A 57,671-nucleotide genomic window follows, 5' to 3' on the forward strand; every position below is an offset into this window, starting at 1 on the left:
GGGAGCCGTTGTCCTGCCGGAGCCTCAGAAGCCCCGTAGGACTGCCGCCTTCGTGGCGGCGAACTCCTCGTCCGTGAGGACGCCTTCGCGGTGCAGCTCGCCCAACTCGCGCAGGCGGCGCAGGAGGACGTCGTGATGGTCCGGGGTGGGCGCCGGGCGCCGGGGGTGGTCGTCGTGGTCGGCGGCGACGCGGGTCGACGGGTGGGGGAGACGCGCGGTGACGGCCGTGGCGACGAGGGCCGTCAGGAGGTCGCGGCGAGTGCTGCCCCACAGGTCGAGGGCGAACGGGTCCCGCTCCGGCGGCAGTTTCGAGAACACGGTCTCGCGCGTCACGAACCGCAGGAACCCGTCCTCGTAACCGGAGTTGGGCAACCACTCGACCTGGACCAGATCGCCGATGCCGATGACCCGGGGGCCGGTCGCGCGCTTGACGCGGTCGGAGGTGTCGTTCCAGTCGATCCTGACCTGCGTACCGTCGAACGAGACCGTGCCGTCGCTGGACCGGACCGACACCGGCACGGGCGGTCCGGGCAGGAGATGGGCCTGTGCGGGCTCCTTCGGCGTCTGTTCGAGCAGCTTCGGGCAGCATGGACTGCCGTATCTCCTCGGCCACGTACTCGGCGACCGCGCAGCGGTTGAGATCGACCGTCAGCCGGTACGGGTCGGCCGAGTCGGGCAACCGCCCGCCGGTGGGCCTGGAGCATTGGGTCACTGCCCTCGCGGAGCCGCAACCGGAGCCGCCCGCGCTTGCGTTCGGGCTCGTAGACGACACCGGACACCGCTTCCAGGGGCACCGCGATCTCCCCGTACGTCTGCCGGAACAGCGCCACGGAACGGTGCGGGCCCGGCGTGATCCGGACCGTGCTGCCATCGAAGGCCCAGGTCCCCGTCGCGCTGGATGATCTCGGCCATAGGAGGATTCTCGCAGCCGGGTCAACATGAGGACCGGTACTTCACCCCGTGCCCGCCTTGCGCTCAGTGGCCCTGCCGGATGCGTGCCGTGTTCCGTACGGCACAATTCGCTGTCATCGCAGGGCAGTTGTCCGACCGCACGGCTGTGGTAGTGATCGGACGTACGCACGACGCCCGGCGACGACGGTGATGACGTCGATGACGGTGACGGCGAATGCCGAGAGACGCGGACGCAGAGGCGGACGCGGCGCGGGAAGGCGGGCTCGGGCATGGCGGTGCAGGAGGCGAGAGGGGGCATGGGCGCGGGCTCCCATGAAGGCGGGTGCATGTGCGGGGACTGTCCGCACGGGGCGCGCGCGGGACACCGGCGCGCGGTCGCCGAATTCCTGCTGAAACGGGAGGAGTTCGCGTCCGGGCAGGGGCTGCCCGCAGCCGTCGCACACTCCGCGTCCGCCTCCCGGCAATGGGTCTCGGACGAACTCACCCAGTCCGCCGCCCTCGTCGCCGAACGCGGCCGGGTCGAGGGCGAGGCCTGGCTCGCCCGGCAGTGGCTGCGCACGGCGGCCGTCGTCTGGATCGGCGTCGTGACCCTCCTCCTCGTCCAGGCCCTCACCGCGATCGGCGCCGGCTGGACGGTCTCCCGCACCGCCGGTCTGCTCGCCGCCCTGCTGGTGGGCGCGGCACTCACCGGCGCCGCTTATCTGCACCGGGCGCGCGGCGGCGTCCTCGCCCCGGTCATCGGCGAGGACAACCGTCTCTCCACCTCCCGTGCGGTCGCGGCCGGCTGGGTGCTCTTCGTCGTCTTCGTGGTCCTCGTCCTCGTCGGCCGCCTGGCCGCCGCCTCCGACCACCGTGAACGCGACGCCCTCCTCGCCGGCCTCGACCTCGCCCGCGGCGCGGGCATCGTGACCGTCCTGGCCGTCGTCTGCGGTATCGCGGTCCTGGTCCGCCGTGTGGTCGGCCTCCGGGTCCTCGGCCAGCGCCTCCAGAAGGTCCGCGCCCACCGTCCGAGAGCCGCCGACCTGCTGACCGACGACTCGGGCCGAGGCAGCTTCTCGGACATCCAGTACGTGATCATCTGCACCGTCGCCCTCGCCTTCGCGGCGGTTCGCCTCGCCCGCCGCCCCGACCAGCTCCCCGACCTCCCCTGGGGCCTCGCCCTCCTCGTCCTGGTCTCGGCGGCCACCTACGTCGCCGGCAAGTACGCCGAGGGCGGCCGCCCCGTCATCCTCTCCGTCGTCCGCGCCCGCGAGGCCGGCGACCTCGACGCCCCCATCCGCAACGGCGACGACATCGAGATCCGCGGCGCGGGCTTCGTCCCACCCGGCGCCCAGACCGCCGACCGCCTCTCCCGCATGGTCGTCCGCATCGGCCCCGTCCACGTCCACGTCCCCCTCGTACCCGTGGCCGGCGGCTTCAACAACCCCACCGACGCCGTCCTGACCGTCCCCGTCCCCGCCGACGTCGAACCCGGCAAGGTCGACGTCCAGGTCGTCACCGCGGCAGGCGTCGAGACCAACCGCTACGCGATCGAGGTCTCGGCGGACTGAACGGAACGGGGAAGTGGGGACTGGCGTGTCGAAAGGGCAGGGTCCCGATCGACGTGAGAGTGAAGGCAGCTCACACACCCCAGGACTCAAGGAGCACCCCCTCATGACCACGACCACGACCCCGACCGTGACCGCGGATCTGGCCATCTCCCTCGACGGCTACATCGCCGGCACCGACGTCACCCTCGACAACCCGGGAGGCAACGGCGCCGAACCCCTCTTCGAGTGGATCCACAACCTCGCGAGCTGGCGGGAGCGCCAGGGCATGACCGGCGGCGAGGAGAACCGCGACTCCGAGCTGATGCGTGAGTGGTTCGACGCCACCGGAGCGGTGATCATGGGGCGGATGATGTACGACACGGGCGAGAAGTTCTGGGGCGACAACCCGCCCTTCCACACCCCCGTCTTCGTCCTCACCCACCGCCCCCGCCCGACCCTGGTCAAAGAGGGCGACACCACCTTCACCTTCGTCCCCGACGGCATCCACAGCGCCCTCACCCAGGCCAAAGCCGCCGCCGGCTCCCGGAACGTCGACATCGCGGGCGGGGCCGGCACGGTGCAGCAGTACCTCGAAGAGGGCCTCATCGACGAACTCCAGCTCCACATCGTGCCCGCCCTCCTCGGAGCGGGTCTGCGCCTCTTCGAGGGCCTGGGCCCCGAAGCCGGCCGACGCAACCTCGAACCGGTCAGGACGATCGCCACACCCCTTGCGACCCACCTGAAGTACCGCTTCGTGAAGTGAGCCGGCGCGGCTGAGGGGCGGCCTCGGCGGCAGCGGCGCGGTACTGCTGCCGGGGGCCGGGGGCCGGGGGCCGGGGGCCGGGGGCCGGGGGCCGGGGGCCGGGGGCCGGGGGCCGAGGACTTGGCGGGGCTGGGGGGCCGAGAGTCTGGCGGGGGTCCAGGGGCGCAGCGCCCCTGGCGGGGTGCGGGGCGGAGCCCCGTGTCGGGTGGGGGGCGAAGGGGCGCAGCCCCTGGGGGTGGGACGGGTAGGGGCGGCGGGGGCGAGAAAAAGGACATTCGGGGCTCAGTCGACCCCTGGACGAGGCACCCCAACCCGGAAAACACGCCCGCACTATTGAGCGCCCCCACCCTTCCGACCGTATCGTCTGTTGAGGGGTCAACGGCACGGCGGACAAGAGGCGGCGCAGACCATGACTCACGGCATTCGCACGGACTCCCACACCCCCTACCTCGACGGCGGCCGCGACTGGCGGGACACAGCCACCCGCTACGCCCTGCTGCCCCTACGCGTCTTCCTCGGCGTCACCTTCATCTACGCAGGCCTGGACAAACTCACCGACAGCGCCTTCATGGCCGACTCCGGATCCGGCTCGATCGGCGACATGATGAGCGCCGCCCGCGACTCCTCAGCCATCCCAGCCATGATCGACCTGGCCCTCAAGAACCCCGTCGGCTTCGGCTACGCCATCGCCTTCGGCGAACTGGCCGTCGGCATAGGCATCCTCATCGGCCTCTTCTCCCGCCTCGCCGCCTTCGGGGGCGCCCTGATCTCCCTCAGCCTCTGGCTCACGGTCAGCTGGTCGGCCTCCCCGTACTACTACGGCAACGACCTCCCGTACTTCATGGCCTGGATCCCCCTGATCCTCGCAGGCGCCCCGGTGCTCTCCCTGGACGCGGCCATCCGCTCCCGCCGCAGTGGCGGCACTGGCGGCAGCGGCGGCAGCCGCCACCGGGCGGGGGCCTACCGCTGAGCCCCACCACCCACCACGGCTCAGCCACTCCCGGCTGAGCCCGCCCGGGCCCGCGCCTGACCCGGCCCCGCAGCCGAGGTCAGGACCGCAGGTCCGGCAGCCCGACGCCGAGCGCCGCCGACCTGCGCCTCGGGCTGGGCAGCGGAACCGTGCGGTTGGCGGCGAACTCCGGCTGCCGCACATGTTCGCCGAGGTCACCAGCTCCCTGGGCTCGACCGCCGTGAGCCCCGGTTGCGCCCGGCGACCGCCGTACCGAACTCCCCGGCCATCTCCCGCACCGCCCGCTCGAACTCACACACCGCAGCCACCGAGATGTCGCCCTCCAGAGCTATCTGAGCAGGTCTCGGAACAGCGGCCTCGGCGGCCTCGGGGTGAGCGTCTCCGTGAGCGCGCCTTGCGCAGGCCCCCTTGCTCGGCCGGCCGGGCTGGTAGCAACGTCGGCTCAGCCATCGTCCGGTCATCGTGCGAAGCGCCTTAACGGCTCTCTGTTCAGTTATGTGCCCTTCCGGCGACGTTCTCGCAGGTCACCGCCGCTTACCCGGCTCGTCGCCACGACCGTCCGCCGCCTGCCCGGCCCGCCTCGCCGGTCCCGCCTGGTCGGCTGCTCCCGCCCATCCCGCCCATCCCGCCGACGCGGTCGGCCCGGCCGGCGAGGTGGGCGAGGCCCGTCCGGATGTCCGGCGGCCTCGTATCGCGTGGTTCAAGAACGCCACCGCTCCCGCGAGTCCCAGCCCCGCGACGACGAGCGGTATCACCGCGAACCAAGGGGTCTCCCACGCATCGCCCGCGTCACCGAGGTAGACGACACCGGTGAGGGTGAGGAAGAAGCCGACGACGAGCTTGCCCGGCTGGAACTCATGACGTGGCACGGGCCACCTCCGCCTGTCCCAGACCCACTTCCAGGTCGATGGTGATCGTGCCGCCGCTCCCCGAGCCCTTCGCCGGGGACAGCGTCAGCCGATCGCTCTTGTCCGGTGCCACATCCAGGTCCTCCTGATCGTCGCCCGGCAACTGGATGTCACCGAGACCCACTTCGATGTCGAGCCGCACGGTGACGTCCGGCGGAACCACCACCTTCACCTTGCCCGCCCCCACCTCCACGCTCGTGGCCAGCGTCTCTCCCTCCGACACATCCACCTTGGACAGATCCAGCGTGCCCACACCGGTACCCAGCTCGTACCGGGCCGCCACGCTCTGTGCGTTCCGGGGTGTCCACTCCGTACGGGCCCAGTCGGTGGTGATGTTCGCCGGGAGCGCCGCCGTGCACGCCAGGAGCCCCGCAGCTACCACGGCCAGGAAGATCGACCCCGCTCCCGTACGCCCCAGGAACGCGCTCACGGCTATGCCCAGGCCGAATACGGCCAGTGCGCAGGCCAGACCGGTCTGCAGGCTCGCGGCCAGCGCGCGGTCCTCCCAGGTCGCGCTGGTGCCGACGCCGCCGGCGAGCAGCGCGAGGAGGAAGACCCAGCCGCCTATCCAGCGCGGCCCGCGCGGCTTCGGCTCGCGCACGGTGCGTAGGTCCTGGCGGAAGGGCATACCCCGGGCGATGTTGATCGCCGCCGCGACGTCCCGGTCCCGGGTCTCCCACGGCCCCCACAGATAGCCCGTGCCGCCGACATGTGTCCCGTCCTTGACTATCGGGTCGCGCCACCAGGAAGGGGAGAAGGCGGCCACGGGTGGCGCCTGGGCCTCCGGCGGGGCGTCGGCCACGGCCTGGGCGGCCAGCGGATCGGGGTCGGGGGCGCCGCGCTGCTGCGACCAGTACCCCGCGCCGGCCAGGAGCAGGGAGAGGACCACGGAGAAGGTCAGGACGGTGCTGTTGCCCAGCAGGCTGAGGAACACTCCGCAGCCGACCAGGGCGAAGAGCACAGCCGTCAGGGCATGGCCGTCCACCCGGCCGGTCAGCAGCTTGCGTACCTCGTTCTCGTCGTCGTCGTACGGCACGAACAGCCAGGCGAAGCCGTAGAAGATGAGGCCGAGGCCGCCGGTCGCGGCGAGCACCGCGAGCACCACCCGGAAGATCACCGGGTCCATGTCGCACTGCCGCCCGAGCCCCGCGCAGACACCGCCCAACATCTTGTACCGCCGGTCACGGCGGAACTTGTGCGGAGTGGTGGGGGCGCCGACGGGATGGTCGGGGGAGGGCTGACCGGCGGCTCCGGCCGGGTGGCCGGCCGTGGCCGCTTGATCCGCGGACGCCCCCGCGCCCCCGCCCTCGTGCGCGCGCGGCTTCCTTGCCGTGCCCGGTGGGGGCACGGCGTCCTGCGGCTCGGTGGTGGGCCGCCGGGAGGCCGGACCCGAGCTGGGGCCCGGATCCGGTGCCGCGTGCTGGTGATCCGTCATGCGTCCATCGTGACGGTCGAGCCGGTCCGATGGCAGTCGGGATAACCCTGGTCGAACCCTGATATCGGCCCGGGGATGTGTTCGATCACGGATGAGCCGAAGATCAGGGGCGCCTCGGGGGTCGACCCTGATGCCTCGATCCGCCGTGCGTGTGAATATCGATGGCATGCCGGAAGCCGCAGCACTGCCAGTCGACACTCCGCGGCCCCCGCGCAAGCTCTACCGCAGCAGCGACGGACGCTGGCTCGGAGGCGTGGCGCGAGGGCTCGCCGGACATCTCGGGCTGCCCGTGACCTGGGTGCGGCTCGTGTTCGCCGGCCTGTTCCTGGCGGACGGCCTCGGCGCCCTGGTGTACGCGGCCTTCTGGTTCTTCGTCCCGCTAGGCGTGGGCGGCGTCGACAGCCAGCGGCCCCCGGCCATCGCCACCGAGAGCTCACCCGACGGCCGCCGCAGACTGGTGGCCCGCAAGCCCGACCGGGGCCAGATAGTCGCCCTGCTCCTCATGGTCGTCGTGGCCATGGTCTTCGTCGGCAGTGTGGACCTCGGGCAGGGTGTCAGGGCGTATCTCTGGCCGACCGTGCTCGTCGCCGCCGGCGTGGCCCTGGTCTGGCGCCAGGCTGACAACGCCCGACGGGCCCGCTGGGCCGAGGTCGGCCGCCGTCGGCGCACGATCACGCTGCTCCGCTCCGTGGCCGGCGTCCTGCTGGTCACGGCGGGTGTCTCCGGGATATTCGTCCTACAGGGCTCCGCCGACCACCTCGGCTCGGTGCTGCAGGCGGCGCTCGCGGTCCTCGTCGGCATAACGCTGCTCGCCGGCCCGTACCTCGTCCGTATGACCCAGGACCTCTCCGAGGAGCGCCTCATGCGCATCCGCGCCCAGGAACGGGCGGAGGTCGCGGCCCACGTCCACGACTCGGTGCTGCACACGCTGACGCTGATACAGCGAAACGCGGACAAGCCGAACGAAGTCCGCCGCCTCGCCCGCGCCCAGGAGCGCGACCTGCGCAACTGGCTGTACAAACCGGAGGGCACCGGCAAGGACGAGGACGACGAGCCCGGCACCCTCGCCGAGGCTGTGCGGCGCAACGCGGCGGAGGTCGAGGACAAGCACGGCGTCCCCCTAGAGGTGGTCGTCGTCGGCGACTGCCCCCTCGACGAGGGACTGACCGCGCAGATGCAGGCCGCGCGCGAGGCAATGGTGAACGCAGCCAAGTACGGTGGCGAGGGCGGCGCCGTACAGGTCTTCGCCGAGGTCGAGGGCAGGACGGTCTTCGTGTCCGTCCGTGACCGCGGCCCCGGCTTCGACCTCGACGCGATACCCGCCGACCGCATGGGCGTCAGAGAATCGATCATCGGCCGCATGGAGCGCCACGGCGGCACGGCGCGACTCCGCGCCGTACCGGACGGCGGCACGGAGGTCGAGTTGGAGATGGAGAGGGCGGAGACGACGTCATGAGCGACGCGAACGGGGCGAAAGACCCAGCCGTGCAAGGCGGTTCGGGCACTGGTCCGACCGGTGACCAGGGAGGTCCGGCCGCGCGGGACACCGGCTCGGTTGAAGGCGGGCCCCCCAAGTCCGGCCAGCCCAAAGAGTCCGGCCGACCCGATGAGCCCAACGAGACCGCCGCGCCCGGCGATTCCGGAGCAGCGGCCTCGGGAGCCGGTGTCTCCGGGCCCGGGCGGCATGTCCGGGTCGTCCTCGTCGACGATCACCGTATGTTCCGTACGGGAGTCCAGGCCGAGATCGGGCAGACGGACCGTACGGGAGTGGAAGTCGTCGGGGAGGCACCCGATGTGGACCAGGCGGTGTCGGTGATCACGAGCACGCGGCCCGAGGTGGTGCTCCTCGATGTCCATCTGCCCGGTGGTGGTGGCGTCGAAGTCCTGCGCCGCTGCTCGGCGTTGATGGCGGACGCCGAGCAGCCCGTCCGTTTCCTCGCCCTGTCCGTGTCGGACGCGGCGGAGGACGTGATCGGGGTGATCCGTGGCGGCGCGCGCGGCTATGTCACCAAGACGATCACCGGGTCCGACCTCGTCCACTCCATCTTCCGGGTCCAGGACGGCGACGCGGTCTTCTCCCCGCGCCTGGCCGGCTTCGTCCTCGACGCCTTCGCCTCCACCGACGCCCCGCCCGTCGACGAGGACCTCGACCGCCTCACCCAGCGCGAGCGCGAGGTTCTGCGCCTCATCGCCCGTGGCTATGCGTACAAGGAGATCGCCAAGCAGCTCTACATCTCCGTGAAGACGGTGGAGTCCCATGTCTCCGCCGTACTACGGAAGTTGCAGCTCTCCAACCGGCACGAGCTGACGAGATGGGCGACGGCACGACGCCTGGTGTGACCGCCGCCCCGGGGGCTCAAGTGGGGGAAAGGTGGCCATGGCGACCTCGGTGGACTTGGCCATGGCGACCCGCATCAGTTCCTCGGGGTCGCCGCGATCACGGCGTCCGGCCCCACGCACACTGCCCCACGCCAACCGCCCCCCGTAAATCGTCGCGCTCAGACCTCCCCGCTCAAGCCACTCTCGTAGCCCCCGTGAACGGCATCTCGTCGAGTGGTGCCACGCGTACGGGAGCCGAGGGGTTCGGGGCGTGGATCATTTGGCCGTTGCCGATGTAGATGCCCACGTGGCTGATGCCGGAGTAGAAGAAGACGAGGTCGCCGGGGCGGAGTTCGGAGCGGGCGACGCGTTGGCCGGCGTTGATCTGGGCGTACGTGGTGCGGGGGAGTGAGACGCCGGCGGCGCGGTAGGCCGCTTGGGTGAGGCCCGAGCAGTCGAAGGCGTTGGGGCCGGTCGCGCCCCAGACGTACGGGCTGCCGAGTTTGGTGTAGGCGTAGGAAACGGCGGCTGAGGCACGGGAGTTGGGTGCGTCCGCCGTGGCGGAGGTGGGCGGGACGGGGCCGGTGAGGCTGCCGCGGGTCGAGGCGGAGGAGCGCGAGGTATGGCTCGTGCGGTCGCCCGCGGCGTCGAAGCGTGGCCGGTCCTCCTCGCTGACCCGGTCGAGCAGCCGGCGCGCGGTGGTCAGTTTCGAGGTGACGGTCTTCTTGTGTCGCTTCAGCTCCGTCTGCCGGGACTTGAGCGTGCTCAGCTCGACGCGGGCGGCCCCGCGCAGCCGTTCGATGTCCAGCAGTTGCTTGCGCACGCTCGACACGTCCGCCGCCTGCCGGCTGCCGACCCGCTCGGCGAGGGCGGCGCTGTCCAGGTACCGGTCCGGATCGGCGGAGAGCGCGAGCTGCAAGGAGGGGTCCATGCCCCCGCTCCGGTACAGCGCCGCGGCCTGCGAACCGAGCTGGTCCCGCGACGAGTTGAGCCGGTCGGTGCGGCGGGCGGCCTGGTCGCGCAGCTCTTCGAGGTTCTCCTGCGCGGTGTCGGCCTTCTCCTTCGCGCCGTTGTACTTCTCGGTGGCGGTCTCCGCCTCCTGATACAGCTGGTCCACCTTCGCCCTGACCTGCTCGGGTGTGAGCTGTGGATCGGCGTGCCCGGTGCCCTCGAATCCGGTCGCGGTCGCCGCGCCCGCGAGGGCGAACGTCGCGGCCGTGCGGACCGTATGGCCGCCGATCGAGCGCTGTCTGGGCTTGCGGTGCGCTGCCACGTGGAGTCCACGTCCTCTCCGTACGACCGCCGTCCGTAGTACGTACGCACACTGACCTGTCCGTACGGGACCGCCTGGGGGAGCGGCGACGCGTCCGGCGGCGGCCCGCACAGGGGGAGCGGGACGCCGCCGGACCTTCTCGGCGGTGGTGTCCGACTGCCGCCCCTGGCCCGGGCGGCGGTGGGGAGCCGGTCACCTGATGGAGGACGCTAAACCTGGGCGTGTCGGCTCGGTAACGCGTTGTGCGGAAGTGGCGTGCACCGACCGTGAGGTGACCGTATGTGACTGTGATCCTGCCCTGGCGTCGCCGACTTCACGCTGCGCGATGACCGATGCGGCGATTTCGGGACGGGTGGGGTGCTGCGGTGCTATGGAGCGCATATATGCAAGATCATTAAGGTGCCTGGAGCATCATGGGACCGCGCGGGCTCGTCGGCGCGCTGACGACGGCGAACATCTTCATCGCGGTGCTCTGGACCTGACCGCCCCACCCGTCCCCGACGGAAGCCCTTGCTCTCCCTTGCTCTCCCGTGCTCTCCTGTGGGCTCCCGGTCACGCCCTACGCCGGCCGCACCACGCTGTGGATCGACGACTCCCCGTCGTAGAACACCGATTCCTCGCGCACATACGCCCCCGGCTTCGGTGCGTGGATCATCATGCCGTTGCCGATGTAGAGACCGACGTGGCCGATGTTGTCGTAGAAGAAGATGAGGTCGCCGGGCCTGGCATCGGTGAGGGGGGCGCTGGTGCCTGCGGTGACCTGGTCGTAGGTGGTGCGGGGGAGGTCGACGCCGGCGGCCTTCCAGGCGGCCTGGGTGAGGCCGGAGCAGTCGTAGGAGCCGGGGCCGGTGGCGCCCCAGACGTACGGCTTGCCGATCTGGGCGCGGGCGAAGGCGAGGGCTTTGACGGCCTTCGAGGCGTACGTGGTGTCCTCGGCCGGAGCGGAGGTCTCGGAGGTCCCCTGTTGGGCCTCCGGGGCCACCTGCTGGGTCTCCGGGGCCTGTTGGGTCTGCTGGGCCTCCTGAGGGGCCGCCGCGCTCTGAGAGGCCTGGGTCTCCTGGGATGCGGTCCGGGCCGCCGCCTGCCGGCGGGCCAGTTCCGCCGCCTCGCGCTCGGCCTCCTCCCGCTCGCGCCGTTCGATCTCGGCGAGCTCTGCCTGTTCCGCAGCGGTCAGGGTGGAGAGGAGTTCGCGGGCCTGGGCGAGCTTCGTCTGGACCTTGGCCTTGCCGGCCTTGAGCGCGTTCTGCGACTCGGTGAGCTGTTCGAGGCTGTCGCTCGCCTCCTGGCGCTGCTCCGTCGCCTCGGCCTGCTGGGTGACGTACTCGTCGACAGCGCCCTTCTGGCGGTCCGTCAAAGGGTCCATCAGCTGGTTCTGGTCGAAGTAGTCCTGCGGGTTGTCCGCGAGCAGCAGGGACGCCGCGTCGGGGGAGGCCGTGCCCGTGCGGTACTGCTCGGCGGCGAACGAACCCAGTTCCTCCCGCGCCTCGTTGAGCTTCTCCGTGCGCTGGGCGGCGTCGTCGAGAAGGGTGTCGACCCTCTTCTTCTGCTTGGTCGTCCGCTCCTTGACCGAGTTGTACTTCTCGGTCGCGGTCCCGGCCTGGCGGTAGAGGTCGTCGACCTTCTTCTCGACTTCCTCCAGGCTCGGCTTGTCGTCGGTCGACGGGGCGGCGTTGGCCGTCTGGGAGAGCAGGGCCACGGAGGTGAGGGCGGCCGTGGCGAGGGCGGGCGTGCGTATGCCCGTGCGCGTTCGGGCCGGACGCGGCGGCTTGCGGTGCGGCGCCATGGTTCGGCGTCTCCTTCCGTTGTCCGCCTACCGGGTTAGCTGTCGGGTTCGGGCGCTGGCTTCGGAAGGTTTGCCCTACGACCCTTGCCGCGTGCGGCGGGCGGGTCGATTCACCCCAGAGGTCGGTGGGTCCCCGGCTCCGGCTGCCACGGAAGGCGTACCGGACTCGGCGGAGGACGTGCGGCCCGGCGACGTTCGCCGGTTGGGTCGTACGGTCCTGGGGGAAAACGCTAACCAACTCGTATGGCCGTGTGAAGGTTGATGTTCGAAATGCCCGATACGTTTTCGTGACCTTGGCCTCTCCGGCGCGATAGGCGGTACGCTCGAATGCTCATCGTCACGACGTGACCGCGGTGAGTGGCCGATGCTGTGGTGTCGGGATGGGGCGGGTTTGAAGATCCTTGACGATCGTCGCGTAGCGACTTCCCGGGGCGGCCCCTCGCTGTCAGTGGGGGCGCCTAGACTCGGAGAGCGATGAGCAGCCTCTTTGACGACAGCTTCCTGGCGGACCTCCAGACCCCTCGCGGGCGCGACGAGGAACCCCCGCCGCCGCCCGAGGACGATCACGGACCGGAGTCGCTTCCGGACGATCTGTTCGGCGGGAAGTTCGACGCGCCGCCGGACCGGGACGCCTACTACCGCGACGGCGCCCCCCGCCCGGCGATCGACGCGGCGGCGCTCCTGGAAGGGCTGAACGAGAACCAGCGCGCGGCCGTCGTGCACGCCGGCTCCCCGCTGCTCATCGTGGCCGGCGCCGGCTCCGGCAAGACCCGCGTGCTCACCCACCGCATCGCCCATCTGCTCGGCGAGCGGCACGTCCACCCGGGCCAGATCCTCGCGATCACCTTCACCAACAAGGCCGCGGGCGAGATGAAGGAGCGCGTCGAGCACCTCGTCGGCCCGCGGGCGAACGCGATGTGGGTCATGACCTTCCACAGCGCCTGCGTACGGATCCTGCGCCGCGAGAGCAAGAAGCTCGGCTTCACCTCCTCCTTCTCCATCTACGACGCCGCCGACAGCAAGCGGCTGATGGCGCTGGTCTGCCGCGACCTGGACCTCGACCCCAAGCGGTTCCCGCCCAAGTCCTTCAGCGCCAAGATCTCGAACCTGAAGAACGAGCTGATCGACGAGGAGGACTTCGCCGCCCAGGCCACCGACGGCTTCGAGAAGACCCTCGCCCAGGCCTACGTGCTCTACCAGTCCCGCCTCCGCGAGGCGAACGCACTCGACTTCGACGACCTGATCATGACGACGGTCAATCTGCTCCGCGCCTTCCCGGACGTCGCCGAGCACTACCGCCGCCGCTTCCGCCATGTACTCGTCGACGAGTACCAGGACACCAACCACGCGCAGTACGCCCTGGTCAGAGAGCTGGTCGGCACCTCAGAGCACCCCGTTGACGTACCGCCCAACGAGTACGACGTGCCGCCCGCCGAGCTCTGCGTCGTGGGTGACGCCGACCAGTCGATCTACGCCTTCCGCGGCGCGACCATCCGCAACATCCTCCAGTTCGAGGAGGACTACGCGGACGCGACGACGATCATGCTGGAGCAGAACTACCGCTCCACGCAGACGATCCTCACCGCCGCCAACGCCGTCATCGAGCGCAACGAGTCCCGCCGCCCCAAGAACCTGTGGACGAACGCGGGCGCGGGCGCGCAGATCACCGGCTATGTCGCCGACACCGAGCACGACGAGGCCCAGTTCGTCGCCGACGAGATAGACCGCCTGACGGACGCGGGCAAGGCGAAGGCCGGAGACGTCGCCGTCTTCTACCGTACGAACGCCCAGTCCCGTGTCTTCGAAGAGATCTTCATCCGCGTCGGCCTGCCCTACAAGGTCGTCGGCGGCGTCCGCTTCTACGAGCGCAAGGAGGTCCGGGACGTCCTCGCGTACCTGCGCGTCCTCGCCAACCCGGAGGACTCGGTGCCGCTGCGCCGCATCCTCAATGTGCCCAAGCGCGGCATCGGTGAGCGCGCGGAGGCGATGATCGACGCCCTCTCGCAGCGGGAGAAGATCAGCTTCCCGCAGGCGCTGAAGCGCGTCGACGAGGCGTACGGGATGGCGGCCCGGTCCACGAACGCCGTCCAGCGGTTCAACACGCTGATGGAGGATCTGCGGACCGTCGTCGAGTCCGGCGCCGGACCGGCGACCGTTCTGGAAGCCGTCCTCGAACGGACCGGCTATCTCGCGGAGTTGCAGGCATCCACCGACCCGCAGGACGAGACCCGCATCGAGAACCTCCAGGAACTCGCCGCCGTGGCACTGGAGTTCGAGAAGGAGTCCGCGGAGGCGGAGGATACGGGCGAGGGCGCGGCCGCGACTCCCGCCGGGATCGCCGCCTTCCTGGAGCGGGTGGCCCTGGTCGCCGACTCCGACCAGATCCCCGACGAGGAGGAGGACGGCTCGGGCGTCATCACGCTCATGACCCTCCACACCGCCAAGGGCCTGGAGTTCCCGGTCGTCTTCCTGACCGGCATGGAGGACGGCGTCTTCCCACACATGCGCGCCCTCGGCCAGACCAAGGAACTGGAGGAGGAGCGCCGCCTCGCGTACGTCGGCATCACCCGCGCGCGTGAACGGCTCTACCTCACCCGCTCCTCGCTGCGCAGTGCCTGGGGCCAGCCCTCGTACAACCCGCCGTCCCGCTTCCTGGAGGAGATCCCGGCCACTCATCTGGAGTGGAAGCGCACGGGTGGATCCGCGCCGGTGTCCTCGGGCCCGGCGGGCGGCATCGCGTCCTCGCTGTCGTCGACCCGCTCCCGCTCCTCGGCCTCGGGCGCTTCCGGCTTCGCGACCCGCCGCACCACCGAGAAGCCGGTGGTCTCCCTGGCCGTCGGCGACCGCGTCAACCACGACCAGTTCGGCCTCGGCACGGTCGTCGGGGTCGGCGGCGCGGGCGGGAACGCGGAGGCCACGATCGACTTCGGTGACATCAAGCCGAAGCGGCTGCTGCTGCGGTACGCGCCGGTGGAGAAGCTGTAGGCGGAGTGAGGGGAGAGCTGGGGGCCACAGCCCCCGGTGGGCCCGCCTCGGTGGAGGCCGAGTGGGTGAGTGCGACTACCGCCTACGTCGGGTCCAGACCATGGCTGCGCAGCCACGGCAGCGGGTCGATGGCCGAGCCGCCGGCCGGGCGGACCTCGAAGTGGAGGTGCGGGCCGGTGGAGTTGCCCGAGTTGCCGGAGTAGGCGATGGTGTCGCCGGCCTTGACGGTCGTACCGGAGGCGACCTTGTACGTGGAGAGGTGGCAGTACCAGGTCTCCGTGCCGTCCTTGGCGGTCACGATGACCATGTTGCCGTAGGCGCTGTTCCACTGTGTCCGGACGGTGCCGTCGGTCGCGGCCATCACCGGGGTGCCGTACGAGACGGGGAAGTCGATACCGGTGTGCAGGGACATCCAGTTGACGCCGGACTGTCCGTAGAACGCGCTGAGTCCGTGCTTGGCGACCGGCAGGGCGAACTTCGGCCGGAGTCGCTCCTTGCGGGCCGCCTCGGCCGCCGCCTTCTTCTGCTCCAGCACCTGCTGGGCCTTCAGGTCGATGCGCTCCTGCGTCCGGCTCGCCCGGTCGGCGAAGTCGTCCGCCTCGGCGGACAGGCTCTCCAACTGGGTGTCGAGCTGGTTGTTGGCGGTGGACGGCTTCACGGCGGTGGCGTCCGACTTGATGGACGCCGTGGTCTCCGTGTCGTCCGACGTGGCACCGACCGAGGCCGCCGCGATTCCCGCGACCCCCATGACGCAGGCCGACGGAACGGCCACGGTCAGCAGGGCGGAACGTTTGGCCGGAGCGCGACGACGCGACCGCGAGGCCGCGCGGTTGGCGGCCCGGCCGCCGGGGCTCGCGCTCCTGGTGGCCGCCGTGACGACCTCTTCCTCGCCGTCGAGGAGCGCGGCGCGGTCCGCACCGTCGGTCTCGAACTCGCCGTCCGAGGGAAGGGGTTGGTCCTGGTCGTACGGGGCGATGTGCTCGAAGGTGGCGGTCGCCTGCTGTGCGAACTCCGCGGCCTCGGCCGAGAAGTCCACCACTTCGGTGCGGGGGTGCTCATGGGCGTCGTACGACTCGGAGGCGGAGCCGCCGTGCTCGTCGGTGGCGGCGGGGGTGCCGTCGCTGTTCCACTGGGTGGCGTCGAAGGCGCCCGTGTCGAAGTGCTGGGTGCCGACCCACTGCTGGGTCTGGTCGGACTGCCCCAACTGGCCCGCCTGGCCGAGCTGTTCGGCCTTCAGCCAGCCGCTCGCGTCCCACTGGCCGCTCGCGTCGGGGCCCGCCGACTGCGCGGGGACCTGCTGCGCGAGATGCTCGTAACCGGCCGACCACGACGTCGTTTCGTAACTGCCCGTGTCGTATGCGGCCTGGTGCTGCGCGGCGTACGGGTCGTAGTTCAGCGTCTGGTGGCTGCCGGTCGACCACTGCGAGGCGTCGTAGGAACCGGTAGCGGTACCGGAGTCATCGCCCGGCAGGTCGCCGAAGAGGGGGTCGACCGCGAAGGTGCCGGTGGCGGTCGCGTGCGCGCCGGTGCCGGAGTCGAAACCTGTGGCGGCGTAATCGCCGTACGTGGTGAAGTCGCCATAGGTGGCTTCCTGGTGGCCGTACGACGCGTAGTGCGCCGGGTCGGCTTCGGAAGCCGGAGTCGGGGGTGTTGCGGTCCCCGACGGATGACGATCGTTCACCAACTTCTCTTTCGCCTCGACGACAGGGGCTGGCAGAGCAGTGCGGTGACTGTACCCGGCGGTATGCGGGCGCGACAATCTTCAACGGGTTTCGTGCACGCAGGAAACGGGCATTCGAGCGTCTTTCGGCGGTCTGTGGGCACGACTTTGGCTTTGCGTTCGAAGGTTGTTCGATGGCGGAGGTCTGTGTGGGGGCTGTGGAACGGCCCGCGCCAGTAGGGGAGAGACGTTTCGCCGGGTGAACGCGGGCCGCGGGTGGGGCGCGTTGTTGCCGGGGGGAGGGTGTCGCGAGTCGGGCGCATGGCGGGGGCGCGTGGGTGTGCGCCGCGTTTGCCGCCTTACATCCCTGTCTCGCTTCTCTGTGGCGCGGGTCACTGTGCTTCCGGCGGCGGCCGGGAGCACGTCACGCCGCACGCCGCCGGGCTCACGCCACGGTCAGGCCGCCGCGTTCACGCCACCGTCAGGCCGCCGCGCCGGGCGGCCGGGTGGGCTCCGGTCCGGGCGGTGTCGAGGGCCTGCCGTATCCCGGTGGCGACGGCGGGGTGCACGGGCAGGGCGAGGTGGCCGATGCCGGTGACCCGGATGTTCTGCGCCATCAGGTCCGGGTGGTCGACGCAGGCGGTCTCCAGCGGATCCATCAGGTGGTCGAGGTCGCTCCAGAACGCCACGAAGTGCGTACGGCAGCCCGGAGCCGGCTCCCGCAACTCGCCGAGGACGTCGGAGTCCGGCCGCATCTGGCGGACGATCGGGTGCGCGTCCGCCAGCGGCACGACCCGGGTGCCGCCGTGCGGGGTGCCGAGCGTGACGAGCGTCCGGACGCGCTGGTCGCCGCCGAGCCGCTGCACGTAGTACCGCGCTATCAGTCCGCCGAGGCTGTGCCCGACGATGTCCACCTGCGCCTGGCCCGTGCGCTCACAGATGTCCTCGATGTGCCGCCCCAGCAGCTCGGCGGCCTTGCGGATGTCGCAGGTGAGGGGTGAGTAGTTGAGTGATTCGAGGTGCCGGTTGCCGTGCTGCGCGAGGGTGCGGCGCAGCAGGACGAAGACCGAGCGGTTGTCGATGAACCCGTGCAGCAGGACGACCGGAGGCTGCTCCTCCGTGGGGAGCCGGGTGGCGTCGGGCGGGAGGAGCGTGGGCGTGGTCCGGCGCTCCTGGATCATCCCGGACGGATAGAGCAGCAGATGCCCGGCGAGGATCGCCAACTCCAGGGCGGTCGCCTTGAGGAGGGTCATGGAGAGCCCCGCCAGTCTGGTGGGCAGCAGCCGCTCGCAGAGCGGAAGCAGGGGCGTGACCGCCCTGGTGATCTTCATGCCCGACCTCCCGTCGACAGACGGGCGGACATCGCTGTCCCCCGTGTGCCCTAGTGGAGAGCCGCGGTGCGTGCGGCGGACGGCGGGTGCGAGGCATGAGTCGTGTGCGGCGCGCATGGCGAGGGCCCGACCCTCACCTGAATCCCCGCTGCCTTGCCCTGTCGTCTGCCGCCTGCCGGCCCCGATCCGTCCCGCCGCCTTGGCCTCCCGCAGGCGGTGGGGTCGGTGCGGCGCCTTTCGGCGGCGCTCCTTGCGCATGCTCTCGCCGTGGCGCGCACGCCACGGGGGCCTCTGTGACGACCGGCCCGGATGCGGTCCGGATGCCGCGCTCACTTCAGTCCCCGCGACGCGTGAGCCGCGGAAACCGGGAGCAGTGCGCGGCGAACGTGTCCCACCGTGTGATTTCCCCCTCGGTCAGCACCGTGAAACTGCCGGTTGCGGGATGCTGAAGATAACGTTCGTTCACTTTCCCGGAGCGTGGTGCGGGTAGGGATTGGGTGTTCCATGGATCTGGTGCCGTGCGCACCTGTTCTGTGTCGCGTCGGTGCAGTCGTTTTCGAGTTGCTGTAGTCGTTTCATGGAGGCAGTGATGGGTGTGGCAGCCGGTCCGATCCGAGTGGTGGTGGCCAAGCCGGGACTCGACGGCCACGATCGCGGGGCGAAGGTGATCGCGCGGGCGCTGCGCGACGCCGGTATGGAGGTCATCTACACCGGCCTCCACCAGACGCCGGAGCAGATCGTCGGCACCGCCATCCAGGAGGACGCCGACGCGATCGGCCTCTCCATCCTCTCCGGCGCCCACAACACGCTCTTCGCCGCCGTCATCGAACTCCTCAAGGAGCGCGACGCCGAGGACATCCTCGTCTTCGGCGGCGGCATCATCCCCGAGGCGGACATCGCGCCCCTCAAGGAGAAGGGTGTCGCGGAGATCTTCACGCCGGGGGCGACGACGGCGTCGATCGTGGAGTGGGTCCGGGCGAACGTGCGGCAGCCGGCCGGGACGTAGGCCTCCGGCGAGGGCGGGTTGGCGGGCTGGGTGGTTCGGTCGTTGTTCGGGTGCGGGTCGGTGGTGGCTGGTCGCGCAGTTCCCCGCGCCCCTGAGGGAGACGGCCCTTCGGGCCGGTCTCCCTCGGACGGGTCTTCCTCGGTCGGTCATGGCGGCGGCGTCAGTTCTGACTGCATGGTGGCGCGCAGGCGCAAGGTGGTCGTGAGGCGTTGGAAGGCCTCGGCCCAGTAGCCGCCGGCGCCGGGGGCCGCGTTCTCGGGGTCCTCCGGTGTGGCGGTGAGCGGTTCGAGGCGTACGGCCTCCGCGGGGTCCAGGCACCGCTCGGCCAGGCCCATCACCCCGCTGAAACTCCAGGGATAACTGCCGGCGTCCCGAGCGATATTGAGGGCGTCCACCACGGCCCGCCCCAGCGGCGGAGCCCACGGCACCGCGCACACCCCGAGCAGCTGAAACGCCTCGGACAACCCGTGCGTGGCGATGAACCCCGCCACCCACTCGGCCCGCTCCCCGTCCCCCAACGCCGCCAGCAGCTTCGCCCGCTCGGCGAGCGACACGGCTCCCGGCCCCCCGGCGTCGGGCGTGGAGGGCGTCCCCAGCAGCGCCCGTGACCAGCCCGGATCATGCTGCCGCACCGCCGCCCGGCACCACGCCCCGTGCAGCTCACCCCGCCAGTCGTCGGCGACCGGCAGCGCGACGATCTCCTCCGGCGTACGCCCCCCGAACCGCCGTGACCACGCCCCGAGCGGCGCCGCCTCCACCAACTGGCCCAGCCACCACGACCGTTCACCCCGGCCGGCCGGAGCCTTCGGGAGCACACCGTCGCGTTCCATGCCCGGGTCGCACTCGTGCGGAGGCTCGACCGCGATCGTGGGGGCGCTGCCGGTGTGATCGACGGCCACACAGGCGGTCGCCCGCTTCGCCATCCGCGCCGCGAGCGCCGAGGCGGGCAGCGCGGACAGCAACTCGGCCGCCGTGGCCCGCACATTCCGGCTGCGATCCGCCAACGCGGCCTCCAGGAACGGCTCGTCCTCCGCGACCAGCCCCGTACGCAGCGTGTCGAGGAACATGAGCCGGTCCTCGGCCCGTTCCGTCGGCCAGGTGGACGCCAGCAACTCCCGTGCCGGGACGGCATCCCGGGCCCGGAGCGCCGTGAGCAGGGCGACACGCTCCGCGAACAGGCCCTCCGCCCAGAGGCGTCGGACCCGCTCCGGCTCGTCAGGACCGGGCAGCGCCGCGCCGCCGCCCGGCGCGGCACGCAGCGCGAAACGCCAGTCCGGGTTCAGCCGGGCCAGCCACCGCGCCCGCGCGCCCGCGAAGGCCAGGACGGCGGGACGCAGATCCGTACGGCCGCGCGCCGCGTCCAGCAGCGCGGGCAGGACCTCCGGGGGCGCCGCGTAGCCGTACGCGTTGGCCGATGCCAGCCACTGGGGCAGCAGCTCCATCAGATCGGGCGCCGCGCCCCGGCGGCCGCCGCCCGCGCCGGGCCGGTCGGCCAGCAACGTCGCCAGTCGCCGTGCCGCGGCGGGCGGCAGCCGCGGCCGCCGCTCCGGTGCCGCCGGCTCCGGCCGCACCGCCGCCCGCACCGGCCGTATCCCCGCCCTGCGCCGCACGGTCTCCACGGCCGCCGCGTCCAACAGGGCCACGGGCGCCTCCCGGCCCGACCCCGAGCCCGGGGGCGTACGACGATCCGTGCCGAGCAGCGCCGTGGTGACGAGCTCTTCCCAGGAGAGTCCCGCCGCGGGGGCCGAGGCGGGAGACGTGCTGCTCATGAGGGGTCCTTCCGTACGGGGACGGTCGGTCGGCCGAGGACGGACAGGGTCGGTGAGTCCGAAGGGAACCCGGGCCTCAGCACAGGGTCACCGCCTGCCCGGTCGCCCCCGGTGTCTCCTCGGCCCAAGCCGTCAGCGGTGTGAAGCCCCGGTGGCCGCATTCGCCGAAAACCGTGACGGGTGTGCCCCCGGAGAGGGCGACGAGGCGCCACAGACCGGGGCGGGAGCGAGCGGAGGGGGTGATGGGGAGGGCCAGGCCGCTGTCCGCGTCGGCCAGTTGCCAGGAGTCGCCGTCCGGGGTCGGTATGACACGGGTGAGCGTGACCGGGTACGAGTCCAGCCAGGGGTCGTCCCGGAGAGCCTCGCCGTAACGGGCCGCCGCCTCGGCCGGAGTGACCCCGGGCGGTCGTATGCAGGCGGGCTCGGGGGCCGAGAACCGCTCACCCAGAGCCGCTCGCAGTTGCCCCGCGCCCGGATAGGCCGAGACCTCCGCCTCGAAGGCGAGCCCCACCGGGAGGGACAGCTCGGGGGCGCGGCCGGCGGCTCCGTAGGAGAGGAGCAGCGCCGTACGGCCCGACTCGGTGCCATGGAGCCAGATGCGGCGGGTGGTGAGGCGGGAGTCGGAGGTGTCGTACTGGGCGAGGGCGAGCCAGCGGTCACGGACCGGCGGGCCCTCCGGGGAGCCGGGCAGGCCGATCCGGGAGCGGACGGTGCCCGCGAGGCCGTCCGGGAGGTGTTCGCGGCGCAGCCAGCCCTGGTCGAGGAGATGGAGCAGAGCGCACTCCTTCAGCAGCCGGACCGGCCAGCCGGGGCCCGAGCCCGGGATCGCACCCAATTCCCGCACCCGCGCGGCCAGTCCGGGGGCCTGCGCGTCGACCATGCGGGCCGCGGTCTCCTCCCACAGCCCGTACCCCGCCTGCTCCGTGGCGGCGAGGCCGCCGCGGAGCAGGTCGGTCAGGCGCTGTTCGAGCTCCGCCGCGCCCGCGGTGATCCGCTCGGCGCGCCGCTCGGCTCGGCGACGCACCGCCTCGGGATCAGCGGACGTGGCCCCAGATGCCGCGTCCGTCCTCGTCGTCCTCTCCGCTGCGCGCGTGCGGCGGCCTGACAGCCACTGCTGCGCCCAGTCCGGCGCCGCCCGCCCGGGCGACACGGCGCTGTCGGAGCCCGCCCAGAGCAGGAGCAGCCCCAGCGCATGCTTGCACGGGAACTTCCTGCTCGGACAACTGCACTTGTAGGCGGGCCCGGTGGAGTCCGCGACGTCGATGACTGTCTGATACGGCTTGCTGCCACTGCCTTTGCATAGTCCCCACACCGTCCCCTCGTCCGAAGTGCCCGCCGCCGACCATGGTCCGGCCGCGGCGAGTTTGCTTCCGGCTTTGCGCGATGCTGCGTCAGGTGCCAATGCCAGCACCTGCTCAGCGGTCCAGCGCACCCCCTGCTGAGTCATGTTCTGAAGGTAGATCCCACCACTGACAATTGGCTTGCGCGACCTGATTTCCGCAGGTCAGACTGGATTGTCAGTGGCGTGGTGCAGTGTGGTCACCAGAACCGAACCGGCCGAGCTGGAGGGGGACTCAGCCATGCCTGCGTCTGTTGATACGACCACTGTCGACCCGCGCCACAACCAGTCCGCGCCCGCGAACACGCACACGAACGCGCACCCGGACGAAGGAGCTGTGGCTTCGGGTGTGGGAGGAGTGACTTCGGGTGGAGGCGAGGGCGGAGGTGAGGTGCTGCGGGCACACGCCGAGCACGCTTTCGCGGCCGAACTCGCCGCGCTGGCCGAGCGGGACGACCGGCCCCGGCCCACCCGCTGGAAGTTGTCGCCGTGGGCCGTCGCCACGTATCTGCTCGGCGGCACACTGCCCGACGGCACGATCATCACACCCAAGTACGTGGGTCCGCGACGCATTATCGAGGTCGCCGTCACCACCCTCGCCACGGACCGCGCCCTGCTCTTGCTCGGCGTCCCCGGCACCGCCAAGACGTGGGTGTCCGAGCATCTCGCGGCGGCCGTCAGCGGCGACTCCACGCTGCTCGTGCAGGGCACGGCCGGCACCCCGGAGGAGGCGATCCGCTACGGCTGGAACTACGCGCGGCTGCTCGCCCACGGTCCGAGCCGCGACGCCCTCGTGCCCAGCCCCGTCATGCGGGCCATGGCGGAGGGCATGACGGCCCGCGTCGAGGAGCTGACCCGCATCCCGGCCGACGTCCAGGACACCCTGATCACGATCCTGTCCGAGAAGACGCTGCCGGTACCGGAATTGGGGCAGGAGGTGCAGGCCGTCCGCGGCTTCAACCTGATCGCCACGGCCAACGACCGCGACCGCGGGGTCAACGACCTGTCGAGCGCCCTGCGCCGCCGATTCAACACGGTCGTGCTGCCGCTGCCGGAGAGCGCCGACGCCGAGGTAGACATCGTCTCGCGCCGCGTCGACCAGATCGGCCGCTCCCTCGACCTGCCGACCGCACCCGACGCCATCGACGAGATCCGCCGAGTCGTCACCGTCTTCCGCGAGCTGCGCGACGGCGTCACCACGGACGGCCGTACGAAGCTGAAGTCCCCCAGCGGCACCCTGTCGACCGCCGAGGCGATCTCCGTCGTCACCAACGGGCTCGCCCTCGCCGCCCACTTCGGCGACGGCGTCCTGCGCGCCTCCGACGTCGCCGCAGGCATTCTCGGGGCCGTCGTCCGCGACCCGGCCGCCGACCGCGTCATCTGGCAGGAGTACCTGGAGGCGGTCGTACGTGAGCGCGACGGCTGGACGGACTTCTACCGCGCCTGCCGCGAGGTGAGCGCGTGACGGGGCGGGGGGAGGGGGAGGGGGAGGGGGAGGAGGCGACGACCTGCGGCGGGCCCCTGCTGCTCGGCGTACGGCATCACGGGCCGGGGTCGGCGCGGGCGGTGCGGGCCGCGCTGGACGCGGCGCGGCCCCGGGTGGTGCTGATCGAGGGGCCACCGGAGGCCGACGAGCTGATCCCGCTCGCCGCCGACGAGGACATGCGGCCCCCGGTCGCCCTCCTCGCCCATGCCGTGGACGAGCCCGGCCGCTCGGTCTTCTGGCCCCTCGCCGGGTTCTCCCCGGAATGGGTGGCCATCCGCTGGGCCCTGGCCCACGGTGTTCCGGCCCGCTTCATCGACCTTCCGGCCACGCACACGCTGGCCTGGGGGGAGCGGACCGCTGCCCAGCCGGAGGGACCGGCTTCCCAGTCGGACGAACCGGCGGAGGAGGCCGTCCGGGGCGATCCGCTCGGCGCGCTCGCCGAAGCCGCCGGTTATGACGATGCCGAGCGCTGGTGGGAGGACGTGATCGAGCACCGGGGGACGGGCGGGGACGTGTTCGCGCCGTTCGCCGTGCTGGAGGAGGCCATGGGGGCGCTGCGGGAGGTGTACGGGACCGGGGGGCACGACCGGGATCCCGTGCGGGAGGCGTACATGCGGTCGCAGCTGCGGGCCGCGCAGAAGGAGTTCGGCGACGAGGCCGTGGCTGTCGTGTGCGGGGCGTGGCATGTGCCCGCGTTGCGGGAGAAGCGGACCGTCACCGCCGACCGGGCGCTGCTGAAGGGGCTGCCCAAGGTCAAGGCGGACATGACCTGGGTGCCGTGGACGCACCGGCGGCTGGCCCGGGCCGGCGGCTACGGCGCGGGGATCGAATCGCCCGGTTGGTACGGGCATCTGTTCGACGCGCCCGACCGTCCCGTGGAGCGGTGGCTGACCAAGGTGGCGGGGCTGCTGCGCGAGGAGGACCGGATCGTCTCCCCCGCACATGTCATCGAGGCGGTGCGGCTGGCCGAGACGCTCGCCGCCATGCGTGGCCGCCCCCTGCCCGGGCTGACCGAGACCACCGACGCCGTACGAGCGGTGATGTGCGAGGGCTCGGACGTGCCGCTGTCGCTGGTGCGCGACCGGCTGGTGGTCGGCGATGTGCTGGGAGAGGTGCCCGCGTCGGCGCCGGCGGTGCCCTTGCAGCGGGACCTGGCGCGGGCCCAGCGGCGGCTGCGGCTCAAGCCGGAGGCGCTGGAGCGGGAGTTGGAGCTCGACCTGCGCAAGGAGAACGACGCCGAGCGCGGCCGTCTGCTGCACCGGCTGCGGCTGCTCGGCATCGAGTGGGGCGAGCCGTCGGCCTCGCGCGGCAGCACCGGTACGTTCCGGGAGACCTGGCGGCTGCGCTGGGAGCCGGAGCTGGCGGTGCGGGTCGCCGAGGCCGGGGTGTGGGGGACCACCGTGCTGGCCGCGGCGATGGCAAAGGCCGAGGCGGACGCGGTCACGGCCGGGTCGCTCGCCGACATCACCGCGCTCGCCGAGCGCTGCCTGCTCGCCGAACTCCCCGACGCCCTGCCGGTGGTGATGCGGGTGCTCGCCGATCGCGCCGCCCTCGACGCCGACGTCGGCCACCTCGCCCAGGCCCTCCCGGCCCTGGTCCGCTCCCTCCGCTACGGCGACGTCCGCGCCACCGACACCCGGGCGCTGGCCGAGGTCGCCGCCGGACTCGCCGAGCGCGTCTTCGTCGGCCTGCCACCCGCCTGCTCCGCCCTCGACACTGACGCGGCACAGGAGATGCGCCGCCATGTGGACGCCGTGCACGGCGCGGTGGCACTGCTCGGCGACGCCGTCACGGCGGTACACGCGGCCCGGGACGGCGAGATACGGGGCCGCTGGCACTCGGTGCTCCACGTCCTCTCCCGGCGGGACACCGTCCCGGGGGTCATCCGAGGGCGGGCCCTGCGACTCCTGCTGGACGACGGGGAGCTGGCGCAGGAGGAGGCGGCCCGGCTCATGGGGCTCGTCCTCTCGCCCGGTACGGCGCCGGCCGACGCGGCGGCCTGGATCGAGGGGTTCGTCGGCGGCGGCTCCGGCGGCGGGCTGCTGCTGGTGCACGACGAACGGCTGCTGGGGCTGGTGGACGCCTGGCTGACCGGGGTGCCGGGGGACGCGTTCACCGACGTACTGCCGTTGCTGCGGCGGACGTTCTCGGCGTATGAGCCGGGAGTGCGGCGGACGCTCGGGGAGCTGGTGCGGCGTGGGCCGGGGCAGCGGGGGAGCGCGGTGGCGGGTGGGTCCGGCACGGCGGGCTTCGCGGCCGATCTCGACGGCGACCGGGCGGACGCGGTGCTGCCGGTGGTGCGGCTGCTGCTCGGCCTGGACGGCGCCGATGACAACGATGTGGTGGGGGTGGCGTGATGGCGAACGACGGAGCACGGACGTGGAAGCCGGGGCGGCGGGAGGCCGAGACGGTGGACACCCCGGGCGGGGACGGGCCCGGGCAAGGCCACGGCGACGGGTTCCGGGCCGATATCGGCACGGCGACGACCGTGGCGGTGATCCCGCTCTGGGACCGGCCTCGTACGGGGGTGCGCGGATGACGACGGGAGCGGCAGGAACGGCGGGGACGGCAGAGACGGCGAGGGTGACAGGGCTGGACGCGGGCGTGGAGGCGGGCTCGGGCTCGGGCGTGGATGTCGCCGGTGAGCGGTTGCGGCGCTGGCGGCTCGTGCTCGGTGGGGACGCGGCGGACGGCACCGGGTGTGCGCTGGGCGGACAGGACGCGGCCATGGACCAGGCGTTGACCGCGCTGTACGGGAAGGGGGACAAGACGCAGGCGGGGCGGGACCGTTCGGCGGGGCTCGGGGCGTCGGCGCCGTCCGTGGCGCGGTGGCTCGGGGACATCCGGACGTACTTCCCCTCCTCCGTCGTGCAGGTCATGCAGCGGGACGCCATCGACCGGCTCGGACTGTCCGCGCTGCTGCTGGAGCCGGAGATGCTGGAGGCGGTGGAGGCGGACGTCCACCTCGTCGGCACCCTGCTCTCCCTCAACAAGGCGATGTCGGAGACGACGAAGGAGACCGCGCGGGCCGTCGTACGCAAAGTCGTCGAGGACCTGGAGAAGCGGCTCGCCACGCGCACCCGGGCAACCCTCACGGGCGCCCTCGACCGCAGCTCCCGCGTGAGCCGGCCGCGCCACCACGACATCGACTGGAACCGCACGATCGCGGCCAACCTCAAGCACTACCTGCCGGAGTACCGGACGATCGTGCCCGAGCGGCTCATCGGGTACGGGCGGGCCTCGCAGTCCGTGAAGAAGGAGGTCGTCCTCTGCGTCGACCAGTCGGGGTCGATGGCGGCGTCCGTCGTCTACGCGTCCGTGTTCGGGGCGGTGCTGGCGTCCATGCGGTCCATCAACACCCGGCTCGTCGTCTTCGACACGGCCGTCGTCGACCTCACCGACCAGCTCGACGACCCGGTCGACGTCCTCTTCGGCACCCAGCTCGGTGGCGGCACGGACATCAACAGGGCGCTCGCGTACTGCCAGTCGCAGATCACCCGGCCCGCGGAGACCGTGGTCGTGCTGATCAGTGACCTCTACGAGGGCGGGATACGCCACGAGATGCTGAAGCGGGTGGCGGCGATGAAGGCGTCGGGCGTGCAGTTCGTGACACTGCTCGCTCTCTCCGACGAAGGGGCGCCCGCGTACGACCGTGAGCACGCGGCGGCCCTCTCGGCCCTCGGCGCACCGGCGTTCGCCTGCACACCCGACCTGTTCCCGGAGGTCATGGCGGCGGCGATCGAGAAGCGGCCTCTGCCGATACCGGACAGTGCGTGAGCGGGGTGGCGCGGCCGACCGGGCTGGGCGTATGACCGGGCGGCAAGTGTGGCCGGGTCGTGGGGATGGCCGGGCAGGTATCGCGTGACGGTGACCGGAGTGGAGAACCGGACATCTGGCGTTGAAAAGCGGACATGACAGCGCGTCAGTGACACGGGGCTTGCGTGACCGTGGGAGTCCCGTGCGAGGATCGGCAGCGCTTCACACCCTTCACACGGGTGTTCGCATCTTGCGCAAGTTCACCCCGTACTCCGTGGTTCCGTCGCACGGGAGGCCTCCCCGCCTTGACCTCAGCAGCCGCACTGCCCGGTGCCGGTGCCGGTGCCGTCCTGCGCGTGGTGCGCGGGGCCGCCGGGCGCCGGTGGGTGTGGGTCGCGCTGCTGGTGGGTGGGTTGTTCGTGCTGGGGGTTCTCTGCGGGGAGCGGGCGAGCGCGGCGGACAAGGGTCTGCTGCCCGGCGAGGTCAAGGGAACCGCCGTTACCGGTCTCGTGACCAGCCCCGTGACCCCCGTGGTGGACACCGTCACCGAGGTCACCGGGACGGTCGCAGACGTGGTGCCCCCGGTCGGGGAGCACCTTGTCGAGCCGGTCACCGAGCAGGTCGTGATGCCGGTCGGCGACCTCGTGGAGTCGGTCACCGAGGGGCTGGCCGAGGTGCCGTCGCAGCTTCCGCCGGTGACCGAGCCGCCATCGCTGCCCGGCCTCCCGGACCTTCCGGAACTGCCCGAGTGGTCCACGTTGCCGGTCGAGACGCTGCCGGTCGGGGCCCTGCCTGTCGACGCGACGCCGCAGGAGCCGGGCGCGGGCGAGGCCGAGAGGCCGGGCCCGACTGTGGACGACGGCGGTGAGCGGGCTGCCGGGCCGGCAGCCGTCGTGTACGGGCCGCGTGGCGGGGCTGGGGGCGGGGTCGCTGTGGCCGTCGCTGTACCGCAGCGGGCCGCCGATGCCGGGGCCTCGCACGTCATGCCGATGCCCGGGCAGCGGAGCCCGCACGGCGACGGCCTTCCCACGGGTGCCCTCGGCGGGCACGCCGGGGCCGACAACAACGGGCCGCGGCACGGCGAGCCGCATGCCGTCACCTCTCTTCACCGGGCGCCGCTGAGGCTCGTGCCCGGCGCCACCGCGGTCGACGCCGCGGGCGGGACCCGGGACCGGCACCGGGACGTCCCCGAGTTCCCCGGATAGGGCCGACCGCCTTCCCCCGCCGGACCTGCCGTGCGGGGACGGAACAGGTCTGCTCGCCGTCCCGGTTCCCCTCCCTCCTCTCTCGGAGGCCCGGACGAGAGCCCCTCGGAGCCGTAACCGCGACCTCGTCGGATTGACGTCGCGATAGCGCCGGGTGCACAGCCGCTGGTCCCCCACTTCCGGACCACCGACGAAAGCGGCGTCACCGGTCGCGGTTCCCTCCGGCTCCCCACGACTCGGATTCCCGAAGGAACTCACGCCCGCATGAACGCGAACACCCACCGCCCCCTCGTGCCAGCCGCCGACGCCAACAGCGCATGGGCCTTCGGCGCCACCGCCACCGCCGCCGGCGGGGACGCCCTGCGCACGCCGACACTCACCGTGCCCGACGTGGGCGTCGGCCCGACCGGCCTGGTGGCCCCGGCGGCCCTGACCGGCCCGGCTGGCCGGGCGGCCCTGACCGGCCCGGCTGGCCGGGCGGCCCTGACCGGCCCGGCTGGCCCGGCGGCCCTGACCGGCCCGACCGGCCTGACCGGCCCGGCTGACCCGACCGGCCTGACCGGCCCGACCGGCCCGGTGGCGCCGGCGGCCCCGGCCAACCCGGTCGGAGGGCCGTGGGCACTGCCACCGCCCCGGCCGGTCGCCACGGCCACCCCGGCCGTCGACGAGACCTCTGCCGGGGCCGTGCCCCTGCCGTCGTCCCGCCGTCAACGGCGTGACCCCCATCCCCAAGCCCGTCGTGGGCGACGCCACCGCCCTCGCCCGGCGGACAGCGGGCGACGCGACCGCCCTCCCACACCCACACCAGGCAGTCGCCGACGTGTCGCCGTACGCGACCGGCCTGGCCGCCCACCTAGCCGACGACATCGCCGTCTCCATGCTCCCGGGCCCGCCGTGAACACCGCGCGGCATGGTGTGGTGCCCGTCGCCGGACCAGCGGTCGAGGAGGACCCGGCCGGGTGGCGTACGACGTCGCCAATGAGGCCGCCCCCGCAGCAAGCCAGCAAGCCAGCAAGCCAGCAAGCCAGCAAGCCAGCAGGCCAGCAGGCCAGCAGGGCGGGCCGGCTCCCTCGCCCGCGCTCTCACTGGCAGCGCCCGACAACCCCGTCCGCTCGCTCCTCGTCAACCCGGCCACCGGTGTCGACGATGTCGTCGCCCCGGCCACTCCGGGCTACGCCCCGCCACCTCCCCGAAGGGTCCCGTACCCGGCGTGGCCACGCCGCTCCCTGACCGGCCCCCGGGCGCCGTGAAGCGCCACGACCCGCTGCGATGACGCAGCCCACAGACAGCCGACCCACCGGCGGCTGAAACCCGGACGGCCGAAAGCCGTCGGCCAGGTTCGGGTGGAGGGCGGTGGGAGGTGGCGGGTGGTCTCCCCTGGGGAGGGGAGCACCCGCCGGAGGCCCCGGCAGAGGCATGCGGGGGCCTTGGAGGGGCCTCACCGGACGTACCCCCGCCCGGTGAGGCCCCGCACACGCGGCACTCGGTGCCAGTGAGTCCGGCATCATGTGACAGGTATCACCGCTCAGGTGTGACCCGCGATTTAGAGGCCTCCGGGAAGCAGCGATAGCCTGCGAGACGGACATGCCGCGCGCTCGGACATCGTGTGCGCCCCCTTTGTGACTCACGGCGGACGTCACGTTGCCCTTCGCGGCACGCCCACGCATCCAACGAACCGCGAGATCACTGATAGGGACGGACGCGCGTGGACCTGTTCGAGTACCAGGCGAGGGACCTCTTCGCCAAGCACGGTGTACCGGTGCTGGCCGGTGAAGTCATCGACACGCCTGAGGCGGCCCGCGCGGCGACTGAGCGGCTGGGCGGCAAGTCCGTCGTCAAGGCGCAGGTGAAGGTCGGTGGGCGAGGCAAGGCCGGCGGCGTGAAGCTCGCCGCCACCCCGGACGAGGCCGTCGCCCGCGCGACGGACATCCTCGGCATGGACATCAAGGGCCACACGGTCCACAAGGTGATGATCGCCGAGACGGCTCCGGAGATCGTGGAGGAGTACTACGTCTCCTTCCTCCTCGACCGCACCAACCGCACCTTCCTCTCCATCGCGTCCGTCGAGGGCGGCATGGAGATCGAGGAGGTGGCGGTCGAGCGCCCCGAGGCCGTCGCCAAGACCCCGATCGACGCCAACGAGGGTGTGACCCCCGAGAAGGCGCGCGAGATCGTCGAGGCCGCGAAGTTCCCGGCCGAGGTGGCCGGCCAGATCGCCGACATCCTCGTCACCCTGTGGAAGACCTTCATCGAGGAGGACGCCCTCCTCGTCGAGGTCAACCCGCTGGCCAAGGTCGTCTCCGGTGACGTCCTCGCCCTCGACGGCAAGGTCTCCCTGGACGAGAACGCGGACTTCCGCCACCCCGGCCACGAGGAGCTCGTCGACCACGCGGCCGCGAACCCCCTCGAGGCCGCGGCCAAGGAGAAGAACCTCAACTACGTCAAGCTCGACGGTGAGGTCGGAATCATCGGCAACGGCGCGGGTCTCGTCATGAGCACCCTGGACGTCGTCGCGTACGCCGGTGAGGCCCACGGCGGCGTGAAGCCGGCCAACTTCCTCGACATCGGCGGTGGCGCCTCCGCCGCCGTCATGGCGAACGGCCTGGAGATCATCCTCGGCGACCCGGACGTCAAGTCCGTGTTCGTCAACGTCTTCGGTGGCATCACCGCCTGCGACGAGGTCGCCAACGGCATCGTGCAGGCGCTGCAGCTGCTCGCGGACAAGGGCGAGGAAGTCACCAAGCCCCTCGTCGTCCGCCTCGACGGCAACAACGCCGAGCTGGGTCGCAAGATCCTCTCCGACGCCAACCACCCGCTGGTCCAGCGCGTGGACACCATGGACGGCGCGGCCGACAAGGCCGCCGAGCTCGCGGCTGCGAAGTAAGGAAGAGGGACAGACACAGCCATGGCTATCTTCCTCAACAAGGACAGCAAGGTCATCGTCCAGGGCATGACCGGTGCCACGGGCATGAAGCACACCAAGCTCATGCTGGCCGACGGCACGAACATCGTCGGTGGCGTGAACCCGCGCAAGGCGGGCACGTCCGTCGACATCGACGGCAACGAGATCCCGGTCTTCGGCACGGTTGCCGAGGCGATCGAGAAGACGGGCGCGAACGTGTCCGTCCTCTTCGTACCGCCGGCCTTCGCCAAGGCCGCCGTCGTCGAGGCCATCGACGCCGAGATCCCGCTCGCGGTCGTCATCACCGAGGGCATCGCGGTCCACGACTCCGCCGCGTTCTACGCGTACGCGGTGTCGCAGGGCAACAAGACGCGGATCATCGGCCCGAACTGCCCGGGTCTGATCACCCCCGGTCAGTCGAACGCCGGCATCATCCCCGGTGACATCACCAAGCCGGGCCGTATCGGTCTCGTCTCGAAGTCCGGCACGCTGACGTACCAGATGATGTACGAGCTCCGTGACATCGGCTTCTCGTCGGCCGTCGGCATCGGTGGCGACCCGGTCATCGGTACGACGCACATCGACGCGCTCGCCGCGTTCGAGGCCGACCCCGACACCGATCTGATCGTGATGATCGGTGAGATCGGTGGCGACGCGGAGGAGCGGGCCGCGGACTTCATCGCGAAGAACGTGAAGAAGCCGGTCGTCGGTTACGTCGCCGGCTTCACCGCGCCCGAGGGCAAGACCATGGGCCACGCCGGCGCCATCGTCTCCGGCTCCTCCGGTACGGCCGCCGCGAAGAAGGAGGCCCTCGAGGCCGCCGGCGTCAAGGTCGGCAAGACGCCGACCGAGACGGCGAAGCTCGCGCGCGAGATCCTCGGCGGCTGACTTCAGCTCGGCTGAGCCTTTCGCGGGCCCGCACCCCACTTCGGGGTGCGGGCCCGTCGGCGTCTCCGGGGCCCGGCTCGATCGGGCGGTACCCGGCGCCGGGGCTGGGCGGCGGCGGGCTTCACTCACCGGCGCTTGCCGGGTGCCGCCGCGCCCGCCGCGCACGGGTCGGCGCCCACCCGTACGCCGCGCCCACCCGTGCGCGGCGCCCACCGTGCGCCGCGCCCCACCCGTGCCGCCCCAGCGGCACGACTGCCCGCAGCTGCGACGCGTGATCAGCGGGCCTCCGGTCGCAGGCGCTCCCGTCCTGCCGCCATCTCCGACCGGAGCTTCGCCCGGAGTTCCTGTCGGCGTTCCGAGAGGGGGCCGGGGGCCGCTCGCGGGGGGATGCCGCGGACCGGGGCGCCCGGGGGGACCGGGGGTTCGTAGTGGTCGGGAGCGGTGCGGAGGGTGAGGCCGGTGGTGGTGAGGAGGAGCACGGTGAAGGCGATGGCGGCGTGGGTCCAGCGGCGGGCGCGGAGGTCGGCCCGGGCGCGGAGGGCGAGGGGTCTGGTGGGACCGGGGTCGATCTCGCCCGGCAGCTCGGCCAGCAGGCGGCTGAGGCCATCGGGCTCGACCGGCTCCGGGAGGCGCGCGGTGACGGTCGCGCGGGCGTAGAGCAGCCGGCCCGCCGCAGCGGGGGTGCTCGCCTCCGTCTCGGCGGCCGTGTCGGGTAGATCGAGGCCGACACCGTCGTAGAGGAGCAGGGTGCGACGGTACGGGGGCGGCAGTTCGAGCAGCGCGTTCAGCAGGGCTCGGCCGGTCGGGTCGGGCGGCTGCGGCTCCTGGCGGCGCCGGGGGAGGCGAGGGCGCAGGCGGTACCAGGGGGAGAGGGCGTACTCGTGGGCGGCCGCCCGCAGCCATCCCGCCGGATCACGGTCGACGGCCACCTCCGGCCAGCGCTGCCAGGCGAGCTGGAAGGCCCGCTCCACCGCGTCGCGTGCCAGCCGACGCCGCCCGGTGAGCAAATAGGTCTGCTGTACGAGGGTGGGGGCGCAGTACGCGTAGAGCGCGTCGAAGGCCTGGCCGGGTGTCAGGGGCGCCGGTGCCAGGCCCGGATCGTCGGCGTCGGCGTCGGTGTCGGCGTCGAGGGCCGCACAGAGGGGCTGCTGGTACCACTCGGTCTCGCTCCGGGTGGACGGCTCGCCGGAGGACCCGGTCACCGGAACCGGTTCACCCCCCGCCGTACCCACCTTCACCGGACCGGCCCTCGTACGAAAAAGCACATAAGCACATATTGGGCGACACGTGCGTGAATCGTTCGTTACGCCGGTAAAGCGCGTGTCGTTGGGAGCATGGCCGACGTGACGCACGCGACCGACTCGAACGACCCGACTGCGGGCAGTGGCCACCCGACCGGCCACACCTGGCGGGACCGTACCGACGCCACCTGGCCCGCCCTCACCCGGCCGGCCTCCCGCACGGCACCCATGACGCCGACAGCTCCCCCGCCCACTGTGCCGACCATGGCGCCGATGGCACCCCCGGCGACATGGTCGGCGCCCCTGTTCGGGCGGTCCCGTCGAAGGTCGTCCCGGCTGGTCGCCGGGGTGCTGGGCGGCGTACTGGCGGCGGGGCTCGGGCTCGGGGCGTACACCGCGCTGGTGATGGTGCTGTGGATCAGTTCGCCGTACCCGGACAGCGGGCCGGGCGGGGCGCTGCACGTCGCGGCGGGGCTGTGGCTGCTCTCCCACGGTGTGGAACTCGTCCGCACCGACACGCTCTCCGGCGACCCCGCCCCGATCGGCCTCGTCCCCCTGCTGCTGCTCGCCCTGCCGGCGGTCCTCCTGCACCGCTCGGCCCGCGACCACGCGGACGACGGTTCCGGGCCGGGCGTCCGTACGACATGGGCCGGTCTCGTCACCGGATACGCGGCCGTCGGCGGGGTCGTCACGCTGTACGCCTCCGGCGGTGTGCTGCGCCCGTTGTGGTGGTGGGCCGTGCTGTGCGTGCCGCTGCTGGCGGCGCTCGCGGCGGGCACGGGGGTGTGGACTGCGTGCGGGCGCCCCCGGCTGCCCCTGCCCGCCATCCTCGGCGGCACCTTGGCGACGGAGGGTCGACGGCAGCTGGCGGCAGCCGCCGCACGGGCCGCCGGGGCGGGCGTGCTGGCCCTGACCGGCGGCGGCGCCCTGCTGGTGGCCGTGTCCCTGGCCTGGCACGGCGGCGCGGCCCGCGACTCCTTCCTCCAGCTCACCGAGGGGTGGTCGGGGCGCTTCACCGTACTGCTGCTCTGCCTCGCCCTCGTCCCGAACGCGGCGGTGTGGGGAGCGGCCTACGCCCTCGGCCCCGGCTTCGCACTGGGCGCCGGACACACCGCCGGTCCGCTCCACGCGGCGGCCCCGGCCGGACTCCTGCCGCCGTTTCCCCTGCTCGCGGCCGCCCCGGAGGGTGGGGGCACGCCGGTGTACTGGGCCGTGGGCGCGGTACCGCTCGCCGCGGGCGTGACCGTCGGCTGGTTCACCGCGGCCCGGGCCGCCGCCGACCGGACCGCCCCCTGGTCGGCCCGCCGGACCACCACCGCGACCCTCCTCGCGGCCCTCGTCTCCGCCGCCGTCACCGCCCTTCTCACCAGCCTCGCCGCCGGCCCGCTCGGCGGCGGCGTCCTGGCCGACTTCGGACCGGTGTGGTGGCAGACGGGGGGCGCGGCCGGCGCCTGGGTGGCTGTGGTGGGGGTGCCGGTCGCCTTGGTGGCGCGGTGGTGGCGGGTACGGAAACGGGCGAGGAGGCGGAAGCCGGCTCCCCCAACTGCGGCCCAGCCGACCCGAGGAGCCGACTGCAAGCAGGGGCGGGCCGCGTCGGCCGGGCTGTTCCGGCGCGCGCCGAAGACGACGAACGTGGGCGGGAAGCCTCAGCGCGACCTGCGGGTGGCCGACGGCGAGGCTCTCCGGGGTGAGTCGGGAGAGACGACGTTCGGCGGCCACGGCCACGGCCACGGCGACGAGACGCCGACGGCCGATGAAGCGGCGCCGGTCGGGTCCCGAACCACCCCGTACTCACCGGAGCCGACCCCTCTCCGGGACCCGGACTCCCATGCGGCCCGCTGGGCGGCGCTGCGCGATCTGTCCTCGACGGGACGGAACGAGCGCGAAAGCGCCCCGGACGCCGACCCCACTGTGTGAGGGCGGCTCAGCTCGCGCTCAGCAACTCCCGTACCGGCCCGTCCGGCAGCAGCTCCTTGCAGGACTTCTCCGAGGCGGTGGTGAGGGAGTCGTTGACGCAGGTGTAGTAGTCCCGGTAGACGAACTGGACCGTGAAGGTGCTGACGACGAGGGCGAGGGCGAGGGCGGAGGTCACCAGGCCGCTGATGGCCGCGGTCTTCTGCGGGCGGCCGCTCGGCTCGGGGGCCGCCGGCCGGTCCGGGTCCGGTGTGCCGGGCTTGGCGCGCAGGGCGCTGATCGCCCAGTACATGGCCAGGGAGCCCAGCAGCAGCGCCACGTACGGCCAGGCGAAGAGGGCGAAGAAGAAGGCCCACATGCCGCAGAGCAGTGAGTACCGCGCGCGGCGCTGGACGGGGTCGGTCGGGTCCCAGCGCAGCCCGCTGCCCGGACCGCCCTCGGGGCCCTGGCCCGGACCGCCCGGACCGCCCGGACCACCGGGTCCGCCCTGGCCGCCGGGACGCTCACCGAAGGGCCCGCCGGACGAGCGGCCGGGCTGCCGGTCGCTCCACTGACTGCCCCACGGCGCATGACCCCCACCGTGGCCGTCACCGTGCCGGGCTCCGTCGTCGGAACCCTGGCCGCCCTCGGGCCGGCGCGGCTGCCACGGCCGGTCTGGCGTGCCCTCGGGCGGCGGCGCGAACGGATTGTCGTTCGAAGAGTCCGGAGAGTCCGGAGAGTTCGAGGAGCCCGAAGAACCTGAGCCCTGGCCCCGCCCGGGCTGCCCGGACTGCTCGGGGGTGTCCTCGCTCTCGCGCGGAGGCGTGGGAGAGGAACTCCGCTCACGCAGCAGGAGCGAAGGAAGGCGGAGGCTGCGGTCCGGCATCAGGAGTGCGTCTTCCCCTTGGTGAATACAGCGGTGAGTACGGCAGTGGATACAACCGTGAATACAACGGTGGATGCAACGGTGGTTACAGCGGTGAATTCTGCTGGCAGGGCATGAGGTGGGCCATGAGCTGTCACTCCGTGAACGCCCCACACACCGACCGCGTTCCCGAGCCCGCTCCTCGCAGACGCTACCTTCCGGCCACGCCCCCGTCCCACGGGGGCCGACCGGTGTGCCGGTATCGTTGCTGACGGTCGGCCGCTTCGTAGACTTCCCCGTATCGGGGAACGTGAAGCATTCGTACGAAGGTACAAGTGCGAACTCGGCGGACCTGGATGTTCCCCGTAAAACCCGCAGAAAGGGCCTCATCGTGGCCGCCAAGCCCGTGGCCAAGCGCCTCGTCGTGCTGGTCTCCGGATCCGGCACCAACCTCCAGGCGCTGCTGGACGCCATCGAGACCACCGGCGTCGAGGCCTACGGCGCCGAGATCGTGGCCGTCGGAGCCGACCGCGGCGGCATCGAGGGGCTCGCCCGGGCCGAGCGCGCCGGACTGCCGACCTTCGTGTGCCGGGTCAAGGAGTACGGCGCCCGGGACGAGTGGGACGCGGCGCTCGCCGAGGCCGTGGCCGCGTACGAGCCCGATCTGGTGGTCTCCGCCGGGTTCATGAAGATCGTGGGGAAGGAGTTCCTGGCGCGGTTCGGTGGGCGGTTCATCAACACCCATCCGGCCCTCCTCCCCAGTTTCCCGGGGGCCCACGGTGTGCGGGACGCGCTCGCGTACGGCGCCAGGGTCACCGGCTGCACCGTCCACTTCGTCGACGACGGCGTCGACACCGGGCCGATCATCGCGCAGGGCGTGGTGGAGATCCGGGACGAGGACGACGAGAGCGCTCTGCACGAGCGCATCAAGGAAGTCGAGCGAAGGCTGCTCGTCGATGTCGTGGGGCGGCTCGCCCGCAACGGCTATCGCATTGAGGGACGAAAGGTAGTTATCCAGTGACCGCCGACAGCACTGTCACGGCCGAGAGCGGCAAGCGGGGCATCCGTCGCGCGCTCGTCAGCGTCTACGACAAGACGGGCCTCGAAGACCTCGCGCGCGGTCTGCACGAGGCCGGCGTCGAGCTCGTCTCCACCGGTTCCACGGCCGCCCGTATCGCCGCCGCCGGTGTGCCCGTCACCAAGGTCGAGGAGCTGACCGGCTTCCCCGAGTGCCTGGACGGCCGGGTCAAGACCCTGCACCCCAAGGTGCACGCGGGCATCCTCGCCGACCTCCGGCTGGAGGACCACCAGCGGCAGCTCGCCGAGCTGGGCGTACAGCCGTTCGACCTCGTCGTGGTGAACCTCTACCCGTTCCGGGAGACCGTGGCCTCCGGCGCCACCCCCGACGAGTGCGTCGAGCAGATCGACATCGGTGGCCCTTCGATGGTCCGCGCCGCCGCCAAGAACCACCCGTCCGTCTCGGTGGTCACCAGCCCCGCCCGGTATGCGGACGTCCTCGCCGCGGTCCAGAACGGCGGCTTCGACCTCGCCACCCGCAAGCGGCTCGCGGCCGAGGCGTTCCGGCACACGGCCGAGTACGACATCGCGGTCTCCTCCTGGTTCGCGTCCTCCTACGCGCCGGCCGACGACTCGCAGTTCCCGGCCTTCCTCGCCACCAGCCTGGAGCGCGCGCACACCCTGCGCTACGGCGAGAACCCGCACCAGCCCGCCGCCCTCTACACCGCGGGCACGGGCGGCCTGGCGGAGGCGGAGCAGCTCCACGGCAAGGAGATGTCCTTCAACAACTTCACGGACACGGACGCCGCCCGCCGTGCCGCGTACGACCACACCGAGCCGTGCGTCGCGATCATCAAGCACGCCAACCCGTGCGGCATCGCGGTCGGCGGGGACGTCGCCGAGGCGCACCGCAAGGCGCACGCCTGCGACCCGCTGTCCGCGTTCGGCGGTGTCATCGCGGTCAACCGCCCGGTGTCGAAGGAGATGGCCGAGCAGGTCGCGGAGATCTTCACCGAGGTCATCGTCGCGCCGGACTACGAGGACGGCGCGCTGGAGGCCCTCGCCAAGAAGAAGAACATCCGTGTGCTGCGCTGCCCCGACGGCCCCCAGCACCCCGTCGACGTCAAGCCGATCGACGGCGGCGCCCTCCTCCAGGTGACGGACCGGCTCCAGGCCGACGGCGACGACGCCGCCAACTGGACCCTCGCGACCGGCGAGGCCCTCTCCGCCGGCGAACTGGCCGACCTGTCCTTCGCCTGGAAGGCCTGCCGCGCGGTCAAGTCCAACGCGATCCTCCTCGCCAAGGACGGCGCCTCCGTCGGCGTCGGCATGGGCCAGGTCAACCGCGTCGACTCCTGCAAGCTGGCGGTGGAGCGGGCCGGGGCCGAGCGGGCGCAGGGATCGTACGTCGCCTCGGACGCCTTCTTCCCCTTCCCGGACAACATCGACGTCCTGGCCGCCGCCGGCGTCAAGGCCATCGTCCAGCCCGGCGGTTCGGTCCGCGACGAGCTGGTCGTCGAGGCCGCCCAGAAGGCGGGGATCACGATGTACTTCACGGGGACGCGGCACTTCTTCCACTGAGCCGTCCCGCTCCGCGTTCGCGACGGCCGAGGGCCCGCCGGTGACTTCCGGCGGGCCCTCGGCCATGTCCCGGGCCGTGTCCTCGGCCGTTCTTCTGGCCGTCTGACGGCCGGTGCTATGTCGAGCTGCGCAGCGCCGCCCAGGTGTTGGTGCCGACCTGGCCGTCGACCTCCAGGTCCTTGGCGCTCTGGAACTGCCGGACCGCCGCGTCGGTGTCCTTGCCGAACTTGCCGTCCACACCCGAACCGCCGACGCTGTAGCCGCGCTTCTGGAGCATGCACTGCACCTGCACGACGCGTTGGCCCTCGTCACCGCGGTCGGTGAGCTCCGTGCCGGAGTAGTACGTGCACTGGGAGATCCAGGCCGGGGTGGCGGGCTTCGTCGCCGTCCTGGTGGGCGCCGGCGTGGGGCTCGCGGCGCTGTCGCCGCCCGAGGAACCGCCGGAGGTGGGGTCGACCGCGTCGGTGGCAGCGGGGTCGGCCGTCTCGCGAGTGGCGTCGGGGGAGGCACTCTCCCCGTCCTCCCCGCCTTTCCCGTCCTTCTCCTTCCCCTCTTCCTTCTCCTCCTTGTCCGTGGAGGGGGAAGGCGAGCCGGACGAGCCGGGCAGCGGGGACGCCGCATCGCCGTCGGGGGCCGTGCTCGTGCCGGCGGTCGGCGCGGCGGACACGGAGTCGTCGGTCGCCGGACGCGTGAGGAAGAACGCGCCCGCGGCGACGGCACAGACCGCCAGCGCGGCTACGACGACGAAGTACGGCTTCTTCCGCCGGGGCTGGGAGGGCGGTGTCGGAGCCGGTGTGGGCGGAGGTGAGGGTGTGGGCATCGGTGTCGGTGGGCCGTACGCCCCCGCCGGCGTGGCCGGGCCGAAGCCCGGTGTCGGTGTCGGTGTCGGCATGGGGGACTGGCCCCGAGGCGCGGGCGCGGGCGCGCGGAAGTGGCCGGTCTGCTGGGTGGTGGCGTGGGCCAGTAGCTCGCAGGACCGCTGACGGGCGACGAGGCGGGAGTTGAGGGGACCGGGCCAGGGGAGGCCGCCGCCGTGGGTGCCGGCGGCCGTGGTGGCGGCTTCGACGAGGTGGGCCGGGGTGGGGCGGTCGGCCGGGTTCTTGGCGAGGCAGGCGGTGAGGAGGGCGGCCAGCGCCGGGTCGGCGGCGATGAGGTCGGCCATGATGTCCGGCTTGGGTTCCTCGAAGGCGACCCGGTGCATGACGTCGACACCGGTACCGTTGCCGAAGGGGGCGTGGCCGGTGACGGCGTACACGAGCGTGCCGGCGAGGGAGAAGACGTCCGAGGCGGCGTCGCAGCGGCCGTCCCTGAGGTACTCGGGTGACATGTACGCGGGCGTGCCGACGCGGCTGCCGGTGATGGTGATCGCACTGCTGTCGGCGGCCTGCGAGATGCCGAAGTCGATGACGTGGACGCCCTCGGCGGAGAGGAGGACGTTGGACGGCTTGAGGTCCCGGTGTACGACTCCGGCGGCGGCCAGCGCCGACAGGGCGCGGCCCAGTTCGCCGACCAGCCGCCAGGCCCCGGCGGGGGCGAGGGTGCCGCAGTCGCGGACCGCGTCGGCGAGGTTGAGGCCGGGGAGGTACTGCGTGGCCATCCACAGCAGTTCCCGCCCGTGGCCGTGCTCGCCGTCACCCTGGTCCGCGCTCGCGCTCGCGCTCTCGTCCTCGAAGCCGGTGCCGAGCAGCCGTGGCGCGTACGGTGTGCGGACCCGGTCGTGCACCCGGGCCTCGCGCTGGAAACGGCGCCGGAACTCGGTGTCCTCGGCGTACTCGGGCCGGATCACCTTCACCGCGGCGAGCCCCGGCCCGTCGTCTGCGGGCCGCGCCAGATAGACCCGGCCCATGCCGCCGCTGCCGAGCAGTCCGAGCGGTACGTACGGCCCGAGGAGGCCTGGGTCCGACGGCTTCAGCGGGGTCGCGCCCGCCTGCTCCAGTGCGGCGTTCCCGGACGCCGGGGAGTGGGGCGGCGGCTCGGGCCGCTGGTCTGACATGGATCCCCCGAGTGGTGGTCTCTCTGGTCGTGCGCTGCCTCAACGGTCCCTTGGGCCACGCGAGTTGACGAGAGACTACCGTGCGGGCGATGCCGGGAACGGGCCGTCGGTCCTGGACCGGCGGCCCGTTCCCGGCTCAGCGGTTTCTGCCGGCGTTCAGCAGTTCTTGCTGACGACGTCCTTCCACTGCTTGTTCTTGCCCGTGTACGACTTGCCGTTGAAGTGCACCGGCTTGCGGTGCTTCTCGGTCGGGGTGCCCTTGGCCAGGTAGCGCTGCTCGTAGTGCAGGTGCGCCCAGTCGCCACTGTTGCCGCCGGTGGCGCCGATGCGGCCGATCTGCTTCTTCGCGGCGACGGTCTGGCCCACCTTGACGTACTTGGTGGCCTTGTCCTTGAGGTGGTAGTACGCCGTGTACCAGCCGCTGCCGTGGCTGATGAGCAGGACGTTGCCGGCGCCCTTGTCGTAGTAGGCCTTGACCACCTTGCCCTTGTAGCCGGGGAAGACGGCCTTCCCGGAGGAACCGGTGTTCCCCTTCACCACCAGGTCGATGGCCGGGTTGTGACCCCAGGTGTTGATCTGCCAGTGCGTGTTGCACTTGAACGGCATCTGGAACTTCGGCTTCGCGGCCGCGGCGGCCACCTCACCCTGGGGTGCCGCCGCCGTTGCCGTGCCACCGGCCGTCAGACCGAAGGAGAGTGACAGAGCGGTCGCGGCGAGCGCGACGGCCGTCCGGCGACGTACGGGCATAGCTGTTGTCATCATCGTTTTCCCCGTTTTCCCCGTTGCTTTCAGTGCTTTCAGTGCTTTCCGTACTTGCTGTGAACGCCTCAAGCATCTGTGCGCGGGCGCCGACCCGGTACCTCAAAGGTCATAGGGTCATGGCTCAGCAGTTCGCCACCCATTCGTGGGAGCGGAGAACCAGGCCGTCCGGATAATTGACCTTGGCGGTCTCCTGCACGCAGCCGAACGGATCCTTCCGGTTGACCGAGCGGAAGAGCTGGACGTCGTCGTGCGGGTCACCGGTGTAGCCGTTGTTGAAGGCCGATTTGGGCTGGGTGTGCTTCGCCCAGTCGCAGGTGATGTTCCCGCCGAGCCAGTCGTCGTCGTACTCGTACCAGGCGCACATCTCGCCCTGGCCGTCCGTCTTCGTGAAGAAGCAGACGTCCCCCTTGTCGCAGCGCGCGTACCCCTGCGGGGCGGGTTCGCGCATGGCCAGCAGACCGGCCGCGGCGAGTGATACGGCCGTGACCGCCGCGAGTCCGCCGAGCAGGGCGGGGTGGGGGCCGCGCCGCGGCTGGAGGCGGGGGAGCCGCGGGGAGCGGGCCGCCCCCGCCGCCGTCTCGACGCGGCGGAGGAGGGACTGCGCGGTGTGCGGGGCGCGTGCCGCGTGGGTCGGGGCCAGACAGTCGGTGACGATCTCCCGCCAGGCTTCCGGGAGTTCGGGGGACAGCCGTAGTTCCTCCCGGCCGCTCGCGTAGCGCAGGACCGCGTCGCGGCGGGCGGGCGGGGTGGCGCCCGGGAAGGGCGCGCATCCGGTGAGGACGAGGTGGGCGAGGATGCCGAAGGCCCAGATGTCGGCGGTCGGGCGGGTCTGGTGGCCTTGCTCGCCGACCTCGGCCCAGAGCAGCTCGGGCGCGGTGTAGTCGGGGGTGTTGAAGGCGGGGGAGTAAGCGTGTGTGCCGTTCAGCTCGGCGGCCAGGTTGAAGTCGGCGAGCCGAACCGAACCGTCCGCCATCAGCAGGACATTGGCGGGCTTGAGGTCGCCGTGCACCCAGCCCGCGTGGTGCAGATGCGCCACTCCCTCGCAGATCTGGGCGAGCAGCGAGGGCCCGCCGGGCAGCGCGACGGCCCGCCGCCCCCGCGCCCGGTCGGTCAGCCGTTCGATCAACTGGTCGAGGGAGCCCTCGGCGCGTTCCAGTACGAGGACGGAGGCGCCGTCGAGGAGGGGGTCCGACGGGTCGTCCACGGTGAGCGTCTCGTACATACGGATGAGGCGCGGACGCTGGAGCCGCCGCAGCAACTCCGTCTCCCGCTCGGCGAGTTCCTGAAGGTGCCGCAACTGGCGCGGGGTACGTGTCCCCGTCGGATGGAACTTCAGCGCGGCCTCGGCGGGCAGCCCCTCGACGGGCTCCACACACCGGGCGAGATACACACTCCCGAACGCCCCGGACGCGAGGGGCTCCCGCACCTCCCAGGCGCCGACGCGGTAGCCCTTCGGGACGGGGACGGCGAAGGGGGCGGTTTCGTGGGCGGAGCCGGAGCCGGAGCCGGAGCGGGAGCGGGAGCGGGAGCCGGAGCCGGAGTTTGGGCGCGGGCCGGTGCCCGAGCCTGACCTGGTGCCTGAGCCTGGCCCCGCGCCCGCGACCGACCCCGGCCCCGATGCCGTGTCCGTGCTCGTGGCTGATCCCGTGCTCGATGCCGAGCCTGACTCCCGTCCTGACCCCGGCCCTGATCCCGGCGCCGTGGCCCACTTCTCGCCGGGCCTCTCCCCGCGCGGCTTCTCCGTGTTCATCGGTCCGTGCCGCCCTTCAGGAGTGTCAGGTCGTGTTCGCGGACGAGGTCGAAGCGGAGGGCGAGGGAGACGAGGCGCTCCTTTTTGCCGTTGAGGCGGGGGCCGGCGCCGGGGGGTGTGGAGTCCGGGGCCGGTTTGAGGCGTAGCTTGACGGCCAGGTAGTCGATGTTCCACTGCACCGAGGTGCGGGACACCGACTCCCAGGTGGGGCGGAGCAGTTCGACCAGTTCGTCGGCGGTGGCGAGCGAGGCGTGCGGTTCGCCGCGCAGGCGTGGGGCGCACAGGGCGACCAGCACCTGGAAGTACCGCTTGCCGCGGTCCAGCGGGAACGCGGAGGCGGTCGGCGGCCCGGCGCAGGGGCCGATGTGGTCCAGGAAGTCGTGGCGCGGGGCCCAGACGTCGAAGCTGAGCAACTCGTTGCCGGCCGGCAGCACCACGCGCGAGAACTCGAACGGCACCGGCGCGTCCAGCCGCCCCGGAGTGATCTTGATGTGCTCGCCCGCGCCCTCCGGGTTCTCGACGACGTACGTCTGCGCGCGGCTCAGATTGCTGAGCGTCCAGTAGGCGCCCGTGGCCGTGATCTCGCCCGCCTCCCGGGACACACCCTCGTGCGGAATCGTCAGATGCGGGGTGTCGGGCCGTGCCGTACGGCCGAACGGTAGGGACTGGCTGGGCGCGAGACGGATCTGGTCGGCCGGACGCGTACCGTCCGTCGGCACGACGATGATGCTGTGCATGACTGGTTTCCTCCCCCGAGGCAGACATGGGCACGTCAGGCTAGGGGGAGGGGGTGTGTAAGCGCCGCAGGGCAGGCTTATCCGGCGTTTCCCGTATGAAGCGGTAGATATGGCCATGGGGATGACACCCGCGCCGGTGGGCGGGGCCTGCCTGGCGTGAACGCGCCGAAGGGCCGTACCCCCCTGCGGAGGCACGGCCCTTCGAATGCTCGGCGGCTCAGTAGCGCGGGCGGTTGAACCACGCCTTGCCGTTCGCGTTGCCGGTGAAGACGGCTATCAGGATGCCCAGCACCAGGTGGACCAGGCCGATGAGGAAGAACGGGAAGACACCCAGGACCGCGGTGATGATGCCGAAGACCAGCGCGGCGACGCGTACGCCGTTGCCGCCGCTCTTGAACTTCACGGCCAGCATGATCGCGTAGACGAGCCAGGCCGTCGCGAAGATGGCGATCGCCACCATCTGGCCGACGGGAATGTTTCCGAGCGCCTCCGCGAGCGCGGGGTCCTCGGTGCTGTCGCTGGCCGCGCTCACACCGACCGCGCCGATGCCGTACAGAAGCACGCCGATCGCCTGTAGGCCGACGATGACCCAGAGCATGATGCGGGCCGCGTTGACCGTGCTGGGCATGGTCTCGGGTGCGTTCGGATAGCCGCCGTACCCCTGGGAGACAGGAGGGGCGGTCGGGTAGCCGTAGCCCGGCTGCTGGGGCGGGGTCTGCTGCGGGTAGCCGTAGCCCGGGGCGGGGGGCTGCTGCGGCTGCTGCTGGGGCTGGCCGTAGGGGTTGTTCGGGTCGCCGTAGCTCATGGCGGGGTTTCCTCCGTTGCCTGGTGCGGGGACGCGCGGCACGGGTCGGAGGAATGCCCTGAACTGGTGAAGTGGTCACGCCCCCCGGCAGTGCCCGCGGCACTGTTGTCCAATCGTTTTATATGCCCGGTCGGATGTCCAGGGAGATTCCTCGGGTGTTGTGCAAGTGCAACACATCCGATCTTGCAGGGCGGGGGTCGGGCCGCGTCGGGCAGGGTCGGTACGGGTGGGTAAGGGCCACCGTCGACGGCGGATACGGGTCGGAGCTCGCCTTCGGAAGCGGTCGGGGGGCGGTCGGGAAGCGGCGGGAGAAGTGGTGGGAGGGGCGGTGGGAGGAGCGGTGGGAGGAGCGGTGGGACGTGTCCGGCAGGTGACCGGATTGGAACCCGGACCCGGTCATCCGCGAAGATTGGACCCATGACCGCCCAGATTCTCGATGGCAAGGCCACCGCAACCGCGATCAAGTCCGACCTGACCGCCCGCGTGGCGGCGCTGAAGGAGAAGGGCGTCACGCCCGGACTCGGCACGATCCTCGTCGGGGAAGACCCCGGCAGCCAGAAGTACGTCGCCGGCAAGCACCGCGACTGCGCGCAGGTCGGCATTGCCTCCATCCAGCGCCAACTGCCCGCGACCGCCACCCAGGAGGAGATCGAGGCGGTGGTGCGGGAGCTCAACGAGGACCCCACCTGCACCGGCTACATCGTCCAGCTGCCGCTCCCCAAGGGCATCGACGAGAACCGCATCCTCGAACTGATGGACCCCGACAAGGACGCCGACGGCCTCCACCCGATGAACCTCGGGCGCCTCGTCCTCAACGAGCCCGCCCCGCTGCCCTGCACTCCCAACGGTGTCCTCACCCTCCTGCGCCGGTACGGCGTCGAGATCAAGGGCGCCGAAGTCGTGGTCGTCGGCCGCGGTGTCACCATCGGCCGCCCGATGCCGCTGCTCCTCACCCGGCGCAGCGAGAACGCGACGGTGACCCAGTGCCACACCGGCACCCGTGACCTGTCCGCCCACCTGAAGCGGGCGGACATCATCGTCGCCGCCGCCGGCTCCGCCCATCTGATCCGCGCGGAGGACGTGAAGCCGGGCGCCGCCGTCCTCGACGTCGGCGTATCCCGCTCCGCCGAGGGCAAGATCGTCGGCGACGTCCACCCCGACGTCGCCGAGGTCGCCGGCTGGATCTCCCCCAACCCCGGCGGTGTCGGCCCGATGACCCGCGCCCAGCTGCTCGTCAACGTGGTCGAGGCGGCGGAGCGCAGTGTCGGCTGACGGCAGGGCGGAGGCGGCGGAGATGTCGGCGACGGACGCGGTGGACGCGGTGGACGCGGAGGGAACGGCGGACGCGGCGAACGAGGCCGACGTCAAGGCCAAGGCCAAGGCCAAGGTCGAGGCCAAGGTCGAGGTCGAAGCCGAGATCGAGGTCCGGGATCCGATCAGCGTGCCCGACGTCGACGGCAAGCCCGTCCGTGCCACCCGGCGCTTCCCGATGTTCACCAAGGACACCGCACGCCCCGAGGGCGGTGGCCGCGCCGCACCCCGTGAGGCGCCCGCGCCCGTCCGGCAGTGGCCGATCCTCGTCGTGCTGTGCACCGTGGGGCTCGGGCTGCTGCTCACCGCGCTGGACGTGTTCCGGGTCGGCACGATCCTGATCGGGGCCGCGCTGCTCGCCGGCGCGGTTCTGCGCTGGGTCGTGCGGGACGTCGGCATGCTCGCCGTCCGCTCCCGCTTCACCGACATGGTCACGTACATCGTCCTGGGCGCCGCCATCGTGCTGCTCGGGCTGATGGCCCAGCCCGAGCCGTTGCTGGAGATCCCCATCCTGAAGGACACCCTGCACTTCACGGTGGGCGACGAGGCCGGCTGAACCCGCTGCCCGGCACACGCGACGGCGGCCCGTCCCCTCCCCCGAGTAAGGACGGACCGCCGTCGCGCTCCACATTCCTGCACGGCGAACGCCCTGTTCAATACCTGTCAGGCCGCTGTGGCACGGAAGTGACCATTCCGCCAAGGTGTCCCCGCCGGGCCACGCCGGCGGCACCTGCGCGTCACCACTGCGGAGGGACCTACGGGACCTGCGAAACCTGCGAAACCTGCGAAACCTGCGGGGCCGGCATCCGGACCGGCATCCGGACCGGCATCCGGACCGGTGGGAACCGGTCCGCCCACCACGCTCGTCACCTGCTCAGACCCGCCTTGAGCCGAGGAGGCAGCCGATGAGCGCCTGGCAGCCGCTGCCGGACGATCTCCCCCCTGAGGTACAGCATTTCGTGGAGCAACTGCGCCTGCTGAAGGACCGCACGGGACTCAGTCTCGTCGCGCTCGGCGCGCGCACGGCGTACAGCAAGTCCTCCTGGCAGCGGTACCTCAACGGGACCCAGCCCCCGCCCCGGCAGGCGGTCGTCGCCCTGTGCCGCGTCGCGGGGGAGGACGCCGAACGCTTCGGGGTGCGCTGGGAACTGGCCGTACGGGCCTGGCCGCGCCCGGCGGCACCGGCCGCGGTTCCCTCGGCCCAGTCGCCGGACACCACCGGGGCGGGGGTGGCGGCGGATGTGTACGAGGACGATCCCACGCTCCCGTGGTGGGACACCCCCGCCGAGCAGCCGGAGCCTCGCCCGCCCGGCCGTATCGCCCTCTACGCGGCGCTCGCCGTCCTCGTCGCCCTGGTCCTCGTCGGCGTCGCGCTGACAGGGGCCGTCACCCTGGAGTAGCACCCCGGAGTGACGGCCCCCTTCAGACCCGCGTCGGCAGTCGGCCGACTGCCGACGCGGCCCCTCAGCCGCGCCAGTCGTACGCGGCGACCTTCCATTTCGAGCCGATCCTGACGTAGTACGTCCCGTCGACCCGCTTGAAGGTCACCTCGTGCTCCAGGCCCGTATAGGTGACCTTGCCGTCGTTGTACGGTCCGTCGAGGAAGCCGTCGGCCTGTCCGAAGGTCTCCTTGCCGACGATCCCGTCGATGTCCTCCAACTCCTCCTGCGCCTGCCAGTACTTGGTCGCCGAGCGGGTCTTCCAGCCGAAGATCCCGTCGATGTCCCACTGGGTGAAGGTGTGCAGACTCCCGCTGGAGTCCTTCCACATGGCGCCGTCGGCGTACAGGACGCTCTGCCACAGCCGCGTCGCGTTGCTGCTGGAGTGGCTGTTGACGGACAGCGTGCCCTCGTCGCCCCAGTCGTTGTACGCGGCGCCGGAGCCGTCGACGACGTGCGGCCCGGAGGCCGTGGCGAGCGGAGCGGTGACGCCGAGCGCGAGCCCGGCCGAAGCCGTCACGGCGACTGCCGCGAGCAGCAGCCTGGACTTGTGTCGCATGTGATCCCCCTGGTCCCCGTTGACCTTCGACCTTCACTGACGCACACGGTTCGCACGGGATCCGCGAGCTGTACGAGGCGTACGCGCCCTCGTTCGACTCGTGTGTCTGTGCATGTGTGGTCGTTGTGTCGATGTGTTGACAGGTTCGAGGATTTGGCACCGACTCCCTCAACACCAGGGCTAACGTGGGCATTTGGGACGGTCCGGGACGTCCCACGCGTGGACCTGCAATTCCGCCCGGAAATCCGGGAAGCCGGTGGGACACTGGACCCGGACCGTCGGCGGGCGTGCAACGGCGCATGTCTCGGCCCGAAATGCTTCCGCGCGCCCCCTTTCGGGGAACTGGCATCCCGGCGGGGCGCATCCCAGTGGGTAGTCCAGAACGGGGCCTCGGAGAGGGAGAATCCGGAGACGTACGGGACGTGCGGAACGTACAGGCTGTATGGGACGTACGGGGGGAAGAGGGGGAAAGCAATGCCTCGTTGGAGGGCCTTGCCCGATGAACTCGATCCACAGGTCAGGGAGTTCGCGGGCCAGCTGCGCAGGCTCGTCGACCGCAGTGGGTTGAGCATCGCCGCGGTGGCCGACCGCACGGGCTACAGCAAGACGTCCTGGGAGCGGTATCTCAACGGCAGACTTCTCGCGCCGAAAGGCGCGATCGTGGCGTTGGCCGAGGTGACAGGTGCCAATCCCATCCATCTGACGACCATGTGGGAGCTGGCCGAGCGCGCCTGGAGCCGCTCGGAGATGCGCCACGACATGACCATGGAAGCGATCCGTATCTCCCAGGCGCGCGCCGCCCTGGGGGAGACGGGCGGCCAGTCGACCGTCAAGGGCGGCAGGAACGGCAGAGCGAGCCGGAGCGCGACCGCGACACCGGGCGTGGCGGGCCCGGCGGGCGTCTCGCCGACGGTTCCGCCGCAGCCGCTGTCGCCGGAGGATCGGACCGCGCGGTCGCCGTACGGGGGTTCGACCGCGCCGGCCAAACCGGGGGCACCGGGGGCACCGGCCACACCGGCGACGTCATCGTCGTCCGCGCCGCCCCGGATCAGCTGGGGAGCCGCTTCGTCACCGTCCTCGTCACCGTCGGCTTCATCGACTCCATCGGCTCCATCCGTTCCGTTGGCTCCATCGGCGGGCTCGTCCGGGAGGCCGCCGACGTCCGGTTCTTCGGTCTCCCCCGTTTCGTCGGTCTCGCCGGTTTCTCCGGGTTCTTCGGCTTCCCCTTCCTCTTCGTCCTCCGCTTCCGCTTCCTCCGCCCCGTCCGGTGTCTTCGGTCCGCCGCCCGGTGGTGGCGGCCGTCCCGACGACGGCGATTCCGGTCCGAAGCGGCGGGTGACGATGTTCCTCGCGGGCACCGTCGGCGCGCTCGTCGTGATCGCGGCGGCCTTCTTCCTCACCAACGGCGACGGGAAGAACCAGGCCGGGGACAAGCCGACGCCGTCCCCGTCGACCTCGCTCGGCACGAACCCCGACCTCCCGGCCGGAGTGAAGTGCAGTGGCAAGGACTGCGGCGGCAAGGACCCGGAGACCATGGGGTGCATCGGCAACCTCGTGCGGACCGCAGACGAGGCCGTCGTGGGCGCGACCAGGGTCGAGGTCCGCTACAGCAAGACCTGCCAGGCGGCCTGGGCGCGTATCACCGGCGCGGCCCAGGGTGACGAGGTCGTGGTCACCGTCGGCACGGACAAGCAGGCGGCCGCCATCGAAGCGGCCGGCGACAACATCGCCTACACCCTGATGATCACCGTGAAGGACGCGGGCGACGCCACGGCCTGCGTGACGCTGGCCACGGGGCAGAAAGGGTGCACGGGGTAGGGCGGTCGGAGGCGGGCCGTCGGGGGCGCGTGAGCTGGTCCTGCGCGCCCCTGCGTACGCACCCGCTGGTACCTCACTCACCGTGACGCGCCCTGCCGGAGAAGTAATCTCGGCGTAAGGGGAATGCCCGCCGAACTCCGGGGCATGCGGACAGTACCCCCACGGGAGTCCGGCCCATCCGGGAGATCCACACCCCTCCCGGCCCGGCACCCCCATATGGCGGCCGCCTGGTCCCCACCTCTCCCGGACCGGCGGCCGCCTCTTCACGCGCCCCATCGCGCGGAGCGGCACCAGGCTGTGGGCTGGGCCACACGAACCCGGCGGTGCGGTGTACCGGATGCGCGATAGCCTGACCACCGATCTCTCTTGACGCCAAGAGATCGATCATTTGTACGTCCCGCCTGGGGCAGGGACGCCCCACCGCCAGCTGTCATACGGAGAACGCCATGACCCGCACTCCCGTGAACGTCACCGTCACCGGCGCGGCCGGCCAGATCGGTTACGCCCTGCTCTTCCGCATCGCCTCCGGCCAGCTGCTCGGCGCGGACGTGCCGGTCAAGCTGCGCCTGCTGGAGATCACGCCGGCGCTGAAGGCCGCCGAGGGCACCGCCATGGAGCTCGACGACTGCGCCTTCCCGCTCCTTCAGGGCATCGACATCACGGACGACCCGAACGTGGCCTTCGCGGGCGCCAACGTAGGCCTGCTCGTCGGCGCCCGCCCCCGCACCAAGGGCATGGAGCGCGGCGACCTCCTCGAGGCCAACGGCGGCATCTTCAAGCCGCAGGGCAAGGCCATCAACGACCACGCCGCGGACGACATCAAGGTCCTCGTCGTCGGCAACCCGGCCAACACCAACGCCCTCATCGCCCAGGCCGCCGCGCCGGACGTCCCGGCCGAGCGCTTCACCGCGATGACCCGCCTGGACCACAACCGCGCGCTGACCCAGCTGGCGAAGAAGACGGGCGTCCCGGTCTCCGAGATCAAGAAGCTCACGATCTGGGGCAACCACTCCGCGACCCAGTACCCCGACATCTTCAACGCCACGGTCGCCGGCAAGAACGCCGCCGAGGTCGTGAACGACGAGAAGTGGCTCGCGGAGGACTTCATCCCGACCGTCGCCAAGCGCGGCGCCGCCATCATCGAGGCCCGTGGCGCCTCGTCGGCCGCCTCCGCCGCCAACGCCGCGATCGACCACATCTACACCTGGGTCAACGGCACCGCCGAGGGCGACTGGGCCTCCATGGGCATCCCCTCGGACGGTTCGTACGGCGTGGCCGAGGGCCTCATCTCCTCCTTCCCCGTCACCGTCAAGGACGGCAAGTACGAGATCGTCCAGGGCCTGGAGATCAACGAGTTCTCCCGCGCCCGTATCGACGCCTCGGTCCAGGAGCTGGCGGAGGAGCGCGAGGCGGTCCGCGCGCTCGGCCTCCTCTGACTCCTATGGCTTGCCCGCGCAGGCCCTGCCCCGGTTTCGACCGGGACAGGGCCTGCGCGGCGTAACCGCACCGCGAAGACGCCGAGGGATGCCTCTGCCCGACGGGTCACACGTGTACGGGGCTGAGCGCGGGCCGAGTCACGGCCGTCGGGCGGGGAGCCGCTTCTCGAAGAAGTGGGCCCCGTACACGTCGTCGTTGTACCGGGGGATCGCGGTGTACCCGCACGCCCGGTACATCGCCTGGGCCTCCGTCAACGAGGCATGCGTATCGAGCCGTACGACGCCGAGAGCGCGCTCGGCGGCCGCCCGCTCCAGCTCCCCCAGCAGCCGCCGGGCGAGCCCGAGCCGCCGCGCCCCGCGATGCACCCACACATGCTTGATCTCCCCGACCCCCGGACCGAGCGTCCGCAACGCCCCGCACCCGACGGGCCGCTCCTCCTCGTACGCGACGAGGAGCACCCCCGAGTCCCCGGACACCTCCTCGGGTCGTACGAGGGTGGCCGGGTCGTAGCCCTCGGGAAACCGCTCGTCGATGTCGGCCGCGTACGCGTCGAGGCACGTACGGGCATCGGCCGATCCGCCGTCCACCGCCTCGACCCGGATCGCGGCCAGCCGCAGCAGGCGCCGCGCGGCTCCCAGCGCGTCGGTCAACTCGCCCCGCTGCGCCGGGCTCAGCCCCCGCAACAGCCCCTCGGCCAGCGCGTCGGCCCGCCGGTTCTGCTCCTCGACCTCGGCGCGCCCCGCAGGCGTCAACTCGGCGACCCGCACCCGGCTGTCCCCGCCGTGCACCCCGACCCGAACCAGCCCCTGCCCCTCCAGCGCCTTCACCATCCGGCTCAGATACCCGGCATCCAGTCCGAGCCGGGCCCGCAACTCACGAAGCGAAGCGCCTCCCTGGCCTCCTCCGCCGATCTCGCCCGCCTCGCCGACCTGACCGACCTGACCGACCTGGTCGATCTCAAAGAGCAGCCGCGCCTCACCGAGTGGCCGGTCCTGGCCCAGGTAGCGATCGTCCAGGGCGCCGATACGCCGAGTGAAGTACCGGTTGAACCGCCGCAGGCTGCTGACATCAGCAGCGGCCACGGACTCCGACTGCCGCTTGCTCCCCATATTCTTTGACTTTAGTCAAGCAATGGCCGGATGTCCTGCTCTCCGCACTTCCGCAGGTCGCCCGTCAGGGTCGCCAGCAGCTCCGCCGACCGGCGCTGGAGGCCCGGCCCGAAGGTGACCCGGGTCGCTCCCAGCTCGCCGAGCTGCCTCGGCCGGAGGCCCGGCGCGCCCAAGGGGGAGCCGGTTGGCGGGCCCGCGGAATGGATCACTAGTCTGAGCGCCGATAAGACGCAGATAAGTCGATCGCGCGGTGCGCGCACCGCGTCGGGCGACGAGCCACGGGGGCACACATGGGAGAGAAGCGCAGGCGGCTGCGGTCCAGCACGGTCGTACTCGGGGGGATGGGCGTCGTCGCGGCGGCCCTGACCTCCTGCGGGTCCGATCCGGACCGCCGTTGCGTGGACCGCGACAGCTACGACTACGCCAACGGCTACAAGATCATCGCCGACAAGAACTGCAACTCCGGCTCTTCGTCGTCGTACGGCAAGAACCGCAAGAGCAGCAGCAGCGGCAACCGGAGCCGGACCGGCACGGCGGACGCCGCCTGGTACTACGACTCCGACGTCACCGGCAGCCGGGCCGACTACGGCACCTTCAGCCGCAGCGATGCCGTCGACCGGGACGGCTTCGGCTGCTCCGGCTCCGGCTCCAGCGGCGGCTGACCCCGCGGACGAGGCAGAGCCATGGAACGCCGCACCGTCGAACCCCGCCAGGGCTGGCAGGAGACCGTCGAGGAACAGGGGCTCATCTACCCGCTGACCCGTCACCCGGACGACTCCCTGCGCCCGTACTGGGACGAGAGCGCCTACTACGTCTTCTCGCTCCCCGAGGTCGAGGCACTGGAGGAGGTCGTCGAGGAACTGCACGGCATGTGCCTGGCCGCCGCCGTGCACATCGTCGAGCAGGACCGCTTCGCGGATCTCGGCATCACCGACCCACGCCTCGCCGGCCTCGTCGCCGAGGCGTGGCATCGGCGCGCCGAACTGCCCACCGTCTACGGCCGTTTCGACCTCCGTTACGACGGCACCGGCCCCGCCAAGCTGCTGGAGTACAACGCCGACACCCCGACCTCGCTCGTCGAGGCCGCCAGCCCCCAGTGGTTCTGGATGGAAGAACGCTTCCCGGGCGCCGACCAGTGGAACTCTCTCCACGAACGCCTCGTCGACGCCTGGAAGAAGCAGTCCCACCTGCTCCCGCCGGGCGGCCCCCTGTACTTCGCGCACTCCTCCGACGACGAGCTCGGCGAGGACCTGATGACGGTCGCCTATCTGAAGGAGACCGCCGAGCAGGCCGGCCTCGACACCGACTGGATCTCCATGGAGGACATCGGCTGGGACCGCCTCTCGGAGCGCTTCGTCGACAAGAAGCTCCGCTTCATCCGCAGCATCTTCAAGCTGTACCCCTGGGAGTGGCTCACCACCGACCGCTTCGCCCCGCACGTCCTCGCCACTGTCGACAACGGCGGCGGCACCGGGACCACGATGTGGATCGAGCCCATCTGGAAGATGCTCCTCAGCAACAAGGCCCTCCTCGCCATCCTCTGGGAGCTGTACCCCGACCACCCCAACCTCCTCCCCTCCTACCTCGACGGCCCGCGTGAACTGGCCGCCACCGCCGGCTACGTCGCCAAGCCCCTCCTCGGCCGCGAGGGCGCCGGCGCCACCGTCCACGATCCGGGCGCCGACCCCGTCCTCCGCGACGAACCCTGCTGCTACCAGGAGTTGGCCCCCCTCCCGACCTTCGACGGCAACCACGTCGTCCTCGGCGCCTGGGTCGTCGAGGACGAGTCGGCCGGCCTCGGCATCAGGGAGTCCTCCGGCCTGGTCACGGACGAGTACGCCCGCTTCCTGCCGCACGTGATCCTGTGACGCCCGCCGCCTCCTCTCGTCGTCCTGCCGTCCTCTGGTCCTGCTGTCTCGTCGGCTCCTCCCGTCGTTCGAATGGTGGACGCCGGGGCCCGGCGCGGTGGGACGCCCGATAAGGTGGGTAACGGGCCGTGACTGGCGCGCTGGGATGGGACAGACCATCGGGGAGCGGCCCGCGAGGAATGAGTGCCGTGCGCCTGGGCCGTACCGTGAACGCTGAACGCAACGTCCGGAGGTCCCCATGCCAGCCGAGCCCCTCTCCCATGAGTCCACCGCCTTCCGTGCCGCTCTCGATGTGATCCGAGCCGTCGAGCCGCGGGTGGCCGACGCCATCGGCCAGGAGGTCACCGACCAGCGCGAGATGCTCAAGCTGATCGCGTCCGAGAACTACGCCTCCCCGGCCACCCTCCTGGCCATGGGCAACTGGTTCAGCGACAAGTACGCCGAGGGCACCGTCGGCCGCCGCTTCTACGCCGGCTGCCGCAACGTCGACACCGTCGAGTCCCTCGCCGCCGAGCACGCCAGGGAACTCTTCGGCGCCCGCCACGCCTACGTCCAGCCGCACTCCGGCATCGACGCCAACCTAGTCGCCTTCTGGTCCGTCCTCGCCGACCGTGTCGAGGTCCCCTTCCTGGCGAAGACCGGCGTCCGCCAGGTCAACGACCTCTCCGAGGCCGACTGGGCCGAGCTCCGCCAGGCCTTCGGCAACCAGCGCATGCTCGGCATGTCCCTGGACGCCGGCGGCCACCTCACCCACGGCTTCCGCCCGAACATCTCCGGCAAGATGTTCGACCAGCGTTCCTACGGCACCGACCCCACCACCGGCCTCATCGACTACGAGGCCCTGCGCGCCACCGCCCGTGACTTCAAGCCGCTGATCATCGTGGCCGGCTATTCCGCCTACCCCCGTCTCGTGAACTTCCGGATCATGCGCGAGATCGCCGACGAGGCCGGCGCCACGCTCATGGTCGACATGGCGCACTTCGCGGGCCTCGTCGCCGGCAAGGTCCTCACCGGCGACTTCGACCCGGTGCCGCACGCCCAGATCGTCACCACGACCACCCACAAGTCGCTGCGCGGCCCGCGCGGCGGCATGGTCCTGTGCGACGACTCCCTCAAGGACCAGGTCGACCGCGGTTGCCCGATGGTCCTCGGCGGCCCCCTCCCGCACGTCATGGCCGCCAAGGCCGTCGCCCTCGCCGAGGCCCGGCAGCCCGCCTTCCAGGACTACGCCCAGCGCATCGTCGACAACTCCCGCGCCCTCGCCGAGAGCCTGATGCGCCGCGGTGCCACCCTGGTCACCGGCGGCACTGACAACCACCTCAACCTGATCGATGTCGCCACCTCCTACGGCCTCACCGGCCGCCAGGCCGAGGCCGCGCTGCTCGACTCCGGCATCGTCACCAACCGCAACGCCATCCCGGCCGACCCGAACGGCGCCTGGTACACCTCCGGCATCCGCATCGGCACGCCCGCGCTGACCACGCGTGGTCTGGGCACCGCCGAGATGGACGAGGTCGCCGGCCTCATCGACCGCGTCCTCACCACCGCCGAGGCCGGCACCACCAAGTCGGGCGCCCCCTCCAAGGCCCAGCACGTGCTCGACCCGAAGGTCTCCGACGAGATCTCCCGCCGGGCCACCGACCTAGTCGCCGGCTTCCCGCTGTACCCGGAGATCGACCTCGGCTGACCCCGACGCGCCCGGCCGACGCCCACTGAGGCCACCCAGCCCAGAGAGTGGGTGTCGGCCGGTCAGTCACGCGTCGATCAGCGCCTGACGAGGCTCTCCCGGCGGTCCGGACTCGCGCCGGGCCGCCGCGCGGCGCAGCAGAAGCGTGGCGCCGGAGCCGAGGAGGAGACCCAGGCCCAGGGCAGGTATCGCCCATCGGGCTCGGTCGGTCAGGCCGGTCGGGTCGGAGGTGTTCGCGGCCGAGTCGTCGGTCGTCGTCCCGCCGGTGTCGGCCCGGGCCTCGGCCGACGAGCCGGCCGACGGCAGCTCGCCCCGCGCCGGGCTGCCGGGGGCCTGTCCCATGACACCGAGCCCGGTGAGCAGATTCCGCAGCCACTCCGGTTGCTTCGCCCTGTGCCACACGCCGCTGTCCGACGCGGCGGTGTCCTCCCCGACGTCCAGCGTCGTGTGGATCCAGATGTCCCCGCTGTCGGGCACGCCCGCGTACACCCGGTCCACTCGCCAAGGCGTCACGTCATGGACCATCCACGTCACATTGACCATGTCGGTGACCTTCTCCCATATCTCCTCCTCTCCCCACTCCGGCGGCTCCTCCCGGCTCCGGCCGAGCTCGGAGCCCGCGGCGAGAAGCTGCTCCAGGCGGCCGTACTCCTCCTGTGTGCCGTACAGCGAGGCCGTCCGCTGGTCGGTCGGCGAGGCCAGCAGCACGCTCGTCGGTCCGCCGGCCGCCGAGGGCGGTGCCCCCAGCAGGAGCAGGGCCAGAGCTGTGAGCAACGCGCCCACCATCGCCGTCAGTTGTCGCAGTCCACGCATCCGACACCCCCCGATCGATCCCGGTGCGGCCCTCCCGCACTCACGGTGTCACTTCTGGTACACCGCCCGAACCGCCGGGGTTCCCACCGCGGCGAGACCGATTTCGAGTCCGCCCCACAGCCCTACGACCTGGGCTTCGCCGACCCCACCGACTCCATCGACTCCACCGACACCGCCGACTCCGCGATCTCCCGCGCCCGTGTCCTCGACTCCACGCCCTCCAGCCGCAGCGTGAACTCGTCGTCGTGCACCCACAGCAGGGTGGGCCCCGCGGTGCGCTCGGAGCGGGTGAAGCGGGAGCCGTCCTCGGAGGTCATCCAGAAGCGCAGGAGGTGCGGCTCGGGGAACCACAGCGCCTCGTACGGGACCCCGCTCAGCTCGACCCACTCCATCTGCCGCTCGCCCGCCACCGTCTTGGCGAACTCGGGCGCCAGCCGGGCCGCGTACTCGTCGAGCCGGACGGTGCCGCCCCGCTCGGTCCAACAGAGAGTGACGACGAAGCGGTCCTTCGGGGCGCGGGTCACGGACACGGCGTCCGGAGCGCCCAGCGCGCCCGGCACGAGCGGAGCGAACCCCGCCCGCCGCTCGGCCTCGGCGAGCGGGACCGGGTCCGGGCAGCCCGGTACCCCCGCCCCGGGCGAGGGCGTCGCCGACGGGTCGTACCGCACCTCGACCCCGCCGAAGTGGAACCAGTCGGCCACCGCCGCCCGCACCGGAGGGGTGAGGACGAGGGCCGCGAGCAGCCCGCAGAGCGCGGCGGTCAGCAC

46 protein-coding genes, 1 pseudogene and 2 riboswitches (1 of these 49 running past the window's edge) are annotated in these 57,671 nt (G+C 71.8%); of the genes and pseudogenes, 26 read left to right on the forward strand and 21 right to left on the reverse strand.

Translation table 11 applies throughout. The features are described from left to right. Positions 1-24: 24 nt before the first annotated feature. Positions 25-912, reverse strand: a pseudogene (locus I8N67_RS07760) (DUF4429 domain-containing protein). A gap of 269 nt (positions 913-1,181) precedes the next feature. On the opposite strand from I8N67_RS07760, the gene I8N67_RS07765 reads away from it, so the two are divergent. From I8N67_RS07765 to I8N67_RS07775, 3 genes are all read left to right on the forward strand, one after another. Next, on the forward strand, positions 1,182-2,462 hold the full coding sequence (locus I8N67_RS07765; protein ID WP_200301853.1) for a hypothetical protein: 1,281 nt from the start codon (positions 1,182-1,184) through the stop codon (positions 2,460-2,462). Positions 2,463-2,565: 103 nt separating this feature from the next. Beyond that, positions 2,566-3,204, forward strand: coding sequence for a dihydrofolate reductase family protein (locus I8N67_RS07770; protein ID WP_200301854.1), 639 nt, complete (start codon positions 2,566-2,568; stop codon positions 3,202-3,204). Between the two features lie 409 nt (positions 3,205-3,613). Next, entirely contained in the window at positions 3,614-4,174 is a 561-nt protein-coding gene (locus tag I8N67_RS07775) for a DoxX family protein (RefSeq protein WP_200301855.1), read from the forward strand. 524 nt (positions 4,175-4,698) lie between these two features. On the opposite strand, the gene I8N67_RS44160 is transcribed toward I8N67_RS07775, so the two are convergent. Further along, a complete protein-coding gene (locus I8N67_RS44160; RefSeq protein ID WP_200301856.1) occupies positions 4,699-5,043 on the reverse strand; it encodes a hypothetical protein in 345 nt (114 codons plus the stop codon). Then, positions 5,030-6,517 carry a PspC domain-containing protein gene (locus tag I8N67_RS07785; RefSeq protein WP_200301857.1) on the reverse strand — a complete coding sequence of 496 codons (1,488 nt, stop codon included), beginning with the start codon at positions 6,515-6,517 and terminating at the stop codon, positions 5,030-5,032. The genes I8N67_RS44160 and I8N67_RS07785 overlap by 14 nt, the downstream gene beginning before the upstream one ends. 166 nt (positions 6,518-6,683) lie before the next feature. Between I8N67_RS07785 and I8N67_RS07790 the strand changes: the two genes are divergently transcribed. Together I8N67_RS07790 and I8N67_RS07795 are read left to right on the forward strand one after the other, a co-directional pair. Beyond that, complete coding sequence (locus I8N67_RS07790) at positions 6,684-7,973, forward strand: ATP-binding protein (protein ID WP_200301858.1); 1,290 nt, start codon at positions 6,684-6,686, stop codon at positions 7,971-7,973. Continuing rightward, entirely contained in the window at positions 7,970-8,857 is an 888-nt protein-coding gene (locus I8N67_RS07795) for a LuxR C-terminal-related transcriptional regulator (protein ID WP_200301859.1), read from the forward strand. Before I8N67_RS07790 ends, I8N67_RS07795 begins: the two co-directional genes overlap by 4 nt. Before the next feature lie 172 nt (positions 8,858-9,029). Here the strand turns inward: I8N67_RS07795 and I8N67_RS07800 are convergent, their stop codons facing one another. Further along, a complete protein-coding gene (locus I8N67_RS07800; protein WP_200301860.1) occupies positions 9,030-10,109 on the reverse strand; it encodes a C40 family peptidase in 1,080 nt (359 codons plus the stop codon). Positions 10,110-10,668: 559 nt separating this feature from the next. After that, positions 10,669-11,892, reverse strand: coding sequence for a C40 family peptidase (locus I8N67_RS07805; protein WP_200301861.1), 1,224 nt, complete (start codon positions 11,890-11,892; stop codon positions 10,669-10,671). 9 nt (positions 11,893-11,901) lie between these two features. Continuing rightward, positions 11,902-12,074, reverse strand: a riboswitch (cyclic di-AMP (ydaO/yuaA leader). 292 nt (positions 12,075-12,366) lie between these two features. Here I8N67_RS07805 and pcrA point away from each other — a divergent pair. After that, on the forward strand, positions 12,367-14,877 hold the full coding sequence (gene pcrA / locus I8N67_RS07810) for a DNA helicase PcrA (RefSeq protein ID WP_200301862.1): 2,511 nt from the start codon (positions 12,367-12,369) through the stop codon (positions 14,875-14,877). Between the two features lie 82 nt (positions 14,878-14,959). Here the strand turns inward: pcrA and I8N67_RS07815 are convergent, their stop codons facing one another. Together I8N67_RS07815 and I8N67_RS07820 are read right to left on the reverse strand one after the other, a co-directional pair. Then, positions 14,960-16,558, reverse strand: coding sequence for a M23 family metallopeptidase (locus I8N67_RS07815; protein ID WP_200301863.1), 1,599 nt, complete (start codon positions 16,556-16,558; stop codon positions 14,960-14,962). 449 nt (positions 16,559-17,007) lie between these two features. Beyond that, positions 17,008-17,868, reverse strand: coding sequence for an alpha/beta hydrolase (locus I8N67_RS07820; RefSeq protein WP_200301864.1), 861 nt, complete (start codon positions 17,866-17,868; stop codon positions 17,008-17,010). A gap of 589 nt (positions 17,869-18,457) precedes the next feature. Here I8N67_RS07820 and icmB point away from each other — a divergent pair. Then, positions 18,458-18,874 carry a coenzyme B12-dependent isobutyryl CoA mutase small subunit gene (gene icmB / locus I8N67_RS07825; protein WP_200301865.1) on the forward strand — a complete coding sequence of 139 codons (417 nt, stop codon included), beginning with the start codon at positions 18,458-18,460 and terminating at the stop codon, positions 18,872-18,874. Positions 18,875-19,020: 146 nt separating this feature from the next. Here the strand turns inward: icmB and I8N67_RS07830 are convergent, their stop codons facing one another. Continuing rightward, entirely contained in the window at positions 19,021-20,643 is a 1,623-nt protein-coding gene (locus I8N67_RS07830) for a DUF5691 domain-containing protein (RefSeq protein WP_200301866.1), read from the reverse strand. 76 nt (positions 20,644-20,719) lie between these two features. After that, the gene (locus I8N67_RS07835) at positions 20,720-22,090 is read right to left on the reverse strand and encodes an SWIM zinc finger family protein (protein ID WP_200301867.1); all 1,371 of its coding nucleotides are present in this window, start codon (positions 22,088-22,090) and stop codon (positions 20,720-20,722) included. 133 nt (positions 22,091-22,223) lie between these two features. Here I8N67_RS07835 and I8N67_RS07840 point away from each other — a divergent pair, with 133 nt between their 5' ends. From I8N67_RS07840 to sucD, 8 genes are all read left to right on the forward strand, one after another. Beyond that, entirely contained in the window at positions 22,224-23,447 is a 1,224-nt protein-coding gene (locus I8N67_RS07840) for an ATP-binding protein (RefSeq protein ID WP_200301868.1), read from the forward strand. Then, positions 23,444-25,825: a DUF5682 family protein gene (locus I8N67_RS07845; protein WP_307835177.1), complete on the forward strand. Its 2,382-nt coding sequence runs from the start codon at positions 23,444-23,446 to the stop codon at positions 25,823-25,825. Before I8N67_RS07840 ends, I8N67_RS07845 begins: the two co-directional genes overlap by 4 nt. Continuing rightward, positions 25,825-26,007: a hypothetical protein gene (locus tag I8N67_RS07850; protein ID WP_200301869.1), complete on the forward strand. Its 183-nt coding sequence runs from the start codon at positions 25,825-25,827 to the stop codon at positions 26,005-26,007. Before I8N67_RS07845 ends, I8N67_RS07850 begins: the two co-directional genes overlap by 1 nt. Next, the gene (locus tag I8N67_RS07855; RefSeq protein ID WP_234045290.1) at positions 26,004-27,245 is read left to right on the forward strand and encodes a vWA domain-containing protein; all 1,242 of its coding nucleotides are present in this window, start codon (positions 26,004-26,006) and stop codon (positions 27,243-27,245) included. Before I8N67_RS07850 ends, I8N67_RS07855 begins: the two co-directional genes overlap by 4 nt. A gap of 284 nt (positions 27,246-27,529) precedes the next feature. Beyond that, positions 27,530-28,429, forward strand: coding sequence for a hypothetical protein (locus I8N67_RS07860; protein ID WP_200301870.1), 900 nt, complete (start codon positions 27,530-27,532; stop codon positions 28,427-28,429). Positions 28,430-29,144: 715 nt separating this feature from the next. Beyond that, complete coding sequence (locus tag I8N67_RS07870) at positions 29,145-29,327, forward strand: hypothetical protein (protein ID WP_200301872.1); 183 nt, start codon at positions 29,145-29,147, stop codon at positions 29,325-29,327. A gap of 807 nt (positions 29,328-30,134) precedes the next feature. Next, positions 30,135-31,313 carry an ADP-forming succinate--CoA ligase subunit beta gene (gene sucC / locus I8N67_RS07875; protein WP_200301873.1) on the forward strand — a complete coding sequence of 393 codons (1,179 nt, stop codon included), beginning with the start codon at positions 30,135-30,137 and terminating at the stop codon, positions 31,311-31,313. Between the two features lie 21 nt (positions 31,314-31,334). Further along, on the forward strand, positions 31,335-32,219 hold the full coding sequence (sucD, locus tag I8N67_RS07880) for a succinate--CoA ligase subunit alpha (protein ID WP_200301874.1): 885 nt from the start codon (positions 31,335-31,337) through the stop codon (positions 32,217-32,219). A 275-nt stretch (positions 32,220-32,494) separates the two neighbouring features. On the opposite strand, the gene I8N67_RS07885 is transcribed toward sucD, so the two are convergent. Beyond that, on the reverse strand, positions 32,495-33,421 hold the full coding sequence (locus tag I8N67_RS07885) for an RNA polymerase sigma factor (protein WP_307835178.1): 927 nt from the start codon (positions 33,419-33,421) through the stop codon (positions 32,495-32,497). Between the two features lie 132 nt (positions 33,422-33,553). Here I8N67_RS07885 and I8N67_RS07890 point away from each other — a divergent pair, with 132 nt between their 5' ends. Continuing rightward, on the forward strand, positions 33,554-35,377 hold the full coding sequence (locus I8N67_RS07890) for a cell division protein PerM (RefSeq protein ID WP_234045291.1): 1,824 nt from the start codon (positions 33,554-33,556) through the stop codon (positions 35,375-35,377). A gap of 7 nt (positions 35,378-35,384) precedes the next feature. Here the strand turns inward: I8N67_RS07890 and I8N67_RS07895 are convergent, their stop codons facing one another. After that, positions 35,385-36,239 carry a hypothetical protein gene (locus I8N67_RS07895; RefSeq protein WP_200301876.1) on the reverse strand — a complete coding sequence of 285 codons (855 nt, stop codon included), beginning with the start codon at positions 36,237-36,239 and terminating at the stop codon, positions 35,385-35,387. 370 nt (positions 36,240-36,609) lie between these two features. Here I8N67_RS07895 and purN point away from each other — a divergent pair, with 370 nt between their 5' ends. Together purN and purH are read left to right on the forward strand one after the other, a co-directional pair. Further along, a complete protein-coding gene (purN, locus tag I8N67_RS07900) occupies positions 36,610-37,239 on the forward strand; it encodes a phosphoribosylglycinamide formyltransferase (RefSeq protein ID WP_200301877.1) in 630 nt (209 codons plus the stop codon). Continuing rightward, positions 37,236-38,816, forward strand: a complete 1,581-nt coding sequence (gene purH, locus I8N67_RS07905; RefSeq protein WP_200301878.1) for a bifunctional phosphoribosylaminoimidazolecarboxamide formyltransferase/IMP cyclohydrolase — start codon at positions 37,236-37,238, stop codon at positions 38,814-38,816. Before purN ends, purH begins: the two co-directional genes overlap by 4 nt. A 115-nt stretch (positions 38,817-38,931) precedes the next feature. Here purH and I8N67_RS07910 read toward each other — a convergent pair whose 3' ends face one another. From I8N67_RS07910 to I8N67_RS07930, 5 genes are all read right to left on the reverse strand, one after another. Then, the gene (locus I8N67_RS07910; RefSeq protein WP_200301879.1) at positions 38,932-40,809 is read right to left on the reverse strand and encodes a serine/threonine-protein kinase; all 1,878 of its coding nucleotides are present in this window, start codon (positions 40,807-40,809) and stop codon (positions 38,932-38,934) included. A gap of 156 nt (positions 40,810-40,965) precedes the next feature. Next, positions 40,966-41,556: a M23 family metallopeptidase gene (locus I8N67_RS07915; protein WP_200301880.1), complete on the reverse strand. Its 591-nt coding sequence runs from the start codon at positions 41,554-41,556 to the stop codon at positions 40,966-40,968. Between the two features lie 136 nt (positions 41,557-41,692). Continuing rightward, positions 41,693-42,997, reverse strand: coding sequence for a protein kinase domain-containing protein (locus tag I8N67_RS07920; protein WP_200301881.1), 1,305 nt, complete (start codon positions 42,995-42,997; stop codon positions 41,693-41,695). A 320-nt stretch (positions 42,998-43,317) separates the two neighbouring features. After that, positions 43,318-44,058 (reverse strand): FHA domain-containing protein, encoded by a 741-nt coding sequence (locus tag I8N67_RS07925; protein ID WP_200301882.1) that lies wholly within the window; start codon positions 44,056-44,058, stop codon positions 43,318-43,320. Positions 44,059-44,275: 217 nt separating this feature from the next. Beyond that, positions 44,276-44,863 carry a hypothetical protein gene (locus I8N67_RS07930; protein WP_200301883.1) on the reverse strand — a complete coding sequence of 196 codons (588 nt, stop codon included), beginning with the start codon at positions 44,861-44,863 and terminating at the stop codon, positions 44,276-44,278. 417 nt (positions 44,864-45,280) lie between these two features. Here I8N67_RS07930 and I8N67_RS07935 point away from each other — a divergent pair, with 417 nt between their 5' ends. From I8N67_RS07935 to I8N67_RS07945, 3 genes are all read left to right on the forward strand, one after another. After that, positions 45,281-46,135, forward strand: a complete 855-nt coding sequence (locus I8N67_RS07935; protein ID WP_200301884.1) for a bifunctional methylenetetrahydrofolate dehydrogenase/methenyltetrahydrofolate cyclohydrolase — start codon at positions 45,281-45,283, stop codon at positions 46,133-46,135. Continuing rightward, positions 46,125-46,730, forward strand: coding sequence for a DUF3017 domain-containing protein (locus I8N67_RS07940; RefSeq protein ID WP_307835179.1), 606 nt, complete (start codon positions 46,125-46,127; stop codon positions 46,728-46,730). The genes I8N67_RS07935 and I8N67_RS07940 overlap by 11 nt, the downstream gene beginning before the upstream one ends. 349 nt (positions 46,731-47,079) lie before the next feature. Then, a complete protein-coding gene (locus tag I8N67_RS07945; protein WP_200301885.1) occupies positions 47,080-47,574 on the forward strand; it encodes a helix-turn-helix domain-containing protein in 495 nt (164 codons plus the stop codon). A 64-nt stretch (positions 47,575-47,638) separates the two neighbouring features. Here I8N67_RS07945 and I8N67_RS07950 read toward each other — a convergent pair whose 3' ends face one another. After that, the gene (locus tag I8N67_RS07950) at positions 47,639-48,172 is read right to left on the reverse strand and encodes a peptidoglycan-binding domain-containing protein (RefSeq protein WP_200301886.1); all 534 of its coding nucleotides are present in this window, start codon (positions 48,170-48,172) and stop codon (positions 47,639-47,641) included. Between the two features lie 474 nt (positions 48,173-48,646). Here I8N67_RS07950 and I8N67_RS07955 point away from each other — a divergent pair, with 474 nt between their 5' ends. Beyond that, on the forward strand, positions 48,647-49,990 hold the full coding sequence (locus I8N67_RS07955) for a helix-turn-helix domain-containing protein (RefSeq protein ID WP_200301887.1): 1,344 nt from the start codon (positions 48,647-48,649) through the stop codon (positions 49,988-49,990). 446 nt (positions 49,991-50,436) lie between these two features. Next, the gene (locus I8N67_RS07960) at positions 50,437-51,426 is read left to right on the forward strand and encodes a malate dehydrogenase (RefSeq protein WP_200301888.1); all 990 of its coding nucleotides are present in this window, start codon (positions 50,437-50,439) and stop codon (positions 51,424-51,426) included. A gap of 138 nt (positions 51,427-51,564) precedes the next feature. Here the strand turns inward: I8N67_RS07960 and I8N67_RS07965 are convergent, their stop codons facing one another. Then, positions 51,565-52,536, reverse strand: a complete 972-nt coding sequence (locus tag I8N67_RS07965; RefSeq protein WP_200301889.1) for a bifunctional helix-turn-helix transcriptional regulator/GNAT family N-acetyltransferase — start codon at positions 52,534-52,536, stop codon at positions 51,565-51,567. Between the two features lie 11 nt (positions 52,537-52,547). Continuing rightward, positions 52,548-52,709, reverse strand: coding sequence for a hypothetical protein (locus I8N67_RS07970; protein WP_200301890.1), 162 nt, complete (start codon positions 52,707-52,709; stop codon positions 52,548-52,550). Between the two features lie 117 nt (positions 52,710-52,826). On the opposite strand from I8N67_RS07970, the gene I8N67_RS07975 reads away from it, so the two are divergent. The 3 genes from I8N67_RS07975 (at position 52,827) to I8N67_RS07985 (ending at position 56,091) form a co-directional block, all read left to right on the forward strand. Further along, on the forward strand, positions 52,827-53,198 hold the full coding sequence (locus I8N67_RS07975) for a hypothetical protein (protein ID WP_200301891.1): 372 nt from the start codon (positions 52,827-52,829) through the stop codon (positions 53,196-53,198). Positions 53,199-53,219: 21 nt separating this feature from the next. Then, positions 53,220-54,404, forward strand: coding sequence for a glutathionylspermidine synthase family protein (locus I8N67_RS07980; protein ID WP_200301892.1), 1,185 nt, complete (start codon positions 53,220-53,222; stop codon positions 54,402-54,404). 118 nt (positions 54,405-54,522) lie between these two features. Continuing rightward, positions 54,523-54,611, forward strand: a riboswitch (ZMP/ZTP riboswitch). Positions 54,612-54,642: 31 nt separating this feature from the next. Then, entirely contained in the window at positions 54,643-56,091 is a 1,449-nt protein-coding gene (locus tag I8N67_RS07985) for a glycine hydroxymethyltransferase (RefSeq protein ID WP_200301893.1), read from the forward strand. 66 nt (positions 56,092-56,157) lie between these two features. Here I8N67_RS07985 and I8N67_RS07990 read toward each other — a convergent pair whose 3' ends face one another. Both I8N67_RS07990 and I8N67_RS07995 read right to left on the reverse strand, forming a co-directional pair. Next, positions 56,158-56,904, reverse strand: coding sequence for a hypothetical protein (locus I8N67_RS07990; RefSeq protein WP_200301894.1), 747 nt, complete (start codon positions 56,902-56,904; stop codon positions 56,158-56,160). Between the two features lie 122 nt (positions 56,905-57,026). After that, on the reverse strand, positions 57,027-57,671 hold the 3' portion of the coding sequence (locus I8N67_RS07995; protein ID WP_234045292.1) for a hypothetical protein. It continues 306 nt past the right edge of the window; only the last 645 of its 951 coding nucleotides appear in the window; its start codon lies off the right edge, out of view; the stop codon is at positions 57,027-57,029.

The sequence above is a fragment of the Streptomyces adelaidensis genome (assembly GCF_016598475.1).
GTDB classification, from domain to species: Bacteria; Actinomycetota; Actinomycetes; order Streptomycetales; family Streptomycetaceae; genus Streptomyces; species Streptomyces adelaidensis.

Bases quoted from the DNA above. Each gene is read 5' to 3' on its own strand.
- I8N67_RS07835 (WP_200301867.1), bottom strand. From the start codon at position 22,090: ATGACTCAGCAGGGGGTGCGCTGGACCGCTGAGCAGGTGCTGGCATTG.
- I8N67_RS07840 (WP_200301868.1), top strand. From the start codon at position 22,224: ATGCCTGCGTCTGTTGATACGACCACTGTCGACCCGCGCCACAACCAG.
- sucD (WP_200301874.1), top strand. From the start codon at position 31,335: ATGGCTATCTTCCTCAACAAGGACAGCAAGGTCATCGTCCAGGGCATG.
- pcrA (WP_200301862.1), top strand. From the start codon at position 12,367: ATGAGCAGCCTCTTTGACGACAGCTTCCTGGCGGACCTCCAGACCCCT.
- I8N67_RS07960 (WP_200301888.1), top strand. From the start codon at position 50,437: ATGACCCGCACTCCCGTGAACGTCACCGTCACCGGCGCGGCCGGCCAG.
- I8N67_RS07785 (WP_200301857.1), bottom strand. From the start codon at position 6,517: ATGACGGATCACCAGCACGCGGCACCGGATCCGGGCCCCAGCTCGGGT.
- I8N67_RS07925 (WP_200301882.1), bottom strand. From the start codon at position 44,058: ATGCACAGCATCATCGTCGTGCCGACGGACGGTACGCGTCCGGCCGAC.
- I8N67_RS07990 (WP_200301894.1), bottom strand. From the start codon at position 56,904: ATGCGTGGACTGCGACAACTGACGGCGATGGTGGGCGCGTTGCTCACA.
- I8N67_RS07775 (WP_200301855.1), top strand. From the start codon at position 3,614: ATGACTCACGGCATTCGCACGGACTCCCACACCCCCTACCTCGACGGC.
- I8N67_RS07790 (WP_200301858.1), top strand. From the start codon at position 6,684: ATGCCGGAAGCCGCAGCACTGCCAGTCGACACTCCGCGGCCCCCGCGC.
- I8N67_RS07850 (WP_200301869.1), top strand. From the start codon at position 25,825: ATGGCGAACGACGGAGCACGGACGTGGAAGCCGGGGCGGCGGGAGGCC.
- I8N67_RS07915 (WP_200301880.1), bottom strand. From the start codon at position 41,556: ATGCCCGTACGTCGCCGGACGGCCGTCGCGCTCGCCGCGACCGCTCTG.
- I8N67_RS07965 (WP_200301889.1), bottom strand. From the start codon at position 52,536: ATGGGGAGCAAGCGGCAGTCGGAGTCCGTGGCCGCTGCTGATGTCAGC.
- I8N67_RS07910 (WP_200301879.1), bottom strand. From the start codon at position 40,809: ATGTCAGACCAGCGGCCCGAGCCGCCGCCCCACTCCCCGGCGTCCGGG.
- I8N67_RS07930 (WP_200301883.1), bottom strand. From the start codon at position 44,863: ATGAGCTACGGCGACCCGAACAACCCCTACGGCCAGCCCCAGCAGCAG.
- I8N67_RS07830 (WP_200301866.1), bottom strand. From the start codon at position 20,643: ATGAGCAGCACGTCTCCCGCCTCGGCCCCCGCGGCGGGACTCTCCTGG.
- I8N67_RS07985 (WP_200301893.1), top strand. From the start codon at position 54,643: ATGCCAGCCGAGCCCCTCTCCCATGAGTCCACCGCCTTCCGTGCCGCT.
- icmB (WP_200301865.1), top strand. From the start codon at position 18,458: ATGGGTGTGGCAGCCGGTCCGATCCGAGTGGTGGTGGCCAAGCCGGGA.
- I8N67_RS07895 (WP_200301876.1), bottom strand. From the start codon at position 36,239: ATGCCGGACCGCAGCCTCCGCCTTCCTTCGCTCCTGCTGCGTGAGCGG.
- I8N67_RS07805 (WP_200301861.1), bottom strand. From the start codon at position 11,892: ATGGCGCCGCACCGCAAGCCGCCGCGTCCGGCCCGAACGCGCACGGGC.
- I8N67_RS07945 (WP_200301885.1), top strand. From the start codon at position 47,080: ATGAGCGCCTGGCAGCCGCTGCCGGACGATCTCCCCCCTGAGGTACAG.
- I8N67_RS07765 (WP_200301853.1), top strand. From the start codon at position 1,182: ATGGCGGTGCAGGAGGCGAGAGGGGGCATGGGCGCGGGCTCCCATGAA.
- I8N67_RS07975 (WP_200301891.1), top strand. From the start codon at position 52,827: ATGGGAGAGAAGCGCAGGCGGCTGCGGTCCAGCACGGTCGTACTCGGG.
- I8N67_RS07795 (WP_200301859.1), top strand. From the start codon at position 7,970: ATGAGCGACGCGAACGGGGCGAAAGACCCAGCCGTGCAAGGCGGTTCG.
- I8N67_RS07890 (WP_234045291.1), top strand. From the start codon at position 33,554: ATGGCCGACGTGACGCACGCGACCGACTCGAACGACCCGACTGCGGGC.
- I8N67_RS07980 (WP_200301892.1), top strand. From the start codon at position 53,220: ATGGAACGCCGCACCGTCGAACCCCGCCAGGGCTGGCAGGAGACCGTC.
- I8N67_RS07855 (WP_234045290.1), top strand. From the start codon at position 26,004: ATGACGACGGGAGCGGCAGGAACGGCGGGGACGGCAGAGACGGCGAGG.
- I8N67_RS07935 (WP_200301884.1), top strand. From the start codon at position 45,281: ATGACCGCCCAGATTCTCGATGGCAAGGCCACCGCAACCGCGATCAAG.
- I8N67_RS07820 (WP_200301864.1), bottom strand. From the start codon at position 17,868: ATGAAGATCACCAGGGCGGTCACGCCCCTGCTTCCGCTCTGCGAGCGG.
- I8N67_RS07950 (WP_200301886.1), bottom strand. From the start codon at position 48,172: ATGCGACACAAGTCCAGGCTGCTGCTCGCGGCAGTCGCCGTGACGGCT.
- I8N67_RS07955 (WP_200301887.1), top strand. From the start codon at position 48,647: ATGCCTCGTTGGAGGGCCTTGCCCGATGAACTCGATCCACAGGTCAGG.
- I8N67_RS07770 (WP_200301854.1), top strand. From the start codon at position 2,566: ATGACCACGACCACGACCCCGACCGTGACCGCGGATCTGGCCATCTCC.